Consider the following 57,310-nt stretch of genomic DNA (forward strand, 5'->3'; position numbering starts at 1 on the left):
CCTGTGACCCATGACGACCCAGGTCGTTGACGCGGCGGCCCCGGGCCCCGGCGCCCGCGGCCGCCGCCCCCGCGCCCGCGGCGGCACCCGGCACTGGTACGCGTGGGCCATGTGCGCGCCCGTCGTGATCGTCACGCTGGTGCTGGTCGGCTACCCCCTGGCGCGCGGCGTCTACCTGTCGCTCACCGACGCGACCGAGGCGAACATGGGCCGGACGATCGGGATGAACACCATCCCCTCGACCTACGAGTTCGTCGGCCTGTCCAACTACGCCGGCATCGTCACCTCCGCCGAGTTCCTGACCCGGCTCGGCTGGACGGTCACCTGGACGGTGGTGTGCGTCGCCCTGCACTACGGCCTCGGCCTGGGCCTGGCGATGCTGCTGAACCGGCCGCTGCGGCTGCGCTCGCTCTACCGGGTGCTGCTCGTGCTGCCGTGGGCCGTCCCGGCGTTCGTCTCGGCGTTCGTCTGGCGGTACCTGCTCAACGGCGAGTTCGGCGTCGTCAACGCGATGCTCCGCGCCGCCGGGCTCGGCGGTGTCGACTGGCTCGACGACCCGCTCTGGGCGAAGGTGTCGGTGATCGCGGTCAACGTGTGGCTCGGCGTGCCGTTCATGATGCTCGCCCTGCTGGGCGGCCTGCAGGCCATCCCGCGCGAGCTGTACGAGGCGGCCGAGGTCGACGGCGCGACCCCGTGGCGGCGCTTCCGGCACATCACCCTGCCGGGCCTGCGGCCGGTCGCCGGCACGGTCGTGCTGCTCGGCACGATCTGGACCTTCAACCAGTTCCCCGTCATCTACCTGGTCACCCGGGGCGGCCCCGGAGGCTCCAGCGAGATCCTGGTGACCTACGCCTACCGGCAGGCGTTCGAGGGCATCCGCAACTATTCGGGCTCGGCGGCGTGGGGCGTGCTGATCCTCGCGCTGCTCGTCGTCATGGCCGTCGTCTACCGGCGGGCCCTGCGCACGCGAGGGGAGGCGTGGTGACGGCAGGTCGCGGAGGTTCGCGCGGGGCCGGCGCGTCCCTGGCCCTGCACGCCACGCTGGTCGTGGCGAGCCTCGTGGCGGTCTTCCCCGTCGCGTGGCTCGTGCTGACCTCCATCAAGCCGCGCGACGCCTGGCAGTCCAGCCGGGTGGAAATGTTCCACGACCCCACCCTGGCCAACTACGCGCAGGTGCTCGGGGACACCGCCTTCCCGCGCTGGCTGGTCAACTCGCTGTTCGTCGCGGCGCTGACCACCGTGCTCGGCGTGCTGCTCGCGGCCACCACCGGGTACGCCGTCAGCCGCTTCCGCTTCCCCGGCTTCCGCTCGATCATGTGGATGCTGCTGGTCACGCAGATGTTCCCCGTGGCCACCCTGATCGTGCCGATCTACAACCTGCTGGCCGCGCTCGGGCTGGTCAACCAGTTCCCCGGGCTGGTCATCGCCTACCTCACCACCACCGTCCCCTTCTGCGCCTGGATGATGAAGGGCTACTTCGACACCGTCCCCGTCGAGATCGACGAGGCCGGGCGGGTGGACGGGCTCACGCCGTTCGGCACGTTCTGGCGGCTGATCCTGCCGCTGTCCAGGCCCGGCCTCGCCGTCGCCGCGTTCTACTCCTTCATCACCGCGTGGGCGGAGGTGGCGTACGCGACCGCGTTCATGACCGGCGACGACAAGTACACTCTCGCCGTCGGGCTCGGGCAGTTCGTCGGCCAGCACAAGGCGGAGTGGGGCCTGCTCACCGCGTCCTCGGTGCTGATCGCCGTGCCCGCCGCCGTGGTGTTCCTCCTCGTGCAGCGCCACCTCGTCACCGGCCTCACCGCCGGCGCCACCAAGGCGTGATACTCCGGTGGTGACCGTCCCAGCCCTTCCCGCCGATCGGGGGTTCCCATGACCGACGCCGTGACCCACGCCGAGACCGGTGAGGTCCGCGAGGCCACCCGCTGGTGGCGCGACGCGGTGATCTACCAGGTCTACGTCCGCAGCTTCGCCGACGGCAACGGCGACGGGATCGGCGACCTGCTCGGGGTGCGCGGCCGGCTCGCCTACCTGGCCGGGCTCGGCGTGGACGCCGTCTGGCTCACGCCGTTCTACACCTCGCCGATGGCCGACTTCGGGTACGACGTCGCCGACTACCGCGACGTCGACCCGGTCTTCGGCACGCTCGCCGACGCCCGCGCCCTCATCGAGGACGCCCACCGGCACGGCCTGCGCATCATCACCGACGTCGTGCCCAACCACACCTCCGACCGGCACGCCTGGTTCCAGGAGGCGCTGCGGGCCGGCCCCGGCGCCGCCGCGCGGGACCGGTACGTCTTCCGGCCGGGCCGCGGCCGGGACGGCGGGCTGCCGCCCAACGACTGGGAGTCGGTCTTCGGGGGACCCGCCTGGACGCGGCTGCCCGACGGCGAGTGGTACCTGCACCTGTTCGCCGCCGAGCAGCCCGACCTCAACTGGGACCACCCCGAGGTCCACGCCGAGTTCGAGGCGATCATGCGCTTCTGGCTCGACCTCGGCGTGGACGGCTTCCGCGTCGACGTGGCCCACGGCATGGTCAAGGCCCCCGGGCTGCCCGACATCGGGGTGAGCGGGCAGACCGAGATGCTCGGCACCGCCGTGCTGCCCTACTTCGACCAGGACGGCGTCCACGAGATCCACCGCCGCTGGCGCCGCCTCCTCGACTCCTACGACGGGGAGCGCATCGGCGTCGCCGAGGCGTGGGCGCCCACCCAGGAGCGCCTCGCCCTCTACGTCCGTCCGGACGAGCTGCACCAGGCGTTCAACTTCCACTTCCTGAAGACCCCCTGGGACGCGGTGGCGCTGCGCGCCGTCATCGACGAGTCCCTGGCCGGGGCCGCCCTCGTCGGCGCGCCGAGCACGTGGGTGCTGTCCAACCACGACGTCAAGCGGCACGTCACCCGCTACGGGGACGGCGACCTCGGCCTGCGCAGGGCCCGCGCGGCGGCGCTGCTGATGCTCGCCCTGCCCGGCTCCGCCTACGTCTACCAGGGCGAGGAGCTCGGCCTCCCGGAGGTGCTCGACCTGCCGGAGGAGGTCTGCCAGGACCCGCAGCGGCTGCGCGCCCCCGGCGACGGCCGCGACGGCTGCCGCGTGCCCATGCCCTGGGCCCACGCCGAGCCGCCGTTCGGGTTCAGCCCGCCCGGCATCGCCGACACCTGGCTCCCCGTCCCCGCCACCTGGGGCCCGCTCACCGTGGAATCCCAGCTCGCCGACCCCGGCTCCACCCTGGCGCTGTACCGGGCCGCGCTGCGGCTGCGGCGCGAACACCCCGGCCTCGGGGACGGCGGCCTCACCTGGCACGCCTCGCCTCCCGGCACCCTGGTCTTCTCCCGGGGCGACGGCTTCCTCTGCACGGTCAACACCGGCCCCGCCCCCGTCGCGCTGCCCCGCCCCGGCCGCCTCCTGCTCGGCAGCGCCCCCATGGAGGAGGGCGGCGTCGTCCGGCTCCCGTCCGACTCCTGCGCGTGGTGGGAGCCCGGTGATGCGTAAAGTAGCGCCATGAACGGTAATGCCCGGCTCGCCGACATCGCGGCCCAGGCGGGCGTCAGCGAGGCGACCGTCAGCCGGGTGCTGAACGGCAGGTCCGGGGTGTCGGCGAACACCCGCCGGCTCGTCCTCACCGCGCTGGACCTGATGGGCTACGAACGCCCCCAGCGCCTGCGCCAGCGCAGCAACGGCCTGATCGGCCTGGTCACCCCCGAGCTGGACAACCCCATCTTCCCCGCGTTCGCCCAGGCCGTCGAGCGGTCGCTCACCCAGCACGGCTACACCCCCGTGCTGTGCACCCAGAGCCCCGGCGGCGCCCCCGAGGACGAGTTCACCGAGCTGCTGCTCGAACGCGACGTCAGCGGCATCGTCTACGTCTCCGGCCTGCACGCCGACACCACCGCGCGTATGGACCGTTACACCCGGCTCGTCGACCGCGGGCTGCCGATCGTCCTCATCGACGGCTACAGCGAGCGCGTCGAGGCGCCGTTCATCTCGCCCGACGACCGGCTGGCGGCCCGCCTCGCCGTCCGCCACCTCGTCGACCTCGGCCACCGGCGCATCGGCCTCGCCGTGGGGCAGCGGCGCTTCGTGCCCGTCATCCGGAAGATCGAGGGCTTCGCCGCGGCCCTGGCCGACCTGCTCGGCGTCGCCGACTGCGAGCCGTTCGTCCGGCACTCCCTGTTCTCCGTCGAAGGCGGGCAGGCCGCCGCGTCCGCCCTGATCGAGGCCGGCTGCACCGCCATCGTCTGCGCCAGCGACCTCATGGCCCTCGGCGCGATCCGCGCGGCCCGCGACCGCGGCCTGTCCGTCCCCGGCGAGGTCTCGGTGGTCGGCTTCGACGACAGCCCCCTGATCCCCTTCACCGACCCACCCCTCACCACCATCCGCAAGCCCATCGGCCCCATGGCGGTCGCCGCCGTCCAAACCCTCCTGGAGGGCATCGCCGGCGCGCCGCCCAAGAACCTGGAACTCGTCTTCCAGCCCGAACTCATAGTCCGCCGCTCCACCGCCCCGGCCCCCCGCTAGCCGCTTGATGGTCAGAGCGCAGTCACGGGGGCTGGTCGCGGTGGTGTCGCATTCGATGTCGTAAGCGCCGTGGGAGTGGACCTGCCCGAGCTGGGCGGCCGCCTGTCCGGGCTGCCGGTCGCCGCGTGCCATTTCCCGGCGTGCCAATTCCTGTGGTGAGCAGTGGACGCCGATGAAGACGACGTCCAGGCCGCTGAGGACGGTGAGGCAGTCCAGCAGGCGCCACCGCTCGCTGAGGACGTGGTCGACGACGAGGTCGTTGCCGGCCTGGGCCATGCCCGCGACCGCGCGGTGGAAGCCGGCCCGGGTCCGGGCCAGGACGGCGTCCAGCTCGCCGGGATCCAGCTCCAGCGTGCGCCGGCGGGCGCGCATCGCGTTGATGGCATCGACGGACAGGTGGAAGAAGGGACGATCCAGGACGTGCAGGAGCTGGTCGGCGATGCTCGACTTGCCCGAGCTGGACGTCCCGTTGAGAAAGAGGACCTGCCCGGTCCGGGCTGCGGTGAAGCTCATGGGCTTCATTGTGGCCAGGGCCCGAAAAGGTGCTCACCGTGGCTGCCGCCGAGGAGAAAGGTGAAGCGGTCCAGGTCGGCAATGCGTGAGCTCGCCTACAGCTCGTCGAAGGCGGCGCTGAACATGATCGCGATCCGGTACGCCCAGGCGCTCCCGGAGATCACACTCAACCTGGTCACTCCCGGAGAAGCCGCCAGTTCGCCGCCACCGACATGAACCGTCACCCCGGCCGGCTGACGGTCACCGAAGGCACCGACCCGATCGTCGAGCTCGCGATGATCGACGCCGGCGGGCCGGCCGGGATCTTCCTCGATCGCCTCGGGCCCCTCGGCTGGTGATGTCACCTCACCTTTTCGGCGGCTGCGTTGTCGGACCAGTAGCACCGGGCGCAAGACCTGATGCGACGACCACCGTGGAGGACTCATGTTCGCCGCCTACGCGACGATCACCATCTTCGCCTCGCTGCTGTTCGGCAGCGCGGCGGTCATCTACCTGATCGGACACGAATTCCCGAAGGCCCAACTGGACATGAAGGGCCTGCCGCGCTCATGGGCACCCGTCCTGGGCGCGATGCTGGCGCTGGGCGCGTTGGGATTGCCGGGCGGATTCGCCATCCCCCTGCTGGGGACTCTGGCCGCCTACAGCCTCGTGCTGTACTTCACCGGCGCGCTCCTCGCGCACCTGCGAGTAGGGTCACGCAAGCTGGGAAACTGGGCCCTCTTCTTCGCCACCGCGGTGGCCGCACTGGGCGCGAGCCTGCTCTACCACTGGTCGTGATCCCTGGCGACAGGGAGTGAGAAGTCGCGGCCCAGGCCCATCACCGGCTTCGCGCCGTTCCCGCTTGAGGCGTTCGGTGGCCTGTGTCGCCCCGGTGGCCGGTACAGGCGGCCGGGGCGCCTCCGCCGAGATCACCGGCGGATGCCGCCGCCGGGGCCGGGCCGGCCGCCGAGGAGGGAGCAGGAGATGATCAGAAGTGGGTGTACGCCAGCTCGGTCACCGTGCAGTCGGCGTCGACCACCGGGATGACCCGCCACTTGTCGAAGGTCGTACACGGGTGGGAGATGCCGAACGCGACGACGTCGCCCACCGTGAGCGGCAGGTCCGCGGGCAGGGCGAGATACGCGTGCTGGTCGTTGACGGCGGTCACCCGTACCTCGCCGTCGAACGGGGTGATCCGGCCGGTGCGGTCGCGCACCATGCGGGGCACCGGCAGCCCGTCGTCGGCGGAGGCGTCCCGGCGGCCCAGCCCGGCCAGCGCCAGCGTCGGCTCGGGGCGGGACAGCACCGGCGCCCAGATCCGCAGCGCCTCGCGGAGCCGGTACGGGGCGCGTGGCCGGGCGCCGAAGGGGGAGAGCGCCTCATAGCCACCGGCGTCGTGGGTGACGTAGCACCCGCTGCGCAGGACGGTCCGGTACGGCGTGCCGGCCAGGGCCGGGGGCAGTCGCCGTGCCACCCGGTCGAAGTAGGCGCTGCCGCCCACCGTGACGATCGGCGCGGGCCCGGCGCCGATCAGCCCGTCCGCGTGCGCGGTGCGCGCCACGCCGGAGAGCCGGTCGAGGAGCCGGTCGACCAGCGTCAGGGTATCGGCGAGGTCGGCGCCGTGCAGGATGCCCTCGAAAGCGGAGAACCCGGCCAGCACCATCGGGCCGTCCGCGATCCTGGCCGCCAGGGCGAGCGCGTCGCGGTCGTCGCGCAGGCCGGTCCGTCCGCCGGTCACGCCGATCTCGACGAGAACCCGTGCCCGGCCGCGCAGGCCCGCGTCGATGCCGTTCTCCAGAGCGTGCAGCGCGGCCGGCGAATCGGTGTGGCAGTAGATTTCCAGGTCGTCGTAGGCCGCCAGCACGCCGTTGAGGAGCCGGAGCGAGCCGGGGTCGACGATGCAGTTGGCCAGCACCAGGCGGCGCACGCCCATGTCGGCCACCGTCCGGGCCTGCCACGCGGTCGCCACGCTGATCGCCCACGCCCCGGCCGCCAGCTGCCGTTCGATGATCTGCGGGCACATCGTCGTCTTGCCGTGCGGGGCCAGCAGCACGCCATGGGCCGCGCAGTACGCGGCCATCGTGGCGACGTTGTGCTCGAGTTCGTCCCGGAGCAGCACGGCGGTGGGCAGCGGGAACGTGCCGTCGAAGAGCTGTGCGCCGCGCGGGTCGGCGACGTCGGGCAACCCTTTCGCGAGTGTGACAGCGGGCTCAGCCCACATGGCGCAGCACCTTTCCCGGGCGGGCGGTGCCGAGCACGCCGTCCCGTACGACGATTCGACCGCCGACCACGGTCAGCGCGATCCCCACCGGCGCCTGCCGGGGCCGTTCGAAGGTGGCCCGGTCGGCGACCACGGAGCGGTCGAAGGCGACCAGGTCGGCGACGAATCCCGGACGGATCCGCCCGCGATCGCGCAGGCCGAGCCGGGCCGCCGGGGCGGCGGTCATCTTGTGCACCGCGTCGGGCCAGGTCAGGACGCCGAGTTCGCGCACGTAGCGCCCGAGGACCCGGGCGTTGGCGCCGTAGGCGCGTGGGTGCGGCTGGCCGGCGCCGGCGCGTAACGGCAGCGCGTTGCCGTCCGAGCCCACGATCGAAAGGCGATGGGCGAGGAACGCGGTCATGTCGGCCTCGGTGCGATAGTGCAGCACCACCTGGGCCGCGCTGCCCAGTTCGACGCACAGGTCGAGCAGGACCTCCTCGGGCGGCCGCCGCCGGAGCCGGGCCACCTCGGCGATGGAGCTGCCGGGCAGGTCCTCGTACGGCCCGGCGGCGGTGATCACGACCCGGTCCCAGTGCCAGGGAATGCCGCCGAAGAAGCCGGCGCGGATGTCGCCGAGCGCGCGCCGCCGCCATGCGGCGTCGCCGGAGTTCCGCCGCAGGCCGGCGCTGCCGTCCCGCTGCACCCACTCGGGGAGGTACTGCACCAGCGCCGAGGACGAGGCGTCGTAGGGGTAGACGTCGAAGGCCACGTCGAGGCCCCGCGCCTCGGCGGCGTCGAAGCGGGCGAGCGCGTCGGCGGCGCGGCCCCAGGAGGCGGGATCGTTCAGCGCGAGGTGGGAGAACTGCAGCCGCCCGCCGGTACGCCTGGCTGTGTCGACGGCTTCGTCGACGGCCGCGAGTTCCCGGCCGGCCGAGGCCCGGGCGTGGGTGGCGTAGACGGCGTCGTGCGCGGCGCAGATCTCGGCGAGCGCGGTCACCTCGCCGGGCCCGCCGAGTGAGGACGGCGTGTGGGTGAGCCCGGTGGACAGGCCGAACGCGCCGGCCGCGAGCGCGTCGTCGAGCAGGCGCCGCATGCGGGCGACGTCGTCGGCGGTGGCCGGGCCGTACGGGTCGTCCATCGCGGCGATCCGCAGCGCGCCGTGACCGGCGAGGGCGGCCACGTTGATGGCCGGTCGCGCGCCGGTCAGGGCCTCGGCGTACCCGTCGAAGCCGGTCCAGGTGACCGGGGCGGGGCCGTCGCCCAGGCGGGCGAGGTGGTCGGTCAGCAGGTGGTGGCGGGCCGGATGCACCGGGAACGCCGAGTACCCGCAGTTGCCGACCACCTCGGTGGTCACGCCCTGCAGGGCCTTGCTCTCGCCGCGCGGGTCGAGCAGCAGGCTGACGTCGGAATGGGTGTGGACGTCGATGAATCCGGGAGCGAGGGTGAGCCCGGTCAGGTCGACGGTCTCGGCCGCCGTCACGCCGTCGCCCGGGGAGGCCCCTGGCGCCGCCAGATGGGTGATCCGGTCCGAGGTCACCCCGATGTCGAGCCGGCGCTCCGGCGCACCGGTGCCGTCCAGCACGGTGGCCCCGTGCAGCCACAGGTCGTAGGCCATCGGGACTCCCTTCCAGGATCAGGTGAGTGCGTTGCCGAGCTCCGCGCACACCTCGGCCAGGCGCCGCCCGACCATGGCCATGGTCTCGTCGGGCATGCGCGAGGTGGGCGCGGCGACGCTGATCGCGGCCACCGGCCGGCCCTCGCCGTCCAGGATCGACGCGGCCACGCAGCGGGAGCCCACCTCGTTCTCCTCGTCGTCGATGGCGTAGCCGAGCCGGCGGAAGGTCCCGAGGGCCGCGAGCAGCTCGTCGACCGAGGCGACCGCGTTGGGGGTGTGCCGCGACCAGTCGGCCTGGGCGAGCTGCTCGCGGGCGTGCTCCTCGGGGAGCGCCGCGAGGACCGCCTTGCCCAGCGCCGTGGTGTGCACCGGGTCGCGCAGCGCGATCTGCACCGTCGTGCGCAGCCGCTGCGCGCTCTCCACCGCGTCGAGGTAGACGACCTGGCCGTGGCTGACCACTCCGAGGTTGACGGTCTCGCCGAACTCCTCGTTGAGCGACTGCATGGCCGGGCGGGTCAGCCGGACCAGGTCGGTGGAGTTCCGCGCCGCCCGGCTCAGGCCGTAGAGGGCGGGGCCGAGCGAGTACTCCTTGCGCGCCTCGTCGCGCACCACGTAGCCCCGCTGGTCGAGGGTCTTGAGTATCCGGTACGCCGCGGGCTTGGTGATCCCGGTGTGCTGGCAGAGCTGTGCCACGGTGCAGGGTGCGTCCGTCGCCATCCGGTCGAGGATGTCGAGTGCCTTGACGAGGACCCCGACCTCGTCGGACCGCCGTTCGCTGCTCACCGGTACCAATTGCTCCTTTCGGGTGGATACCCACTCATTGCGAAGTCCGATATGCGGAACTAGATTTCGCTTATCGTACAACGGCCGGATCGGAAGGGCAAAGCGATGACGGTGCGGATCGGGCTGGGGGGCATCTGGCAGGAGACGAACACCTTCGCGGTCGAACCCACCACACTGGCGGACTTCCGCCGGTACCAGTTCTTCGAGGGGCCGGAGCTCGTGGCCTCGCTGCGCGGGACGGGCACCGAGCTGGGCGGGGCCATCGACGCCGCCCGGCAGCGGTCGGCCTACCCGGTGGGGCTGTTCTTCGGCGCCGCGCTTCCCTCCGGCATGGTCCGGGCGCGGGCGTTCGAGTCGATGCTGCGCCGGCTGGCAGCCCTCACCCGGGCGCGGCTTCCCCTCGACGGGCTGGTGCTGTCGCTGCACGGCGCGATGGTGGTCGACGGTCATCCGGACCCCGAGGCGGAGATCGTCACGACCCTGCGTGCCGTCGTCGGCGACATCCCGATCGCCGCCACGCTGGACTACCACGCCAACGTCGGCGCGACCCTGCCCGAGGTCACCGACATCCTGGTCGGCTACCGCACCTATCCCCACGTCGACATGGCCGAACGCGGCGCGGAGGCGATGGAGGCGGTGCTGCGCCTGCTGCGCCCGCCGTGGCGGGGACGCCGCCCGGCCCGGCACCTGGAGAGGCTTCCGCTGCTCACCGTGCCCCCGGCCCAGGAGGACGTGGCCGAGCCGATGCGGTCCATCCTCGCCGCGGCCGAGCGGATACGCGCCGAGCCCGGCGTCTGGGCCGCCAGCGCGCTGCCCGGGTTCGCCTACGCCGAGAGCGGCAGGCTCGGGTTCGCGGTGTACCTGGCGGCGGAGACCCATGCGGTGGCGCGCGCCCGGGAACTGGCCGCCCACGTGTGGCGCGAGCGCGACGCGTTCTCCGCGCCGCTGGCCGGTCCCGCCGAGGCGGTGGCCGAGGTGGCCGGCGCCCGGGGGAGGAGGCCCACCGTGCTGGTCGACGTCGCGGACAACGTGGGCGGCGGCTCGCCGGGCGACGGTACGGCGCTGCTCCACGCGCTGGCCCAGGCCGGGGTGGCGGGCGCCATCGCGGTCATCTGGGATCCGGCCGCGGTGGCCGCCGCGCACGCGGGGTCCGCCGACCGGATCGACCTGTGGGTGGGCGGCCACAGCGACCCGGCGATGGGACCGCCGTTCCGCGCCTCAGGGCCGGTCCGCCGCTTCGACTCCGTGTCGTACCTGCGTACGGGCTCGTACATGCGCGGCCAGCGGGTGGAGATGGGCCGGGTGGCGGTGATCGAGACGCCGATCGGCGCGATCGTCCTGACCGAGAACCGGGTGGTCCCCTTCGATGACGATCATCTGCGCGCCGTGGGCCTGGAGCCGCGCGGCGCCCGCGTGATCGTCGCCAAGGGGGCCATCGCGTGGAAGGCCGCGTTCGCCGGCTACGCCGCGCGGACCCTCTACGTCCGCACTCCGGGGTACTGCCCGGCCGCGCTCGACCAGCTCGACTACCGGTCCCGCCCGGCGCCGCTCTACCCGCTGGAACGGGACCCCGCCTGGGAGTCCGCGGTGGCCGCCCGGCTGACCTCGGGGAACCGTCCGTAACGCGCCTGGTCACAACTCGGTACCAGTCAAAGATCGGACATGTCGGGTGATTGACACAGCGTTCCGGCATTTCTAGCTTAGTCCGCATAGCAGAAATGTAGTCCGCATAGCGGACTAACCCTAAGGGGTGGCAATGCCTGACTCGTCGAAGGGCCTGGGCGGATTCAACCGGCGCGATCTCCTGCGCCTCAGCGTCATCACCGGAGCCGGGCTCGCCGTCGGCGCCCCGCTGCTCAGCGCGTGTTCGGTCGACAGCGGGACGAGCGGCGGCGCGGAGCAGAGCTCCACGCCCGGCGCCACCCGGAAGGCGATCGGCAACGGCATCACCGAGAAGAAGGAACTGGCGCCCTTCCAGTTCGGCGGCCCGGCCGGCGAGAAGCCCGGCATCCCCAAGCGGATCGCCTGGGCCAACACCTCCGACGCCGAGTTCTTCCTGCAGATCACCCGATCCATCGAGCTGGCCGCCACCGCCCGCGGGCTGGAGTTCGTGACGGCGATCGCCAACGACGACTCGGCCAAGAACGTCGAGCAGATCGAGACCTTCCTGCAGCGCGGCATCGGCGCGCTGTGCATCCAGCCGCTGGACGCCAACGCCCAGGCTCCGCTGATGAAGCGCGCGATCGAGGCGGGCGCCGCCGTGATGTCGCTGGTGACCCCGCCGAGCACCTCACAGGCCGTCGCCGACCAGTACAAGGTCGGGAACACCCAGGGGCTGGCCGCCGCCAAGTACATCACCGAGAAACTGGGCGGCAAGGCCAAGGCCGTCTACTTCAACATCGACACCATCGAGGTGCTCAAGGCCCGGCACCAGGGCGTGCTGGACGGCCTGAAGTCCGCCGGATCGGGTGTGAAGATCGTCTCCGACGTGCAGCCGTCGGCCCTCACCCAGGACGGCGGCTTCAAGGCGATGAACACCATCCTGCAGGCCCACCCCGACGTCAACGTCGTCGTGGGCGGCGACACGCACTGCCTGGGCGCGCTGTCGGCACTGAAGGCCGCCGGCAAGGACCGGCCGGAGATGTACCTGTCCGGGATCGACGGTGACGAGCAGGCCCTGGCCGAGATCCGCAAGGGCGGGGCCTACAAGGCCAGCTTCGCCTTCGCCTACCCGCTGATGGGCTACGCCTGGGGACAGTTCGCGGCGGACTGGCTGGAGGGCAAGCCGATCCCCCAGGTCATGCAGTTCAACGCCGTCGAGCTCAACTCCGCCGAGATCATCGACAGGTACCAGGCCGACATGAAGGCGGTGGCCGAGACCTGGAAGAACGCCGCCACCTACTTCACCCTGCTGGGCTCCGTCCGCTACCAGGAACGAGACCAGTTCATCAACTACGCCGCCTGAACCGCCTCTTAGGGGTTGCTGTGCCGATCAGTTCCACGCCGGCGAACCGCCGCCACCTGGTTCCCGGCGAGCCCAGCCGGCGTACCGGGCTGGCCTTGCTCTGCGCCGTCCTGGTGGCCTACTTCGGGTTCGCCTACGACAACTTCTTCACCGTCTCCAACGGTCTGTCCATCCTGATGAACGTCTCGGCGATCGCGATCGCGGCGGTGGGCGCGATGTTCCTGGTCGTCTCCGGCAACGTGGACCTGTCGATCGGCGGCCAGTACGCGCTCATCTCGGTGATCGTCGCGAGCTTCGCCCGGGACCAGGGCGGCCTCGTGGTCGCGGTGCTCGCCGGGCTGGTCGCCGGGCTGGTCCTCGGCCTGACCAACGGGATCCTCGTGAAGTACATGAAGATCTCACCGCTCATCGTCACGTTGGGCACCATGGCCGTCTTCAAGGGACTGGCCTACCTGGTCAGTGAGGGCAAGTCGGTGTTCGGCTTCTCCGACGCGTTCATCTTCCTGGGCCGGGCCCGCGTCAACAACGTGCCGCTGCCGGTCATCATCGCCGCGGTCGTCTTCGTGGCCGGCGGCTTCTGGCTGCTGCGCACGTCCGCCGGCCTGCGGCTGTTCGCCATCGGCGGTAACCAGCAGGCGGCCAGGCTGACCGGGATCAACGTCGACCGGGTGGTCGTCCGGCTCTACGTGCTCAACGGCCTGCTGATGGGCGTGGTCGCGATCCTGACCACCGCCCGGCTGGGCAGCGGCACCCCGCAGATCGGCACCGCCTTCGAACTGGACGTGCTCACCGCCGTCATCCTCGGCGGCGTCGGGTTCGCCGGCGGCAGCGGGCACCCCGCCGGAGTCTTCGTCGGCGTCGCCACCATCGGCATCCTCGGCTCGGGCCTGATCTTCGCGGGGCTGGCGGACTGGTGGCAGCAGATCTTCAAGGGCCTGGTGCTGCTGCTGGCCCTCGGCGCCGACCAGATCGCCGAGCACCGGCGGGCCCGCTCGGCGCGCGACGACCCGCCCGCCGACCCGTCCACCGAGGCAGGTGAACCGGTGGCGGCGGGCGGGTCGCCGCCACCGGACGCCGACGACGAGTACGGCCTGGGCGTGCGGCGCGCCCGCGAGCCCGGCGAGGTGGTGCTCGCCGCGACCGGCCTGGCCCGACGGTTCGGAGCGGTCTTCGCCCTGCGCGACGGCACCTTCTCGGTACGCGCCGGCGAGGTCGTCTGCGTCGTCGGCGACAACGGCGCCGGCAAGTCGACGCTGATCAAACTGATCTCGGGGGTCTACAGGCCGGACGCCGGCCGCATCGAGCTGGACGGCCGGCCGGTCGAGTTCGGCGGCCCGATCGACGCCCGGCGGGCCGGCATCGAGACGGTCCACCAGGATCTGGCGGTCTGCCCGAACCTCGGGGTGGCCCACAACCTGATCCTGGGGGACGAACCGCGGCGCCGGATGTTCGGCCTGATCCCGGTACGGGATGACGCCGCCGCCGTCGCCCGCGCCAGGACGCGGCTGGCGTCGCTGGGCATCACGCTCACCGACCTGAACCGGTCGGTGGGGCGGCTGTCCGGCGGCCAGCGCCAGTCGGTCGCGATCGCCCGGGCCATGAAGGAAGACGTCAAGCTGGTCATCCTCGACGAGCCCACCGCGGCGCTGGGCGTCGCGCAGACCCGGAACGTGCTGCGCATCGCCCGGCAGGCCGCGGAGAACGGCGCCGGCGTGATCCTGATCAGCCACGACATCCGCACCGTCTTCGCCGTCGCGGACCGGGTCGTGGTCCTGCGGCTGGGCCGGGTCGTGTACGACGACTCCGTTCACCGCATCACCCACACCAGGCTGCTGCACCTGATGGCCGGCCTGGAAGCCCTCGACGACGCCACGACCGAAGACGACGCCACGACCAGGACGGGGCAGTGACATGGACGACTTCGACCTGACCGGCCGCCGGGTGCTGGTCACCGGCGGCGGGGACGGGCTCGGCCGCCAGATGACCGAGGCGTTCGTGGACGCCGGCGCGACCGTGGTCATCTGCGGGCGCCGCACGGAACCGCTGGAGAGGACCGCGGCCGAGCTGGCCGGGCGCGGCGACGTCCGGCCGGTCCGGGCCGACGTGACGGTCCCCGCCGAGGTGGACGCGCTGGTCGCCGCCGCCGGCGGGATCGACGTGCTGGTCAACAACGCCGGACTCGCCCACCGGACGCCCTGGCAGGAGGTCGAGTCCGCGGAGTGGCGGCGGATCATGACCCTCAACGTGGAGGCGCCGTTCTGGCTCTGCCAGCGTTTCGTGCCCGGCATGGTCGAGCGCGGCTGGGGCCGGGTGATCAACGTCTCCTCGGTGTACGGGCTGGTCGCCGGCGACGCCGGTCGCTATCCCGGCCTCGGCCTGGACATCGCCTCCTACTTCGCCAGCAAGCACGCCGTCATCGGGATGACCAGGTTCCTCGCCGCCCAGCTCGGGCCGACCGGGGTGACGGTCAACGCGCTCTGCCCCGGCATGTTCCCCAGCCCGGCCAACGACGACGCGCTACGGCCCGAGGTGATCGCGGCGCTCTCCGGCGGCACCCCGATGGGCCGGCTGGGCACCGACCGGGAACTCCGCTCGGCCGTGCTGTTCCTCGCGGCACCCTCCTCCTCCTTCGTCACCGGTCAGAGCCTGGTGGTCGACGGCGGATGGACGATCTGGTGAAGGAGACCTATCCGATGGAATTCGACGCGTCACGGGCACGGATCGACCATGCCGCCGCGGTGGTCGCGGGCGGGGTGAACAGCGCCTTCCGGCTCGGCATACGCCCCCATCCGCTGGTCTTCGCCTCGGCGGACGGCGCGATCCTCACCGATGTCGACGGCAACCGGTTGATCGACTACTTCCTCGGCATGGGGCCGATGCTGCTCGGCCACCGGCCACCGGCCGTCGTCGAGGCCGCGCGGGCGCAACTCGACCGCAGCATCCTCGTCGCCGGGCAGACCGAACTGGAGTACGCCGCCGCGCGGTTGCTGGTCGAACTGGTGCCCTCGGCGGAGCTGGTGCGCTTCTCCGTCTCCGGCAGCGAGGCGGTGCAGGCCGCGCTGCGGGTGGCTCGGGCGGCCACCGGCCGGTCGGCGGTGGTCAAGTTCGAGGGCCACTACCACGGGTGGTTCGACAACGTCCTGTGGAGCGTGGCACCCGACCTCGCCAAGGCCGGCCCGCGCGAGGCGCCGGTGCCGCTCCCCGGATCGGGGGGCCAGATGCCCGACCCGAACATCTCCGTCCTGCCCTGGAACGACGCCGGGGCCCTGCGCGAGCGGCTCGCCGCGGGTGACGTGGCCGCCGTCATCATGGAGCCGGTCATGTTCAACAGCGCCGGCATCCTTCCGGTACCGGGCTACCTCGAAGCGGTCCGCGAGGCCTGCGACGCCGCCGGGACCCTGCTCGTCTTCGACGAGGTGATCACCGGTTTCCGGGTGGCCCCGGGCGGCGCGCAGCAGCGGTTCGGCGTGGTGCCGGACCTGACCGTCCTCGGCAAGGCGCTGGCCAACGGATTCCCGGTGGCCGCGGTGGTGGGCCTGCGGCGGTACATGGATCTGATCGCCGACCGGCAGGTGTTGCACGGCGGCACCTACAACACCCAGTCCGTCGCGATGGCCGCCACGCTCGCCACCCTGACCGAGATCCGGGACGGCGCCCCCTACCGGCGGATCGACAAGGTCGGCGCCCGGCTGATGGAAGGCCTGCTGGAGGAGTTCGCGGCGGCGGGCGTCGAGGCCCGGATCGTCGGCTATCCGGCCGTGTTCCAGGTGCGGTTCGGCGCCGTGCGCCCGAGCGACTTCCGCGAGGCGCAGCGGGCGGACAACGCGCGGTACGCCGACTTCGCGGCGGCGCTGCTGCGCCACGGGGTGCGGGTGCTGCCCCGAGGCACCTGGTTCGTGTCCGCCGCGCACGAGGACGGCCACGTCGACGCCACCCTCGCCGCGGTGCGCGCGGTACTCGCCGAGACCCGGTCGTAAGGGAGCGTCTCTTGAAGATCATCGACATTCGCGCCACCCCCGTGACGGTGCCGCTCCGCCGCCCGCTGCGCTGGTCCTTCGGCGTCGAGGTGTCCACCACCCGCACCATCGTCGAACTGATCACCGACGAGGGACTCGTCGGCGTCGGCGAGACCCGGGGCGGCGACGAGGTCGTGCGCGCCCTCATGCTCCACCGCGACCTCTACATCGGCGTCGACCCGATGGAGGTGTGGCGGATCACCCGCCGCTTCAGCGTGTTCCGGATGACCAGCGAGCAACTGGCACTGGTCGGCGCCGCGAAGCTGGCCGGCGCCGCCGTGGAGATGGCCTGCTGGGACCTGGCCGGCAAGGCGCTCGGCAAACGCTGCGGGGACCTGTGGGGCGGCATCGAGACCGAACAGGTGGAGTTCGCCGCCTACGTCTTCTACCGCTACGCCTCCGCCGGCGACATCGGCAACGGCGACCGTCCCGAGGACGCCGCCGACCACGCCGAAGAGCTGTTCGACACCTACGGGTTCACCGACATCAAGTTCAAGAACGGGGTCCTGCCGCCGGAGCGGGAGATCGCCTCGGTCCGCATGATGCGGGAGCGGCTCGGCTCGCGGCTGCGGTACCTGCGGATCGACCCCAACGCGGTCTGGTCGGTGGAGACCGGTATCCGGGTGCTCAACGAACTGGCCGACTACGGCCTGGAGTTCTGCGAGGACCCGACCTGGGGGATCGAGGGAATGTCCCTGGTCAGGGAACGCACCCCGGTCCCGCTCGCCACCAACATGTGCTGCGTCACCTTCGAGCAGATCCCCCTTTCGGTACGGCTGCGCGCGGTCGACGTGATCCTCGGCGACGTGCACTTCTGGGGCGGCCCCAGCTCGGTGCTGCAACTGGCGAAGGTGTGCGAGACCTTCAACCTCGGGCTGAGCATGCACAGCGACCGTGAACTGGGCATCTCCACCGCGGCGGTGCTGCACGTGGCCGCCGCCGAGACGATGGTCAGCCACGCCGTCGACTCCCACCTGCCCGAACAGGCCGACGACATCATCACCGAGCCGTTCACCTTCGAGAACGGGCGGCTCCAGGTGCCCACCGGCCCCGGGCTCGGCGTCGAGATCGACCAGGACAAGCTGCGCTTCTACGCCGACCACCACCGCAGGAACGGTGAGGGCAGCGAGTTCGCCGACGCCGCGCGACCCGGGTTCCGCGCGAAGTTCCCGAGGTTCTGATGACGAGGTCAGCGGGGCCGTTGGCCGGCCGGGTCGCCGTGGTGACCGGGGCGGCGGGCGGCATCGGCCGGCGCATCGCGCGGCGACTGGCCGCCGACGGCGCGGCGGTCGCGGTCAACTACCACCCGGCGACGGGCGAGCAGGCCACCGCCGAGGAGCTGGTCCGCCGGATCGGCGCCGGCCGGGCCACCGCGATCCCCGCCGACGTGTCCGACCCGGACCAGGTCGCGGAACTGATGAGCACGGCACGCGACCGGCTGGGACCGGTCTCGGCGCTGGTGTGCAACGCGGCGACGTCGGTGGCCGCGCAGGGCGACTGGCGGCGGCTCACCGCCGAGGACTGGTCGAAGGTGCTCGCGGTCAACGTCACCGGCGCCTTCCTCTGCGTCCAGGCGGCCTATCCCGACCTGGCGGCCGGCGGCCATGGCGCGGTGGTGGTGATGTCGTCGGTCACGCCGCTGCTCGGCCGGACCGGGAACCTGCACTACGTGACCTCCAAGGCCGCGCTGATCGGGCTGACCCGGGCGCTGGCCCGGGAGTCCGGACCGGACGGCGTACGCGTCAACGCCATCGCTCCCGGCGCGATCCGCACCCCGGCCGAGTCGGCGTACGGCGGCGAGGCCGAGCTCGCCGCGGCCATGGCGGCGGTGCAGTCGCTGCGCCGGCGCGGAGAACCGGAGGACGTGGCGGCGGCGGCGAGCTTCCTGCTGAGCGAGGACGCCTCGTTCGTGACCGGGCAACTGCTGGTCGTCGACGGTGGATGGGTGATGCACTGATGACGGTCAAAATCGCCGTCGCGAGTCTCGTCCAGGAGACCAACACCTTCTCCCCGCGACCGTCCACCCTGGACGACTTCCGGGCGCAGGGGTTGTGGACCGGCGCCGAGGCCATGGCCAGGTCCGCCGGCACCAACACCGAGTTCGCCGGCGCGGTCGAGCGGATCGAGGAGGCCGGGGCCCGGCCGGTGCCGATCATGCGCGCCTGGGCGATGTCCGGCGGTGTCCTCGACCGGCACGGCTTCACCACCCTGCGAAGCCTGCTGGCCGACGGCCTGGCCGCCGCGGGCCCCGTCGACGCGCTGGTGCTCTGCCTGCACGGCGCGCTGGTCGCGGACGGCGCGGCCGACGCCGACGCCGTGCTCGTCGAAGCCGCCCGCGCGGTGCTCGCCCCCGGCGTGCCGGTGATCGTGACCCACGACCTGCACGCCAACGTGACGCGGCGGATCGTGCGCGCCGCCGACGCGCTGATCGGCTTCCACACCTACCCGCACGTGGACCAGGGCGACACCGGGCGCCGCGGCGCCGGCCTCGCGCTGCGCGCGGCGGACGGCGGGCCGCCGCCGGGCACGGCGCTGGCCAAGCGGCCCATGCTGGTACCGGCCGAGGCGCAGGCCCTGGCCGACCCGCCGATGGCGCGGCTGCGCGCGCTCGCCGACGCGGCGACCGGCGGGCCGATCCTCGACGTGTCGCTGTTCCCGGTGCAGCCCTGGCTGGACGTGCCGGAGCTGGGGTTCGGCGTGACGGTCACCCACACCGGAGCGCCGGGCGCGCAGGCGGCGGCGGAAGCGGTCGCCGAGCGGATCGCCGGCGAGGCATGGGCCGGCAGGGCCGGGTTCTCCGTCGACCCGGTGCCGGTCGCCGAGGCCGTCCGCCGGATCCACCCGGGTACCGGGCTCGGGCCGGTGCTGCTGGTCCAGTCCGCCGACTCGCCCACGGCGGGGGCCACCGCCGACAGCGCCGCCGTGATCGCCGCACTGCGGGAGCACGGCCGGGGCCTGCGGGCGTACGCGACGGTGGTGGACGCCCCGGCGGTCGCCGCGTGCTTCGCCGCGGGACCAGGGGCCACGGTCGACACCATGGTCGGCGCGACCCTGGATCCGCGGTGGTCGGGACCGGTGCCGCTTTCCGGGGCCGTACGGCGGACAGGCGCGTCGCCGGTCATCCTGACCGGCGACGCGATGACCGGCCAGCCCATCTCCATGGGCCGCTGGGCGACCGTGGACACCGGCGAGGGCCTGGTGGTCCTGGTGACCGAGCGCCCGGCGCCGACCTTCGATCCCGCCGGGTACCGGCATGCCGGGCTCGAACCCGCCGACGCGGACACCGTCGTGGTCCGCTCGGCCACCATGTACCGGGCCGGGTTCCGCGGCGTCCACGCCGGCGCGATCCTGCTCGACCTGCCCGGCGCCAGCACCCCCCGGCTCGACTACCTCGAGTTCCGGCACGCCCCCCGACCGCTTCATCCCCTCGATCTGGTGGGAGGCAGCCGATGAGCTCCACCCCGGCTCCGCTGTTCCTGGCGGACAACCGGATACCGGTCTACTACTCGGGCGGCGAGCGGATCAGCGAGTTCCGGGGCGGCGGCGACGGCCCGACCGGCCCGGAGGACTGGGTCGGCTCGCTCACCGCCCTGCCCGCCGCCATCCTGCCCCCCGGGTACCCCCCGGACACGGGCGTCTCGCGCACCGGCCGCGGCTCGCTGCGCGACCTGGTGGAAGCCGACCCACAGGCCTGGCTGGGGGAGGAGCTCGCCGCCGCCCACGGCACGGAAAGCGGGCTGCTGGTCAAGCTGCTCGACGCGGGCGAACGGCTGCCGGTGCACTGCCACCCGACCCGCGACTTCGCCCGCGCCCACCTGGGCAGCCGGTTCGGCAAGACCGAGGGCTGGATCGTGCTGGCCGCCGCGCCCGGGGCCCAGGTCTGGCTCGGCATGCGCGACCGGATCACCGCCGGGGAACTGCGGAGCTGGATCACCGCCCAGGACGGCGCCGCCATGCTCGCCGCGATGAACCGGATCCCGGTCACCGGCGGCCAGGTGTTCTACGTCCCCGCCGGGCTGCCGCACGCCATCGGCGCCGGCGTGATGGTGACCGAGCTGCAGGAGCCGACCTCGTTCTCGGTGCTCGCCGAGCACGACGCGTTCGGGCTGGGCCCGGAGGCGGCGACGCTCGGACTGGGCTGGGATCTCGCGCTGACCTGCTTCGACCTGAACGGCTACGCCGACCGGCTGGGCGAGCTGATGCCCGCGCCCCGTGACCTGCGGTCGTCCTCCGGCGGCCGGCTGCGCAGCCTCTTCCCCGCCGGCGCGGACGCCTACTTCCGTGCCTGGCAGGCGGAGTGCACCGAGGAGCTGGCCCTGCCGGCCGGTTTCGCCGTCCTCGTCGTCACCGGCGGCGCGGGCACCCTGGTCTGGAACGGCGGAGAAACCCCCATCGCGCGCGGCCAGACGCTGGTGGTGCCCGCCGCGGCCGGACCGCCGCGCCTGAGGGGCACGGTCCGGGTGATCGCCTGCCTGCCCCCGGAGTGCTGATGGACCTCGGCCGCCTGCCCCGCCTCCCCGCGCGTACCGTCCAGGTCGTCGACAGCCGGTGCGCGCTGGGGGAGAGCCCGCTGTGGCTGCCCGCCGCCGCGGAACTGCGCTGGGTCGACGCGGTACGCGGCGAGCTGCACGCGCTGGGCCCGGGCGGGCACGAACGGCGGCCCGTCGTGACCGGGGTGCTCAGCGCGGTCGCCGCCGACACGGGCGGCGGCCTGGTGCTCACCGCCGACCGGCGGGTCCTTCGCACGGCCGGGCCGGACGGACCGGCGACCGTGCTCGCGCGGATCCCCGACCAGCCCCCCGGGATACGGTTCAACGACGCGAAGGCGGGCCCGGACGGCAGGCTCTGGGCGGGCACGGTCCACCCGGGACGGCCGGGCGCCGCCGCCCTGTGGTCGATCGGCCCCACCGGCGAGACCGTCCGGCACTGGTCCGGGATCGGCCACGGCAACGGCATCGCCTGGAGCCCGTCCGGCGACACGATGTTCTTCGTCGACAGCGGCGAACGCACCGTGTCCCGCGCCGCGTTCTCCCCGGCGCTCGGGGCACGCGAGGTCATCGCCCGGATCCCCGGCGGCATCCCCGACGGCCTGACCGTGGACGCCCAGGCCGACCTGTGGCTCGCCGTCTGGGGCGGCGGATGTCTGGTACGGCTGCGCGCCGACGGCACGCCGGTCGGACGGGTCGACCTGCCCGACCGGAACGTCACCTCGTGCGCCTTCGCCGGCCGCGACCTCGGCCTGCTCGCGGTGACCACCGCCGAGGACGACGCCGGCCCGGCCGGCGGCGGGGGATCGGTCTACCTGCTCGACGTCGGCCGGCGCGGCGTCCCCGGATATCTGTTCGGCGCGACCGCGGAAAGGAGCGGTGGCCAATGAGCATGCGACAGGTATGGATCAACGGGCCCGAGCGGGTCGAGGTGCGCGACGTGCCGATCCCCCGGCCGGGGGAGGGCGAGGTCCTGGTACGCATGGCCTACGCCGGCATCTGCGGCTCGGACCTGCACACCCTGCGGCGCGGGCACCCGTGGCTGCCCTATCCGATCGCGCCGGGCCACGAGGCGTCCGGCGTGGTGGCCGAGATCGGTCCCGGCACGTCCGGGTTCGCGGTGGGCGACGCCGTCTACCTGCGCCCGGCCCTGCACTGCGGACGGTGCTTCTACTGCCGGCGCGGCCGGGAGAACCTGTGCGCCGACCTGGTCGGGATCGGCTCGCACCGGCCCGGCGCGTTCGCGGACCACTTCGCGGTGCCGTACGCCGCGCTCGCCCCGGTCCCCGCCGGTGTCGGTCTGGGGGCGGCGGCGATGACCGAGCCGCTGGCCACCGCGGTGCACGCGGTCGCCCTGGCGGCCGGGCGCGGCGGGCGGCTCGACGGGTGCACGGCCGCCGTGCTCGGCGGCGGCACGATCGGGCAGTGCGTGCTGCTCGCGGCGCTCGACGCGGGCGCCGGCGCGGTGGCGGTCACCGACCCCGTCGCGGCCAAGCGGGAGCTGGCCACCCGGCTGGGCGCGGTGGCGGCCCTGGACGCGGCCGGCCCGGCGCTAGAAGCCGGCATCGCCGATGCCCTCGGCGGCCGTCCGGACGTGGTCTTCGACTGCGTGGCGACCGCCGGCTCGCTGGGTGTCGCGATCTCGCTGTCGATCCGCGGCGGCAGCGTGATCGTCGTCGGCGTCGGCCACGGCCCGCTGGAGGTCGCCATCGAGGCCGTTCAGGACCAGGAGATCCGCATCGCCGGCTCGGCCATGTACGTGCCCGGCGACTTCACCGCGGCGGAGCGGCTCATCGCCGCGGGGGCGCCGGTCGACCGGCTCGTCACCTCGGTACGTCCGGTCGGCGACGCGCCGGACGCGCTGCGCACGGCCGCCACCGGCGCCGAAGTCAAGATCCACCTGTCCGGCCCGGCCGCGGGCCGATCGCAGGCATCGTAGGAGGAGGAACCCGATGCGCGTAGCCACGCCGGTGCTGTTCCGGGCGGGCGCTCCGCACCGCGTCGTCGAACTCGACGTCGACGAACCCCGCGCGGGTGAGGTGCGGGTACGGATGGCGGCCTCCGGGGTCTGCCATAGCTGCCTGTACGCGATGAACGGCCGGCACGCGGGGATCCCGATGCCGATCGTGCTGGGCGACGAGGGGGCCGGGGTGGTCGAGTCGGTCGGCCCCGGCGTCACGTCGGTCACCGAAGGCGACCACGTCATCGTCTCCTGGGCGCCCGGCTGCGGCCGGTGCCGCACCTGCCTGCGGGGAGCCCCCGCCCTGTGCGCCGCCCAGCCGCCCCTCGGCCGGATGGCCGACCACACCACCCGGTTCCACCTCGACGGCGCGCGGGTCTTCCACTACGGCCCGGCCACCAACGCGCCGCTCACCGTGCTGAACGAACGCGCCGTGGTCCCCGTCGACCCGCGGATCCCGCTGGACCTGGCCGCGCTGATCGGCTGCGCCGCCGCGACCGGGGTGGGCGCGGTGCGCAACACCGCGCGGGTGCGGACCGGCGAGAGCATGGTCGTGGTCGGCTGCGGCGGGGTCGGCGTCAGCGCCCTGCACGCGGGCGCGCTGGCCGGCGCGTACCCGATCGTGGCCGTCGACGTGGTGCCGGAGAAGTTCCCCGCGCTCACGGCACTCGGCGCCACGCACTGTGTGGACGCGAGAGCCGGCGACGCCGCCGCGCGCGTCCTCGAGATCACCCGCGGTGGCGCCGACCACGCGTTCGTCACCAGCAGCGCGCCGTCCGCGTTCCCGCTCGCGATCCGCGTGCTGGCCGCCCAGGGCACCTGTGTGCTGATCGCCGGCTACCCGGACGGCGCGACGCTCTCCTTCGACCCGGGACATCTGCTCAACGGGGAACGCCGGATCATCGCCTCCAAGTACGGATCGTCGAACCCGCCGGTCGACTTTCCCGATCTGGCGGGCCTCTATCTCGCCGGACGGCTGCGCCTGGACGAACTGGTCTCAGGAAGATGGCGGATCGATCAGGTGGACGAGGCCTACGAGGCCCTCGCCTCCGGCACGCAGACCCGCGGCCTGATCGTCTTCGAGTGACCCGGACGAGGAGGAACCCATGCACGCGGTGGTGGTAGAGGCGCCGGACCGGCTCGCCGTGACCCAGGTGCCCGATCCGGCGCCGGCGTCCGGCGGCGTGGTGATCGCCGTCCGTGCGTGCGGCATCTGCGGCACCGACCTGCACCTGGTCGCCGGCGACCTGGGGGCGGACCGGCTGCCGCTGATCCCCGGGCACGAGCCGTACGGCGAGGTGGTCGCGGTCGGCGCCGAGGTCGGCGGGTACGCGGTGGGCGACCTCGTCGCCGTCGACCCGTCGCTGCACTGCGGCCGGTGCGTCCCGTGCCGGCGCGGTCAGGGCAACATGTGCCTGCGGTGGGGCGCGATCGGCGCCACCAGGCCCGGGGCGTGGGCGCAGTTCACCGCCGTGCCCGAGGCCAACCTGTACCGGCTGCCGGAGTCGTTCCCCCTGGAGGCGGCCCCACTGGCCGAGCCGGTGGCCTGCGCGGTCCGCGGCCTGCACCGGCTGAACCCCCGGCCCGACGAGCCCGCGATCGTCTTCGGGGCCGGCACGATGGGGCTCATCCTGGCGATCATGCTGGACCTGCGGGGCGTCGGGCCGGTGACCGTGGTCGACGTCAATCCGGCCAGGCGGGAACTCGCCGAACGGCTCACCGGGGCACGCGCCTGCGACCCCGAGGAAGCCGCTCACCTCCGGGCGCCGTGGGTGATCGAGGCCACCGGCAGCCCGCGGGCGTTCGCCCAGGCCCTCGACAGCGTGGCGCGCGCCGGGCACCTGCTGGTCTTCGGCGTCGCCTCGCCCCAGGCCACGGCCACCGTGTCGCCGTACCGGATCTACGCCGACGAGCTGACCATCGTGGGGTCGATGGCCATCCTGAACAGCTTCCCCCCGGCCATCGACGTCATCCGCCGCCACGCGGCCCGGCTGGCGCCGCTGATCACCGACGGCTTCGGCCTGGACAGGATCGAGGACGCGCTGGCCCTGGTACGGTCCGGGCGGACCGTCAAGACCGTGCTCACCCCGGAGGCGGGGCGGTGACCGGGCGGACGATCCTGATCACCGGAGCCCGCCGGGGCATCGGAGCGGCACTCGCCGAGGGCCTGGCGGAGCCGGGCACCACACTGGTACTCCACCACCTGGCCGCCGAGCAGGAGACCGCCGAGGTCGCGCGGCGCTGCGCGGAGGCGGGCGCGACGGTGCGGATCGCCGAGGCCGACCTGGCCGACCCGGCCGCGACGTCGGCGCTGGCGGACCGGGCCGGAGCGGTCGACATCCTGGTCAACAACGCGGCCAGGGCCTCGAACGTGGCGATCGGCGAACTGTCGCCCGCCGAGTGGCAGGCGACCTTCGCGGTGAACGTGACCGCCCCGATGCTGCTGGCGCAGGCGCTGGCCGGCGGGATGCGGGCGCGGGGCTGGGGGCGAGTGATCAACATCACCTCGGCCACGGTACGGCTGGCGGGCCCCTCCGGACCGGCCTACGTCGCCAGCAAGGCGGCGCTGGTCGGGCTCACCCGGTCGCTGGCGCGGGCGTGGGGCCCGGACGGCGTCACGGTCAACGCGATCTCGCCCGGCGCTATCAGGACGGAGAGCGAGGTCGAACTCGCCGGCGGCCGTGACCAGGCCGACCTGGACGACGACGTGATCGCCCGGCAGGCGATGCGCCGCCGGCTGGTGCCGGAGGACCTGGTCGCGGCGGCGCGTTTCCTGGCCGGTGACGGCGCCGCCGGAGTCACCGGCCAGGTGATCGAGGTCGGCGCCGGTCTCGTCTACCGCTGAGCCCGCAGGTGAGCCGGAGGACCGAAGCGGCGAAGTCGGCGGTCCCGAGGCGGACCCCGGCACGTTCGTCGTATCGCGTGACCACCGCCCGGAAGTTCCCCGGCCGGTCGGCCGCCACTGGAGTCCCTTCTGATCAGGAGAAGTCTTGTACCTCATGCGCATCGGCGAACCCGGCGCCGAGAAGCCCGTCGTCCGCGTCGGCGAGTCCCACTACATCGACGTCTCGGACGTCACCCCCGATTTCGACGAGCGATTCTTCGCCGCGGGTGGCACCGCGCTGCTGGACGAGCGGGTCACCCGGGGCGACGTGCGGGCGTTCGCCGGTGAGCGGGTCGGCGCGCCGATCGCCCGGCCGCACCAGATCCTGTGCATCGGCCTGAACTACAGTGACCACGCCGCCGAGACCGGCCAGGCCGTCCCGGCCGAGCCGATCCTTTTCACCAAGTCGCCCAACACCCTGGTCGGCCCGTACGACGACGTGCGCATCCCGCGCGGCGCGTCCAAGACCGACTGGGAGGTGGAGCTGGGCATCGTCATCGGCCGCCGCGCCTCCTACCTGGACTCGCCGGAGGAGGCCGCCGATGTGATCGCCGGGTACTGCGTGGTCAACGACGTCAGCGAGCGCGCCTTCCAGATGGAGCGCGGCGGCCAGTGGAGCAAAGGCAAGTCGGCCGAGACGTTCAACCCGGCCGGGCCGTGGCTGGTCACCCCGGACGAGATTCCCGATGTCGGGAACCTCGGCATGTGGCTGGAGGTCAACGGGGTGCGCCGCCAGACCGGCACCACCGCGACCATGGTCTTCGACCCGTACGTGATCGTGCACCACCTGAGCCGGTTCATGGTGCTGGAGCCCGGCGACCTCGTCAACACCGGCACCCCGCCCGGCGTCGGCATGGGCCACAACCCGCCCATCTGGCTCCAGCCCGGCGACGTCATGGAACTCGGCATCGACGGCCTCGGCACCCAGCGCCAGCGGGTCGTAGCACCGCGGTAGCGCACATCGGCCCTGACCGGCCTCTTGACCAAGCGGTATTGGGGCTGCCGGCCCCCTCCACCCCCAATGAGGGCCGCCCGTCGATCGGGGGGTGCGGCGGCCGTGCCGTCAGAACCGGTGTTTTCGACGGTCGTGGACGACAAGGCCGGGAGAAGACGTGAAGCCAGGGGAAATCCTGCCGTGTTTCTCCCGCCTCGGCGGAACTGGGAACCGTCCGTTGCGATGACGGCGAATGCGTCACCCCTGCTCGTACGGTTCTCCGAGGTGGCGGCCATTCGCCGGTGGGCGGCGCGCCGCGTGACCCGGGCAGTCATCGCGAAATTCTGCATACAACTCATAAGGGGCGAATTCGCTTCCGGTGCCGGTTCCGTGTGCGAATCATGCCAAGTGCGGGCGGCGGGGATGGTGGGGCCGGCCGGGCCGCGGGTGAACGGGGCCTGTTTCGGCGCCGGTCAAGTCCTCGGCCCGAATTGACGGCTTTCCCGGCCGGCCGGTGGGTGCCCGAGCCGCCGCTCGATCGGCGGCGCCGCGGCCGTTCATGGTCACCCACCGTGTCCGCGCACTGACGAGAAGTGCTGGACGGGTCGATATCGGTTGACCCTTGACAGCGGGCAGGGTCGATCACATGATGCGTGTTACAGAAATATGAAAAACACATCAAGCATCTGAAAAACGTCGACCGCTGCACGCCGCTCGATCTCGGCGGTACGCCCGTCGACTCGACTTCCACCGCTCCCGTCCGGACACAACATGCGCCGGGACCCCCACATGGAGTAACGATGGCTCACAGGTATGCGCGCCGGTCGCGCTGGCTACAGGCCGGGGTGGCCCTGATCACTGCGGGTGCCCTCGCGGCGTGCTCGCCCGCGGCGGCGCCCTCGGAAACGAAGGCGTCGCGGGTCGACAACACCAAGAACTACAAGAACGGCCTCGTCGGGGTGACGGACGGAGGCTCTCCGGTCAAGGGCGGCACGCTGACGTTCGCGGCCACGGCCGAGACCCCCGTGCTGGACCCGGCCAAGAACATCTACTCCGCGACGACCGGCGCCATCGAGATGAGCGCGGTCTTCGACGTGCTGATGCGCTGGGACAGCGAGTCCGGCGAGATCGTCCCCCAGCTCGCGAAGGAGCTGAAGGCGTCCGGCGACTACAAGACCTGGACCCTCACGCTGCGCGACGGCGTGAAGTTCAGCGACGGCACGCCGCTGGACGCCGGCGCGGTGGTGTGGAGCATCGACCGCTACCTGGACAGGAAGGGCACCGAGTCGGCCCTGTGGAACCTGAACGTCACCTCGACGGAGGCGTCCGGCGACTCGACCGTCGTGTTCAAGCTGAAGAAGAGGTGGCCCGGGTTCGACAACCTGCTCACCAGCGGTCCCGGGCTGATCGTCGCCAAGGCGTCCGACAAGGGGACGTTCACGCCGATCGGGGCCGGGCCGTTCGTCTTCGAGCGCTACGCGCCGCAGGAGGAGCTGGTCCTCAAGGCCAACGAGGCCTACTGGGACGGCCGGCCCAACCTCGACCGCGTGCGGATGGTCTTCCTCAACGACGCGCAGGCGTCCCGGGAGTCCCTCGACGCGGGCAGCGTCGACATGACGATCCTGCGCCAGCCCGACCACGTCGACGCGGCGCTCGCCGACGGCCTGCCCGGATACATGAACCTGCTCACCCTCACCAGCCTGCCGATCATCAACGCGGCGGAGGGACGGCCGGGGCACGACGCGCGGGTACACCAGGCCATGCAGCTCGCGATCGACCCCAAGCTGATCTACCAGCGGGTCTACAAGGGAGCGGGCACGCCGACCGCCGAGATCTTCTCGACCTACTCGCGCTGGCACACCGACGCGAAACCCCTCGGCTACGACCCCGCGAAGGCCAAGCGACTCGTCCAGGAGGCCAAGGCCGCCGGCTTCGACGGGAAGATCAAGTACCTGCACGGCCAGGACCCCACCTCGCGCGCCATGGGCCTGACCCTCAAGGCGGCGCTCGACGCCGTGGGCTTCACCGTCGAACTGGTGGGCGCCCGCACCGTCCAGGACATCATCGGCAAGGTCGCGGTCGAGCGGGACTACGACGTCGCCACGTGGGGGATCACGCTGCGCGAGTCCGACCCCTACAGCCGGATGTACGCGGCGCTGCACAGCAAGGGCACGCTCACCCACGGCGTGCACACCGGCCCCGAGATGGACGCGATCATCGAGGACCTCCAGGGCGCGGAGACCAAGGAGGAGCAGCTCAAGGTCATGGCCCGCTTCCAGGAGCAGTGGAACAAGGACGTGCCCGCCCTCTGCTTCGGGCCGATCCCCGAGTACGTGACCTGGGCCAAGCGGGTCCACGGGGTCGTCGACACCGCCACCAGCGTGGTCCTGCTCGGCAAGGCGTGGGTCGCGTGAGCGCGGCCCCGGCGGGTCACGGCGCGATCGGGAACGCGGAGTCGCCGTGACGCGCACGATACTCAAGAAGGCCGCCGAACTGCTGGCCGTCCTGCTGGTCGTCAGCATGGGCACCTTCAGCCTGATGTCGCTGATGCCGGGCGACCCGGCGATCGCCATCCTCGGCGAGGGCCGCACCCCGGCCGAGTACGCCGCCGTACGGCAGGACCTCGGGCTCGACGACCCGTTCCTGAGCCGCTACTGGCACTGGCTGTCGTCGGCGGTCACCGGCGACCTCGGCCAGTCGGTGGTCCCGCCCCACACCGAGGTGACCGCGAGGATCGCCGCGGCGCTGCCGGTCAGCGTCGAGCTGGCGCTGCTCGGCGTCGTCCTGGCCCTGATCCTGGCCGTGCCGCTGGCGATGTGGTCGGCCACCCACGAGGGCAAGCGGGTGGACCGGTTCATCAGCGCCGGCACGTTCGCCGTCCTGTCGGTGCCGAGCTTCCTGGCCGGCCTGCTCATCATCATGGTCATGGTCAACCAGCTCGGCTGGTTCCCCCGCAACGAGTGGGTGCGGCTGAGCGACGGTCTCGGCGCGAACCTGTACCACGCCCTGCTGCCGGCCCTCGTGATCGCGCTCACCGAGACCGCGATGTTCACCCGGATCCTGCGCGGCGACCTGATCACCACGCTGCGGGAGGACTTCATCCTGGCGGCCAAGGCCAGGGGCATGTCCACCCTGCACGTCCTGGTCAGCGACGCCCTCAGGCCCTCCTCCTTCTCGATGATCACCGTGCTCGGCATCAGCCTGGGGCGGCTCATCGGCAGCACGGTGATCGTGGAGTACCTCTTCGCCCTCCCCGGAATGGGGTCGCTGGTCGTCGGCGCCGCCTCCAACGGCGACTTCACGATGGTCCAGGGGGCCGTGATGGTCATCGCGCTGATCTACGTGGCCGCGAACGCCCTGATCGACGCCTCCTACGGCTACCTCGACCCCCGCATCAGGAGGGCGCATGTCTGAGCTCAAAGCCGTCCTGCCGCGGCCCCGGCCCATCGGATCGGGTCCGCTGCTCGCCGCCGTGCTGAGCGCGGCGGGCCTGGCCGCGGTGCTGCTCTCCCTCAGCGTGCTCCAGGGATCGCCCGCGCAACTGCCGGCCCTCGCCGTCTCCTGCGCCGGGGCGTATCTCGCCCTCGCCCGGCTGGGCCGGGCGCTCCGCGGGGCGCGGTTCGACCTGGCGGCCGTGCTGTGCACCGTGTGGGTGGTGCTGATCGTCGCGGCGGCGCTGCTCGCGCCCCTGCTTCCGCTCGGTGAGCACGAGGACATCGCCAAGACGATCGAGGAACCGGCCATGGCGACGCCGAACGTCTTCTCGGACCATCCGCTCGGCACCAACAACTTCGGTCTGGACATCCTCGCCCGCATCGTCTACGGCGCCCGCGCCTCCCTCGTGGTCTCCCTGGCGGCCGTCGCCATCGGCATGGTCATCGGCGGCGGGATCGGCATCCTCGCCGGATTCTTCCGCAGGACCGCCGACACCGTGGTGGGCGTCCTCACCAACTCCCTGCTGTCGATGCCGCCGCTCATCCTGCTGATCGCGCTGGCGACCGTCCTGGAGCCGAGCCTGCGGAACATCACGATAGGACTCTCCCTGCTGGCGCTGCCCAGCATGATCCGGATGGCCAGGGCGAGCACCCTCGCCTTCGCCCAGCGTGACTTCGTCCTGGCGGCCAAGACGATGGGCGCGAGCCGGATCCGCGTCATGGCCAAGGAACTGCTGCCGAACGTGTTCCTGCCGCTGGCCTCCTACGGGATGGTCATCGTGTCGGTCCTGATCGTGGCGGAGGCGTCCCTGAGCTTCCTCGGGCTCGGCATCAGGCCGCCGGCGCCCTCCTGGGGCAACCTCATCGCCGAGGGAGAGGGCGGCGTGTTCGCCGAGCACCCGCACGTGGTGCTGATGCCCGGCCTCACCCTCTTCCTCACCGTCTTCTCCCTGAACCTGCTCGGCGAGAAGGCCAGGAAACGGTGGGACTCCCGGAACGCGAAGGTCTAGGAGATGGCGACCATGAACACAACCTCTCTGACGGCGGCCCCCCGGGCGGGTTCGGCCAACGACCGGCCCCTGCTCGTCGTGGACGACCTGCGCACGGTGATCCACACCCCTCGCGGGGCCATGAACGCCGTCGACGGCGTGTCCCTCACGCTGCGGGGCGGCGAGACGCTCGGCATCGTGGGGGAGTCGGGGTCGGGGAAATCGGTGCTGGGCCGTACCATCATGGGCCTGTACCGCACCGGGCCCGAGATGACGGTCTCCGGCCGGGTCGGGTTCGGCGACCACGACGTCCACGCGCTGGCGCCGCAGGCGCTGCGCGGCCTGTGGGGCGCGGACATCGCCATGGTCTTCCAGGACCCGATGACCGCGCTCAACCCGGTCAGGAAGATCGCGTCGCACCTGGTCGAGAGCCTGCGCAAGCACCGCGGGCTGTCCCGCGCCGACGCCATGGCGCGGGCGGCCGAACTGCTGAACCTCGTCGGCATCCCCGAGCCGAAGCGCCGCCTCGGCCAGTATCCGCACGAGCTCTCCGGCGGCATGCGCCAGCGCGTGGTCATCGCGATGGCGCTGGCCAACGACCCCAAGCTGCTCATCGCCGACGAGCCGACGACGGCGCTGGACGTGACCGTGCAGAAGCAGATCCTCGACCTGCTCGACCGGCTCCAGTCCGAGATGGGGATGGCGATCATCCTGATCAGCCACAACCTGGGCGTCGTGGCGGGACGCGCCGACCGGGTCGCCGTCATGTACGCCGGCCGGCTGGTCGAGACCGGCTCCTCCGGTGAGCTGTTCGGCCGGCCGCGTCACCCCTACACCGAGGCGCTGCTGTCGTCCATCCCGAGGCTGGAGGACCTGCCGCACATGCGCCTGCGCGCCATCGCCGGCTCGCCGCCGGACATGACCGCGCCGCCGCCCGGATGCAGGTTCGCGCCCCGGTGCCGGTACGCCGCGCAGGACTGCCGGGAAGAGGCGCCCCCGATGACGCCGGACGGCGGCGCCGGGACGCCGCACGCGTTCGCCTGCCACCACCCCGTCAGCACAGGAGGAAAGTGATGGCCGGCACCGGCACCGTGCACATGCGCCCGGACGGCGACCGCGTCCTGGTCGTGGAGGACCTCGTCGTCGAGTTCCCCGTCGGAGGGGGCGGCAAGGTCCACGCCGTCTCCGGCGTCAGCTTCGACCTGCTGAACGGCGAGACCCTGGGCATCCTGGGGGAGTCCGGCTGCGGCAAGTCCAGCGCGGGCCGCGCGATCATGCAGCTGCCCCCGCCCACGTCGGGGACCGTCCGGATGGGCGGCAACGAGCTCACCGGGGTGTCGCAGCGGGACATGCGCCGGCACCGCAGGCACCTGCAGATGATCCTCCAGGACCCGGTGTCGGCGCTCAACCCGCGGCGCAAGGTCAAGGACCTGGTGGCGGAAGGGCTGGAGATCTGGGGCGCCAAGCCCGCGCGCGACGACATCGCGGCGATCCTGACGGCCGTGGGCCTGCCGCCCGACGTCGTCTGGGACCGCCGCCCGCACGAACTGTCCGGCGGGCAGTGCCAGCGGGTGTGCATCGCCAGGGCGCTGATGCTCAGCCCGGAGGTGCTCATCTGCGACGAGCCGGTGTCCAGCCTCGACGTCTCCGTGCAGGCGCAGATCCTCAACCTCCTCGAGGAGAGCAAGAAGCGCTTCCAGCTCAGCATGATCTTCATCGCGCACGACCTCGCGGTGGTCAAGAACATCAGCGACCGCATCCTGATCATGTATCTCGGCAAGGTGTGCGAGGTGATCCGCTCCGCGGACCTCGCCGGCGCGGCGCTGCACCCCTACACGCGGCTGCTGCTGGCCTCGGTGCCCGAGGCCGCGCTCGACGCCGCCCTGAAGGGCGCCTCGCCCGCCGTCCGGGACAGGGGCACGGCGTCGGAGACCGCCGAGCTGCCCTCCCCGCTGAACCCTCCGTCGGGCTGCCGGTTCCGCACCCGCTGCCCGATGGCCACCGAACGGTGCGCCACCGACGAACCGCGGCTGAGGGAGGTGGCGCCGGGCCAGTACATCGCATGCCACAACGTCACCGCGTGACGGTCCACCCCCTATCCGCCGGCGCGTCCGCCGACGTCAACGCAGGCCGTCCCCTCGGGCGGCGCATCTCCTCAGCGAAGGGTAGTTATCCATGTCATTCCTGTTCGGCAGTGGTTTCCGGGTGCGGTCGTTCTTCCACGCGACCAGCGTCGTCCGCGACATGCGCCCGATCGCCGAGTTCCACCGGCGCGTGTTCGGCGTTGAGACGACGACCATCCCCTACGCGATGAACCGGTACGCCCACTTCGCCTTCATCGGAGACGTCCCGATCGAGGCGACCAGCCCCAACCTCGCCTTCGCCACCGCCAAGCGGACGTTCCTCCAGCTCGCAGGCAACCACTGGAGCCCCGCCGTCTTCTGGACCGACGACCTCCAGGACGGCCTGCACGGCTTCGACGTACGGCACGGCTACCGCTTCACCCACCTGTTCGACGGCCGGCCGGTGGAGGGCGTGCCGGACAACCGGCCCGAGCACGCCATCCAGGTCTACTCCAACCCCTTCCAGACGGGCGTCGACTGGGGCCTGTACGAGATGGACCCGGAGAAGGCCGACACCCAGCGGACCTACCAGAACGTCGACCCGTTCGAGCTCGTGGGCTCCTACACGCCCGCCGCGCCGCGCGACGACGTCGTCAGCGTCGAACGGCACGCCCAGCACGCGGTGGTGACCGACGACCCCGCCAAGACCCTGCGGTTCCTGGTGGACGGGCTCGGCGCGACGGTGTTCTCCGAGTCGGAGAACAAGGAGCTCGGCACGCGGAGCACCTTCCTCACCCTCGGCGTCCGGCCGTTCACCGTCGAGGTGGCCGAGCCGATCGGGCCGGGAGGCGCGGCGCGGGACCTGGAGCGCAACGGCAGCATCTACCACCGTCTCGACTTCAAGGTCCACGACCTGGACGCCGCGGTGCGCCACCTCGAACGGGAGAACATCGGCCTGGAGGCCCGCGGCGACGGCTTCGTCGTCCTCGACCCGAAGGACACCAACGGCCTGCGCTACGGGCTCTTCGCCGAACTGGAGAGCGGAGACCCGCGGCTGTCCTGAGCCGCCCCGCGAGACGACCCGCCCGGGGGCCGCGCCCCCGGGCGGGCCCCCGCCGTACGACCTGAACGGAGTCCACGTGCGCCAGAAGGAGAGATCGTGGTGAGAGACAGGCTGCTCGTCGCCTGCCTCTGCTCAGCCGGTATGGTCGTCGCCCTTCAGCAGACGCTCGTCATCCCCCTGCTGCCCGACTTCCCCCGCCTGCTGGACACCAGCGTCCAGGGCGCCTCCTGGCTGGTCACCGCGACGCTCCTGACCGGGGCGGTGTGCACGCCGGTGCTCACCCGCCTGGCCGACATGGTGGGCAAGAGGCGCGTCGTCCTGGTCTGCCTCGCCGCGGTGGCCGCCGGCGGCGTGCTCGGCGCCGTCGCCTCCTCCTTACCCGGGGCCATCGTCGCCCGCGCCGTCGCGGGCGCCGGGGTCCCGCTCATCCCGATCAGCGTCGCGATCCTCCAGGAGGAGCTGCCGGACGGCAGGCTGCCGGCCAGGGTCGCCCTGCTCAGCTCCACGCTCGCCGTGGGCACCGCCGTGGGCATGCCCCTGGCCGGCGTCATGGCCGAGGCGCTGAGCTGGCGCGCGGTCTTCTGGTTCTCCGGGCTCGCGGGCCTGGCGATGATCGCCGCGGTGGTCCGGCTCGTTCCCGCGTCGAAAGGGCGGGCCCCCGGCCGGTTCGACGTCCCCGGCGCCGTGGTGCTCGCCGCGGCGGTGGCGGCCCTGCTCCTGGTGATCACCCAGGCGGGCGCCTGGGGCTGGACCAGCGGGGCCGTGATCGCGCTCGCCGCCGGATCGGCGCTGGCGACCGCGGTGTGGATCACGCTGGAGTTGAGGGTGCGGCACCCTCTCGTCGATGTCCGGGTCTCGGTCCGGCCGGTGGTGCTGCTGGCCAACGCCGGATCGCTGCTCATCGGGTTCGTCATGTTCATGAACCTGCTGGTGACCTCGCAGCTCCTCCAGCTCCCCGCCTCCACCGACGCCGGACTCGGGATGGACTCCATGCGGGCCGGGCTCTGGATGACGCCGATAGCGCTGTCGTTCGGCCTGTTCGCGTCGGCCTCCTCGCCCGTCACCCGCCGCTTCGGAGCACAGGCGACCCTGGTCGCCGGCGCCCTGCTCCTGTCCGTCGCGTACGTCGGAAGGATCTTCCTCAGCGACGGCCTCTGGCAGATCATCGTGGCCTCCATCGCCGTGTCGGCGGGCTCGGCGTTCGCCTACGCGGCCCTCCCCGTCGTCATCATGCGGGCGGTGCCGCCGTGGCAGATCTCCTCGGCCAACGGGTTCAACAACCTGCTCCGGTCGATCGGGACGTCCATGTCGAGCGCGGTGCTGGCGGCGGTGCTCGCCGCGGCGACGGCACGGACCGCCGGGGAGGCCGTGCACCACTATCGGCAGGCGTTCGAGCACATGTTCCTGATCGGGGCGCTCGTCGCCTTCGCCGCGTTCCTCGTGACCTTGCCGCTCATCCGGCTCGCTGACCGGCCGGCCGCGTCCTCAGTTTCATGAAAAGAGAGTAGGAGACCCTTATGACCGATCCGCGGATCGACATCGTTGAGCACGTCGTCGCCGGCGATCCCATGACCGGTGTGGGGGAGCGGCTGGGACCCGTCTACGATCCCGCCCTGGGGGTCGAGACGAAGAAGGTCCGCCTGGCCGCGCCCGCCGACGTGGACGCCGCGGTCGGCGCCGCCGCCGCCGCGTTCCCCCGGTGGCGCGACATGTCCTGGGCGCGCAGGCAGACGATCCTGTTCAACTTCCGCGAGTCGCTCAACAGGCGCAAGAACGAGCTCGCGGAGATCATCACGTCCGAGCACGGGAAGGTGCTCTCGGACGCGCTCGCCGAGATCTCCCGCGGCCAGGAGGTGCTGGAGTTCGCGCTGGCGATGCCCCAGCTCGCCAAGGGCGGTTACTCGGAGAACGTCAGCACCGGAGTGGACGCCTACTCCCTGCTCCAGCCCCTCGGCGTGGTCGGGATCGTCAGCCCGTTCAACTTCCCGGTCATGGTGCCCATGTGGTTCCTGCCGATCGCCCTCGCCACCGGGAACACGGTCGTGCTGAAGCCCAGCGAGAAGGATCCCTCGGCGGCGAACTGGATCGCGGATCTCCTGAAGGAGGCCGGCCTGCCGGACGGGGTCTTCAACGTGCTGCACGGGGACAAGGTCGCCGTCGACGGACTGCTCGACCACGAGGAGGTCCGGGCGATCTCGTTCGTCGGCTCGACGCCCATCGCCCGGTACGTGTACGAGCGGGCGACACGGGCCGGGAAGCGGGTGCAGGCCCTCGGCGGCGCGAAGAACCACATGCTCGTCCTGGCCGACGCGGACCTGAACCTGGCCGCCGACGCCGCGATCAACGCCGCCTTCGGCTCGGCGGGCGAGCGCTGCATGGCGATCAGCGTGCTGGCCGTCGCCGACTCCGTCGCCGACGATCTGATCGGGAGGATCGCGGCCCGGATGGACGGCATCACGGTCGGCGACGGGCGCCGCGGCTGTGACATGGGGCCGCTGGTGACCCGGGAACACCGCGACAAGGTGACCTCCTACATCGAGGACGCCGAGCGCGACGGTTCGCGGCTGGTGGTCGACGGGCGCGGCGTCAAGGCCGACGGCGACGAGGCAGGCTTCTGGCTCGGGCCCACGCTGGTCGACCGGGTCGAGGCCGGCTCCCGGCTCTACACCGACGAGATCTTCGGGCCGGTGCTGTCGGTGGTGCGCGTCCGCGACCTGGAGGAGGGCATCGGCCTCATCAACGGCAACGCGTACGGCAACGGCACGGCGATCTTCACCACGAACGGCGGGGCCGCACGCCGGTTCCAGCGCGAGGTCCAGGTCGGCATGATCGGCATCAACATTCCCATCCCCGTGCCCGTCTCGTACTATTCCTTCGGCGGCTGGAAGCAGTCGTTCTTCGGTGACACGAAGGCGTACGGCGCCCAGGGCGTGCACTTCTTCACCCAGGAGAAGGCGGTGACCTCTCGCTGGCCCGATCCCGTTCCCGACGGCGACGAGCTGAACCTGGGCTTCCCGCAGAACTCCTAGGGCTTCGGCGGTGGATTCTCCGCCGGTTACGTAAGTGACGGAGCCGGCCTCCGGCCACGTGGCCGGAGGCCGGCGCCATGCTCACGCGTCGGCCGAGCACGTCTTGGTGAACGCTATCGTTAGACGTCCCGCGCGAGCAGAGCGTCATGCCATGAAAGGTGCGAAAGATGGCCGTTCCCCGAGAGAGCAGCGCCATCGTCCCTTCCGTGGCCCGCGCGGTGCGTGTCCTGGAGTTACTGGGCTCCGCGCCGGACGGACTGAGCCTGACAGAGGTGGCGCGCGCGCTGGAGATGCCGCCGAGCAGTGCCCTGGCCATTTGCACGACGCTACGGCAGGAAAGGCTCGTCACCAGGACCAGGGAACGGCGCTACACGCTCGGTCCCGGCATCCTCGGGCTGGCCGACAAATATATGCGCGGCGGCCTTCCCTCGTTCTTCATGCGGGTCTGCCGGGACGTTTTGCCCGACAACCGGGAAACCGTCGTCCTCGCCGTACGCGAGTGGCATGAAGTCGTCTATGTTGCGCAACGTCCTGGAAATCGGCCATTGGCCGTTAATTACCACCTCGGGATGCGATTGCCCGCGCACACCACCGCGAGCGGGAAAGCCTCCCTGAGCACCGTGCCGGACGGCGAAGTGCGGAAGATCTACACGGTCGCCTCCTCGGCGACCGCGCGGGACGGCGTTCAGTGGCCCGACGTCGACGCGCTGATCGAAGACCTCCACGAGACCAGGCGGCGCGGCTACGCCATCGACGACGAGCAGACCGCCCCGGGCATGGTGTGCCTGGGCGTCCCCATCTCCATGACGGACTCCGGAGCGACCACGGCGGCCGTCGCGGTGAGCCTGGTCAAGTCCACCGTCACCGACCAGGTCCTCGCCGAATACCTCACCCTCATAAGAACCCTGGCCGACGCCCTCTCGTCCATTGAGCCCGCCACCGACTGACCCCGCGGCCCCGCCGAGATCCGAGGCGACGGGCGGGCGGTCATGCGGCATGCTCGGCGCACAGGCAGTGAATGCTCGGCGTGATCCACTCCTGGCCGGTCCAGTCGGGGTGTCGTTCGAGGAGGAGGGCGTGGACCTCGGCGGCGATCTCGGTGACGGCCATCGCGGAGTCGCGGCGGAGCCAGGTCTCGTCGCGGAGTTCGCGGAGGTAGTCGCGGACGGTTGTGAGGATCTCCGGGCCGCCGACATCGCCGTGGCCGGGGACGACCACCCGGGGGGCGGAGGCGGCCAGCCGGTCCATCACCGACAGCCAGCGCACGCCGGAGACGTCCGTGTCGTGCGGGGGGAACCACGGGAAGATGGCGAACCGGCCCGTCTCGGCGAGGTCCCCGGTGAACAGCACGCCGGCGTCCGGCACCTCGATCACCTGGTCGCCCTTCGTGTGGCCCCGGCCGGTGGGCCGCAGCCGCACGGTCCGGCCGCCGAGGTCCAGGTCGTACCCGTCGTCGTAGACCACGTCGGGGGTGGGCACGTGGACGCCGTCGAGGCGGCGGGCGATCGGCCCGCCGAAACCCCGGAACATTTCCAGGTAGCCCGGCCCTTTCGTCCGCAGGTCGTCCGCCTGCGCGCGATTGACCAGGTACGTGGCCTCGCCGGCGAAGACCTGGGCGCCGCCGGCGTGTTCGGGGTGGAAGTGCGTCGTGGTCAGGTACAGGCGGCGGCCCTTGGCGACCTCGGCCGCGAAGGCGAGGACCTGTTCGGCGTTGGCGACGCCGATGCCCGTCTCGACGACCAGGACGGCCTCCGCGCCGCCGATGACGCCGATGTTGGGCACCAGCCCGGCCCGATGGTCCGGGATCACCAGCAGGCCGGGGGCGATCTCCCGCGCGCCGGCGACCCGCACGGCGGGGTCGGGTATCGGTGAACCGGCGATCTCCGCGCCAGGATCGGGCACCGCTTCGCCGGTCGCCGGCACGTTGGTCATGGGGTCGTGGGTCATGCTCCGATTCGACCGCCGGCCCGGCCCGGTCGTCCAAGTCCCGTTAGGTGGCGGCGATACCGTACGGGTATCGTCGCCGGTCATGGAGCTACGCACGCTGCGCTATTTCGTGGCCGTCGCAGAGGAACTCCACTTCGGCCGGGCCGCCGCCCGGCTGTACATGAGCCAGCCGCCGCTGAGCCGGGCGATCAGGCGGCTGGAGGCCGACGTCGGCGCCGTCCTGCTGCACCGCTCCGCCGCCGGCGTCACGCTCACCCCCGCCGGGACGGTGCTGCTGGACGAGGCCCGCACCCTGCTCGACCAGGCCGATCGGATACGCGTGCGAGTGGCGGTGGCGGCCGGGGCCGCGACCATCACCGTCGGCATCCTGGGCGACGGCTCCGACCCGGGCGCGGCACGGCTGGCCGCCGCGTACCGCCGGCGGCATCCGGGCGTCGAGGTCCGCGTCCGCGAGACCGACCTGACCGACCCGACGTGCGGGCTGCGCGCCGGGCTCGTCGACGTCGCCCTGACCCGCGGGCCGTTCGAGGAGACCGGCCTGACGGTGCGCGAGCTGCGCGCCGACCCGGTGGGCGCGGTGCTGCGCGCCGACGACCCGCTGGCCCGCCGCGACCGCCTGAGGGTGGCCGACCTGGCCGGCCGGCGCTGGTTCCAGTTCCCGGACGGCACCGACCCGCTCTGGCGGTCGTACTGGAACGGCGGCGAGCCTCGCGAGGGCCCGGTGGTGCGCGCCGTCCAGGAGTGCCTGCAGGCGGTGCTCTGGAACGGCACGGTCGGCATGAGCCCGCTCGGCCACGAACCCCCCGACCTGCTGACCGTGGTGCCGCTGGCCGACATGGCGCCGAGCCGCGTGGTGGTGGCGTGGAAGGCGGGCGACGCCAACCCCCTGATCCGCTCGTTCGTCCAGATCGCGACGGCCGCCTACCGCGACTGAGCGCCCTGCCGGCGGGCGCACCACGCGCCCTGAACGCCGCCACAGGGCCCGGCGCGGTGGTGGTGCCGGCTGTACCGGCCGGCTCCAGCGTGCGGGATCGATCACGAACCGCTCCCCGGCGACATGCTGGACGGCGTCGCGAACGCACGCCGAGCAGGGAGATCCCCGATGGGCGGCGTCGACCCCGTCCACTCGCGGCGCGGCGCCCGAGCCGGCCGGATGCCGTCGCGGCTGGTCCGGTAGAACTTGCGGGGCCGCGACTCGGTGGTGTCCCACTCGCTGGTGAGCAGACCCTGGCTCTCCAGTCGGCGCAGCAGCGGGTAGAGGGTGTTGGCCGCGACCGGCAGCGTGGTCAGCCCGGCACATTTCATGACCCATACCCCGAGCGCGGTCCGCGTACGCCGTCGGCCCCGGCCCCATGGCCTGCCCGTCTAGGGTGGGCGCATGGCCGAACGGCGTCCCTTGATCGCGCGCAGGCTGCGACCGGGACACTGGGTCGCCGTCGACGCGTTCGCGGCGGTTGTCCTGGCCGCCGGGTTCTCGGTGTCGGCGGTGCTGGTGCCGGAGTCCGCCCGGGTGCCGCCGTATCCGGCCGTGCCGGTGATCGCGCTGGCCTGCCTGCCCCTGGCAGGGCGGCGCCGGTGGCCGGTGCCGGTCTGCGCGCTGGTCCTGGGGGCGGCGATGTTCGCGCCGTTCGCCGGGTGGGAGGAGGCGTTCGTGCCCTTGGCGGTCGCGCTGCACGCGGTGGCGCTGCTGGAGGCACGCCGGACGGCGGTGGCGGCGCTGGTGGCCGCGCTGGCGGTGACCGCCGCCGGCGCCGCGATCGGCTCGCCCTCGTGGACGGAGGCGGTGCCGGGGTGCGGATTCGCCTGGCTGGCGCTCGGTCTGGCGTGGACCGTCGGGCTTGCCGTACGGGAGCAGCGCGCGTACGCCGCGCAGGCCGTCGCACGGTCGGCGCAGGCCGCGGTTACGGCGGAACGGCTGCGCATGGCTCGTGACGTGCACGACGTCGTCGCCCACAGCATGGGCCTGATCTCCATGCGGGCCGGCATCGCCAACCACGTCGCCGCCACGCATCCCGAGGAGGCGGGTGAGGCCCTGGCGATCATCGAGGAGACCAGCAGGAAGGCGCTGGCGGACCTGCGCAGCCTCCTCGGTCTGCTCCGGGACGCCTCAGGGGACCGTGACGGTCCGCCGTACACGCCGGACTCGCTGCGCGAGCTGGTCGCGGCGATTCCGGCCGGCGACGTACGGGTGGAGCTCGACATCGAGCCCGGTCTCACGCTCGGCGACGAGGCGGCCCTCGTCGTCTATCGCCTCGTGCAGGAGTCGCTGACCAACGTGCTCAGACACGCCGGCCCGGCCCGATGCCGGGTGGCCGTCGGCATCCGGGCGGAGCGTGAGCTGGTGGTCGAGGTCGTCGACGACGGTCGCGGGGGTGCGCCGCGTGCGGGGGGTCACGGGCTGGCCGGGCTGGAGGAGCGGGTGATCCTTTACGGGGGAACGTTCTCGGCGGGACCGGAGCCCGGAGGTGGCTTCGGCGTTCGCGCGAGGCTGCCGTTGCCAGGCGGTTCCGGGGAGGCCGAGAGGTGAGCACGTTCACGGTGCTGGTCGCCGAGGACCAGGCGTTGCTGCGCGCGGGGCTGCGCAGGCTGATCGACACCGCCCCCGACCTGGAGACCGTCGGCGAGGCCGGGACGGGGGAGCAGGCTGTGGAGGCGGCCCTGCGCCTCCGGCCCGACCTGGTGCTCATGGACGTCCGCATGCCCGGCCTCGACGGGATCAAGGCCACCGAGCTGATCCGGGCCGACCCGGTGACCGCCGGGACGCGGGTGGTGATGCTGACCACGTTCGATCTCGACGAGTACGTCTATGGGGCGTTGCGGGCCGGAGCCAGCGGATTCCTGCTGAAGGACACCCGGCCGGGCGACCTGCTGGAGGCGCTGCGCATCGTGGCGGAAGGACAGGCGCTGCTGGCCCCGTCGGTCACCACGCGACTGATCGGCGAGTTCGCCCGGCGCGAGCCCACCGGAATCCCGGCCCGGCTGGCGGCGAGGCTGACCCGGCTGTCCGGCCGGGAGCGGGAGGTGCTCTCGCTGGTGGCTCGAGGGCTGACCAACCCGCAGATCGCCGAGCGACTCGGCATCGGGCAGGCGACGGTCAAGACCCATGTCCGCAGCCTCCTGGCCAAGCTCGCCGCGCACGACCGGGCGCAACTCGTCATCGCCGCCTACGAGGGCGGCGTGGTCACGGCCGACAGGCAGGTGCCGTCAGCGGCGGTAAGAGACCTCGGGGAAGGCGGCTGACGGGCCCCGCAGCAACGCCTGCGGACGGCCGCGCAGGTTCTGCTCGAAGAAGGCCGGCGGGTAGGCGCGCTGGAAGGCCAGCGCCCGCTCGGCCGGGATCGTGCCGACGACCTCCTTGAGCTGCTCCTTTCCCAGCCCCAGCGGCTCGGCCGCCATGGGGATGAGCAGGGCGTCGTCGCCGAAGGAGTTGTGCGCCGCCCCCTTGAGCGTCACGTTGAGCCGCCAGCCCCGCAATCCATCCCAGAAGGTGCGCAGCGTCGGATTGGTCGCCATGCCGCCTTTCCCGTCGGTGTCGACCACCATGTACGGCCGGTCGAGACCGGACTGCGCGACCTTGCCGAAGACGGCGCCGTCCAGGCCGAGCCCGGCCTTGATCCGAGGGTCGGCGTACATGGCGGAGGAGGTGGCCGCGCCGCCGAGCGAATGCCCGAACATTCCGATCCGCGCCAGGTCGAAGAGCGGCTTCCCGTCACGGCCGGGCAGCTTCTCCTCCAGGGAGGGCAGGCTGTCCAGGACGAAACGCACGTCGGCCACCCGGACGTCGACCGCCTTGGCGAAGTCGGTCAGCTCGACGCCCGCCTCCACCCGGCCGCCGGGGAACTCCACCACCGCCGCGTCATAGGGGTGATCGACGGTGACCACCGCGTATCCCCGGCTGGCCAGCTCCTCGACGACGCCGGTCCCGTACGCGCGCGAGGCGTTGGCGCCCGGCGAGTACAGGACGACCGGCAGTCTGCCCAGGCTCGTGTCGGCGGGCGCGCCTTCGTGGCCGTCGGTCCTGTCCAGTAACACCGAGCCCGGCTCCAGGTCGTTCATCTCCAGGTACCGCTCCGCCGCCGCCTTCGGCATCCAGGGGGCGACCGGGTGGGCCTGCACGTCCCGGGCCGGGTACCACAGGCTGACCATCAGCTCCCGCTTCCTGCCGGAGCCGTTCCAGGGATCCGGGCGGGACTGATCGACCAGGTGGACCGAGACGGTCCCCACCGGATGCGGTCCCGTCGGCTTTGGCACCGTCAGGCGCTGCGGCGGGATGGAGCCGCATCCGGCCAGAGCGAGGACCAGGGCGGTGATGATGAGTGCGCGTTTCACCTCATTCACGGTGCCAGCCGGGTACCGCCGCCGCCTCTGGCGTGAGGAGGACCTCCCGCTCAACCCAGGAAGGTAGAGCCGGATGAGGATCGTTGTCAGGGATGGTGCTCACGAACGAACCGCGCCCGAGCCCAGGACCTGCCGGCGACCTGATCCATCACCATGGTGCTGACTGCTTTGGCCCTCGCCTGCGAACACGTGCCACGAAGGCACCCGCACGGCGGAGGTAGAAGATCACCCGTTGGTCCATGTCGGCTCCGTGATCACGGACTTCCAGCGTCGGCGCCATGTCTCCGCGCCGGTGACACCGAGCCGGCCTCGGTGTCACCGGCGCGGTCGTCTCGCTCTCTACGCCGCCGGCTCGTCGATTCCGGCCTTTCATCCGCCTCGGGCCAGGCCGTCGGCTCCTGCTCCGGAAGCGGCCAGAAGTACGATCTCGCCCGCCGTGAACCCTGCTTCCGGCCGGTGCCGCCGCCGTTCCCGGCCCGCACCATGGATGCCCATGTCCCGTGAAGAACTCCCTCCGGACCACCGGCTCCGGCGACGCCCCGATGGGCCCCGGCCCGACGACCCCGCCACTCCCGTGCCGGATCCGCCCACGTCCGCCGGTCCCGTGCCGGGGTCGCCCGGTGCCGCTGCTCCTGTGTCAGGGGCGTCCGGTTCTGCCGCTCCCAGGGCGGGAGCGTTCGGTGTCGTCCCCGACGCGGAACGACCGGCCGCCGTCGCGGGAGAGCCGCGTCCGGGTGGGCGTGCCCGGATCGTGGCGCTGGACGTCGTCCGAGGGGTCGCGCTGTGCGGGATTCTCGTGGCCAACGTGAAGCCGATCGCGCACATGGTCCACGTCGGGTCGGCCGCCGAGCCGGTGGTGGCGGCGCGCGCGGACGACGGGTGGCTCGGGCTGGGGCTGTTCGTCGACCAGCGCTTCTTTCCGATCTTCTCGTTGCTGTTCGGCGTCGGGTTCTCGCTGCTGCTGGAGTCCGCGCGGGATCGTGCCGCGCGGCCGCGGCTCATCCTGGTGCGCCGGCTGCTGGCGCTGCTCGCCGTCGGTCTGGCGCACATGTTCCTGCTGTGGCGGGGCGACATCCTGACGATCTACGCCGTCGCCGGCCTGCTGGTGCTGCTGCCCTCGACGTGGCTGCCGCGCCGGGCCGTCGCGGTGCTGGCCGTGGTGCTCATCGCGGCGCCGCCGATCCTCGGCGCCAACGGCATCCCGCTGGTGCCGGGCCTGTTCCTGCTGGGCTCGGCGCTGACCAGGTACGGCGTGGTCGACCGGATCGAGCGCTCCACCCGCGTCCCGGCCGCGCTGGGCCTGCTCCTCGTGGCGGGCGCGGTGCCCGTCACGTGGCTGCAGATCCGGTCCGGGGCCTCGGGGGCGGACGGTTTCAGCTCCTGGTTCGGCCTCGCCGGGCTGCTGACGGCCGGCGTCTACGTGTGCGCGCTGCTGCTCCTGCTGCGGACGCCGCTCCGGCCGGCGCTCGTGGGCGTCTTCGCGCCGCTCGGCCGGATGGCGCTCACCAACTACCTGTCCGCCACGGTCCTGGTCCTGCTGGCCGCCCGCCTCGCCGGCGGCGACCCGGACGGCTGGTCCACGGCGACGGTGCTCCTGCTCGCCGCGGCGATCCTCCTCGCCCAGTGGGCGGCGTCCACGCGGTGGCTGCGCCGCCACCGCCAAGGCCCCCTGGAGTGGCTCTGGCGCTGGGCCACCTGGGCCCGCCGCCCGCCGCTGCGGCGGGGAACCGCTGGTTAGGGCGGGGATCGGACGGGCAGTGGGTTCGCCATCATCGCTGCCGGGGCGGGCCTGTCGGGGGTCTGTTCCGGCATGCCTGGACGTGAGGCGGGTCGCCATGGATAGTGTGCGCACGCTGGTGCCGGCGCGGCTGGATCGGTTGCCGTGGTCGGGGTTCCATACCCGGCTGGTGCTGGCGCTCGGGGTCGCGTGGGTGCTGGACGGCATGGAGATCACGATCGCCAGCGCGATCGGGTCGGTGCTGCAGGAGCGGCAGACGCTGGGGCTGACGGCCGTGGAGGTGGGCTTCACGGCGACCGTCTACCTGATCGGCCAGGTGGCCGGCGCCCTGGTGTTCGGGCGGCTGTCGGACCGTTTCGGCAGGCGGAAGCTGTTCATCATCACCCTGGCCCTCTACCTGGCGGCCAACGGCATCACGGCGTTCTCCCCGAACCTGGCGTTCCTGCTGTTCTTCCGGTTCTTCGCCGGAGCCGGCATCGGCGGCGAGTACGCGGCCATCCACTCGGCGATCGACGAGCTGATCCCGTCCCGCTACCGGGGCCGGGTGGACCTGGCCGTGAGCGGCACGTACTGGCTCGGCGCGATCATCGGCACGGCGAGCACCTACATCCTGCTGAACCCCGACCTCCTGCCCATCGACCTCGGCTGGCGCCTGGGCCTGCTGATCGGCCCGGTGCTGGGCGCGATGATCTGGGTGCTGCGCCGCCACCTGCCCGAGAGCCCGCGCTGGCTGCTCATGCACGGCAGGCACGAGGAGGCCGAGCAGGCGGCCGAGATGGTCGAGCGCGCGGTGGCCGAGAGCGGCAGGCCGCTCCCGCCGGTGGACGAGAGCAAGGCGATGGAACTGCGCCCGCACGGCTCGCCGACGTACCGGGAGATCCTCAAGGTCGTCTTCCGCGAGTACCCGACCCGTACGATCCTCGGCCTGACCATGATGATCAGCCAGTCGTTCCTCTACAACGCCATCTTCTTCACCTACGTCATCGTGCTCGGCGCCTTCTACGGCGTCTCGGCGAGCGACGCCTCCAAGTTCATGCTGGCCTTCGCCGTCGGCAACCTGGCGGGCCCGTTCGTGCTCGGCCACCTGTTCGACACGGTGGGACGCCGGGTGATGATCACCAGTACCTATGTCACGTCGGGGGTGCTGCTGGCGATCACGGGCTGGATGTTCAAGGAGGGCATGCTCACCGCGACCACCCAGACGATCCTGTGGTCGGTGATCTTCTTCATCGCCTCGGCGGCGGCCAGTTCGGGCTATCTGACCGTCAGCGAGCTGTTCCCGCTGGAGATCAGGGCGCTGGCGATCGCGCTGTTCTTCTCGGTGGCGCAGGGGTTCGGCGCGCTCGGCCCGACGATCTTCGGCGCGCTGATCGGCGACCAGGACCACCCCGACCCCACCCGCCTGTTCTACGGCTACCTGTTCGCCTCGGCGCTGATGGTGGCGGGCGGCGTGGTGGCGTGGTTCTTCGCGGTGAACGCCGAACGCCGCTCCCTGGAGGACCTGGCGCCGTCGCTGTCCATGCGCGACGCCCGGCACGCCACCACCTGAGGACAGGCCACGGCTCCGGCGCCGCGCGCGCCGGAGCCGTCCCGCACCGGTGCGGGACCGGGCGTCCAGGGTGATCGGCCGATACGCTGGGTGATCATGGGGGAGGTCGTCCGGAGTCTGGTGCCCGCCCGGCTGGACCGTCTGCCGTGGTCGGGGTTCCACACCCGGCTGGTGCTGGCGCTCGGGGTCGCGTGGGTGCTGGACGGCATGGAGATCACGATCGCGGGGGCGATCGGCTCGGTGCTGGAGGACCGGCGCACGCTGGGCCTTTCGGCGTTCCAGGTCGGGCTGACCGCGACGGTGTACCTGGCGGGCCAGGTCGCGGGGGCGCTGTTCTTCGGGCGGATGTCGGACCGGTTCGGCCGGCGCAAGCTGTTCGTGCTGACCCTCGGGCTGTACCTGGCGGCCAACGGCGTCACGGCGTTCTCCCCGAACCTGGCGTTCCTGCTGTTCTTCCGGTTCTTCGCCGGGACCGGCATCGGCGGCGAGTACGCGGCCATCCACTCGGCGATCGACGAGCTGATCCCCGCCCGGTACCGGGGTCGGGTGGACCTGGCGGTGAGCGGGACGTACTGGCTCGGCGCGATGATCGGCACGGCGAGCACCTATGTCCTGCTGAATCCGGACATCCTGCCGATCAACGTGGGGTGGCGCGTCGGCCTGCTGATCGGCCCCGCGCTCGGCGCCGCCATCTGGACGCTGCGCCGCCACCTGCCCGAGAGCCCGCGCTGGCTGCTCATGCACGGCCACCCCGAGGAGGCCGAGCGGGCCGCGGCGTCGGTGGAGCGCGCGGTGGCCGCGAGCGGGCGCCCGCTGCCGCCGGTGGACGCGAGCAAGACCCTGGAGATCCGCCCGCGCGGCGCGCCCTCCTACGCCGAGATCGCCCGGGTGCTGGTCCGCGAGCACCCCCGGCGCACGGTGCTCGGCGCCACCCTGATGATCAGCCAGTCGTTCCTCTACAACGCGATCTTCTTCACCTACGTGCTCGTGCTCGGCACCTACTACGGCGTCACCCCGCACGACGCCTCCAAGTACCTGTTCGCGTTCGCGCTCGGCAACCTCGCCGGGCCGCTCGTGCTCGGCCACCTGTTCGACACGCTGGGCCGCCGGGCGATGATCTCCGGCACCTACCTGCTGTCGGGGGCGCTGCTGGCGGGGACGGGGTGGCTGTTCAAGCAGGGCGCGCTCACCGCCACCACGCAGACCCTGCTGTGGTCGGTGATCTTCTTCTTCGCCTCCGCGGCGGCCAGCTCGGGTTACCTGACCGTCAGCGAGCTGTTCCCGCTGGAGATCAGGGCGCTGGTCATCGCGATGTTCTTCTCGATCGCCCAAGGGTTCGGCGCGCTCGGCCCGGCGATCTTCGGCGCGCTGATCGGCGAGCCCGGGCACGCCGACCCCGACCGGCTCTTCTACGGGTACGCGTTCGCCGCCGCCATGATGATCGCCGCGGGGCTGGTGGCGCTGGCGCTCGCCGTGAACGCCGAGGGCCGGTCGCTGGAGGACCTGACCCCGCCCCTGGCGGCCCGCGGCTGAGCGCGGGCCCGCGGGCGCCGGGTGAGGCGCACGCGGGCCCGTGATCCATGAACGTCGCATCGGGTCACGGCGACCTCCATGGTCGTTCGCCCGGCGCCCGAGGGAGGAGGGGCGCGGACGAGGTCATGGCCGGCGTGACGGGGCGAAGCGGGAACATTCCGGCCACCGGGCGGTCACCCCGCCCGGACGCCGGCCGCTTCGCCGATCACGCGGCGCCTAACCGTACCCTGGCGCGGACCCGGCCCGCGCACCAGGTCAGGCGCGCAGCGCGGCGGCCTCCGCGGCGAGCTTCTCGACGCGGGTGTAGTCCCCGGCGGCGAGCGCGTCGGCGGGGGTCAGCCAGGTGCCGCCGACGCAGCCGACGTTGGGCAGCGCCAGGTACTCGGGGGCCGTCTCCGGGCGGATGCCGCCGGTCGGGCAGAACCGCACGCCGGGGATCGGCCCGGCCAGGGCCTTGAGGTAGGCGACGCCGCCCGCGGGGCCCGCGGGGAAGAACTTCAGCTCGGTCAGCCCGCGCTCGGCCAGCGCCAGCACCTCCGAGGCGGTCGCCGCGCCCGGCAGGAACGGCAGGCCGCTGCCGTCCATGGCGTCGAGCAGGGCGGGCGTCGCGCCGGGGCTGACCAGGAACCGCGCGCCCACGCCCGCGGCGGCGGTCACGTCGGCCGGCGTGCGCACCGTGCCCGCGCCGACCACGGCGTCCGGCACCTCGGCGGCGATGGCGGCGATGGCCGCCAGGGCCGCGGGCGTGCGCAGCGTCACCTCGATGGCCGGCAGCCCGCCCGCCACCAGGGCGCGGGCGAGGGGGACGGCCGCCCGCGCGTCGTCGACGACCACGACGGGGATGACGGGGGCGAGGTCGAGGATGCTCACGGGGTGGTGCTCCTTGCGGTGAGGGCGGTCCGGCCCGGCGCGGTGGCGGCCGGGCCGGAGGCGGTGGGAGAGGGGAGGGCCGCCCGCTGGGCGAGCCAGGCCGCCGCGCCGGTCAGCGCGGGCTGTTCGGCGACGATCGCGGTGGTGGCGATGCCGGTCAGGTAGCCGGACAGGACGAGGTTGGCCTCGAACCGGCGCCGGAAGTCGCTCGCGCGGATCCGTTCGACGATCCTCGGCACGATGCCCCCTCCGAGATAGACGCCGCCCCTGGCCCCCAAGGTGAGCGCGACGTTGGCCGCGAAGCTCCCCAGCAGCCCGCAGAACACCTCCACCGTACGCGCGCACAGCGAGTCGTCGAGGCGCGCCACGACCTCCGAGGCGGGCAGCGGGGCGGCGCGGACGCCCTCCACCAGCGCGAGCCCGTGCCGCAGCCGGGTCAGGCCCGGCCCGGACAGCAGGTGCTCGGCGTCCACGAACGGCATCCCGTCGGCACGCAGCGCGCGCACGACCTCGTACTCCAGCTCGGTGACGGCGGGCGCGGAGACGTGGCCGCCCTCGCCGGGCACCGGCACCCAGCCGCCGCGCGCGGGCACCAGCCCGGCCACGCCGAGGCCCGTGCCCGGGCCCAGCACGGCCTTCACCATGCCGGGCGCCGGGTCGGGCCCGCCGAGGGCGGCGAGGTCGGCGCCGTCCAGGCGGGGCAGGGCCAGGGCGAGCGCCTCGAAGTCGTTGAGCAGCTCGACGTGCGGGATGCCGAGGTCGTTGACCGAGCCCGACCAGCCCGCGTTGGTGCACCGGTAGCGGTCGGCGTTGACCGGGCCCGCGACGGCCAGGCACGCCGCCGCGGCGCGCACGCCCACGTGGCCGGCGAGGTAGGCGTGGACGGCGCCGGGCAGGCCGTCGTGCTCGGCCCCCGGGAGCACGACGACCCGCTCCGGACGTCCACCCGGCCGGGTCACCAGCCCGAAGCGGGCGTTGGTGCCGCCGACGTCGGCGACCAGCCAGGGAGCCTCCGGCGTGGGAGGCGGCGGCGGGCTCACGCGCCGCTCGCCGCGAACGCCGCGGCCTCGCCGGCACCGAGGGCCGTGGACGCCGCCGCGCCGCCGGTCTCGCCGGCCGTGGGCGTCGCCCGGCCCTCCGCGCCGCTCGGCGCGAAGATGCCGCCGCCGCGCTCGGCCGGTCCCGCGGCGTGGCGGAAGACGGCGAACAGCTCGCGTCCGGTGCCCACCCACTCCTCGTCCGTCAGGGGCCGGCCCGCGGGCGTGCGGGCGGCCAGCTCGGCGGCCGGGACGAGCAGGTCCAGCGTGCCGGCCGCCGCGTCCAGCCGCAGGAGGTCGCCGTCGCGCACCAGCGCGATCGGCCCGCCGTCGGCGGCCTCGGGCGACAGGTGGATCGCGGCGGGCACCTTGCCCGACGCCCCCGACATGCGGCCGTCGGTGACCAGCGCCACCCGCTGTCCCCGGTCCAGCAGGACGGCCAGCGGCGGGGTGAGCTTGTGCAGCTCGGGCATGCCGTTGGCGCGCGGCCCCTGGTAGCGGATGACCGCGACGAAGTCCTCGCCGTCCAGCTCCCCGGCCTCGAACGCGGCCAGCAGCTCGGACTGGTCGTCGAAGACCCGGGCGGGCGCCTCGACGACCAGGTGCTCGGGCCGGACGGCCGACACCTTGCTCACCGCGCGGCCCAGGTTGCCGCTGACCATGTGGATGCCGCCGTCGGCGGAGAACGGCTCGGACACCGGGCGCAGCACGTCGAGGTCGCCGCTGCCGGTGGTCCGTTCCTCCCAGACCAGCGCCCCCTCCTTGAGGGCGGGCGCGCCGCGGTAGTGGCCGAGGCCGCGCCCGGCGACGGTCAGCACGTCCTCGTGCAGCAGCCCGGCGTCGAGCAGGTCGCCGATCAGCGCCTGCATGCCGCCCGCCGCCTGGAAGTGGTTCACGTCGGCCTGCCCGTTGGGGTACATCCGGGTCAGCAGGGGGACGACGCCGGACAGCGCCGCCAGGTCGTCCCACAGCAGCTCGACGCCCGCGGCGGCGGCGATCGCGACCAGGTGCAGGGTGTGGTTGGTGGACCCGCCGGTGGCCAGCAGCGCCACGGCCGCGTTGACCAGCGCCTTCTCGTCCACCACCTCGGCGACCGGCGTGTAGGCGGCGCCGTGCGCGGTGATCTGCACGACCCGCTCGGCCGCGGCCGCGGTCAGCGCGTCGCGCAGCCCGGTGCCGGGGTTGACGAACGTGGCGCCCGGCAGGTGCAGGCCCATGACCTCCATGAGCACCTGGTTGGAGTTGGCGGTGCCGTAGAAGGTGCAGGTGCCGGGGGAGTGGTAGGAGCGCGCCTCGGCGTCCAGCATCTCCTCGCGCCCCACCTTGCCCTCGGCGAACAGCTGGCGCGTGCGCGCCTTGACCTTGTTGGGCAGCCCGGACGGCATGGGACCCGCGGGGACGAAGACGGCGGGCAGGTGCCCGAAGTGCAGCGCCCCGATGAGCAGGCCCGGCACGATCTTGTCGCAGACGCCCAGCAGCAGCGCCCCGTCGAACATGTCGTGCGCCAGCGCGACCGCGGTGGCCATCGCGATCACCTCGCGGCTGTAGAGGGACAGCTCCATGCCCGCGCGGCCCTGGGTGACGCCGTCGCACATCGCCGGCACCCCTCCGGCGAACTGCGCGACGCCGCCCGCCTCCCGCACGGCCCGCTTGAGGATCGCCGGGTAGGTCTCGAACGGCTGGTGCGCCGACAGCATGTCGTTGTACGCCGACACGATCGCCACGCCGGGACGCTCGGCGCCGCGCAGCGCGAGCTTGTCGGCGGGGGAGCAGGCGGCGAAGCCGTGGGCGAGGTTGGCGCAGCCGAGCGCCGTGCGCGCCGGGCCGCGCCGCCGGGCCTCGGCCGCCGCGGCGCCGACGCGGGCCAGATAGGCGCCGCGGGTGGCCGCGCTGCGTTCGGCGAGGCGCTCGGTGACCTCCTGGACGGTGCGGTTCACGGCAGGTCCTCCTCGTGCCAGGCGCGGCCGCTGCGGCCGAGCAGTTCGTGGGCGGCCACCGGGCCGCCGGTCCCGGCGGCGTACGGCTCGGGGAGGTCGCCGGCGGACTCCCAGGTGGCGACGATCGGGTCGATCCAGCCCCAGGCCGCCTCGACCTCGTCGCGCCGCATGAACAGGGTCGGGTCGCCGGCCAGCACGTCGGCCAGCAGCCGCTCGTAGGCGTCGGGGACGCGGGCGTGGAAGGTGTCGGCGAAGCTCAGGCTGAGCGGCACCGGCCGCGGGACCACCTCGCCGGCGCCCGGCTCCTTGGCCATGATCAGCAGGTGGATGCCCTCGCCGGGCTGCAGGCGCAGCACCAGCCGGTTGGGGACGCCCCCGGAGAAGATGGAGTGCGGCACGTCCTTGAACTGGACGACGATCTCCGAGCGGCGGTCGGGCATGCGCTTGCCCGTGCGCAGGTAGAACGGCACCCCGGCCCACCGCCAGTTCTTCACCTCGGCGCGGATCGCGGCGAAGGTCTCCACGTGCCGCGAGGCGTCCGTCGGGGGCGTGTCGTCCGGCTCGTCCAGGTATCCGGGGACGGCACGGCCGTCCACCCGCCCGGCTATGTACTGGCCGCGCACGGTGAACCGCGCCGCCTCGGTGCCGCTGATCGGCCGCAGCGACTGCAGCACCTTGAGCTTCTCGTCCCGGATCGCCTCGCGGTCGTTGCGCGACGGCGGTTCCATCGCGACCAGGCACAGGAGCTGCAACAGGTGGTTCTGCACCATGTCGCGCAGCGCGCCCGCGTGGTCGTAGTAGCCGCGCCGCCCGGGCGTGCCGACCGACTCGGCGGCGGTGATCTGCACGTGGTCGATCCACAGGGAGTTCCAGATCGGCTCGAGGAAGGCGTTGGCGAACCGCAGCACGAGCAGGTTCTGGACGGTCTCCTTGCCGAGGTAGTGGTCGATGCGGAAGATCTGGTGCTCGCCGAAGATGGCGCCGACCTCGTCGTTGATGTGGCGGGCGCCCGCGAGGTCGCGGCCGAGGGGCTTCTCGAGCACCACGCGCGAGCGCGGGGTGACAAGGCCCGCCCGGTCGGCGGCCCGGCAGAACGGGCCGAACGTCATCGGCGGGCTGGCGAGGTAGAAGACCCTGCCGGTGTCCTCGCGCCCGGCGAGCATGCGGGTGAGCCGCCCCCACCCGGGGTGGGCGGGGGCGTCCCGCCCGGCCGGGACGTCCGCGCACACGTGGTGCAGGCGGCGCAGGAAGCGGTCCCAGCCGGCGGCGTCGCCGGCGTGCAGGCCCGGCCGCACCTCGGCGTCGACCTTGCCGCGGAAGTCGGCGTCGTCCAGCCCGCCGCGGGAGACGGCGATGATCCGGGCGTCCGGCGCGAGCCGTCCGTCCCGGTCGCAGTGGTAGAGGGCCGGGAGCAGCTTGCGCATGGAGAGGTCGCCGGTGCCGCCGAAGACGACGAGGTCGGCCGCGTGCGCGACGGGGCGCTCGCGGCCGTCGGGTGGTGCGGCGGGCGGCGCGCTCGAGGGCTGAGGCACGGGAGGGGCTCCGAAGATCTGCCAAGTCTTTGCCAACCAGGACAGATCGGACAGTAGCCCGAACCTTTGGTCGCGCACAACCGCAGTTTTGACATTTAGGATGTGGAACTTAGGAACTTCTCATTACAAAAGTGTGTGGTTACACTTGGCCGATGGCTCGACGATCAGGCCCCGCGCTCGCCACCACCGGCGAAGTGCTCCGCCTCATCCGCGACGGCGAGGCCGTCACGCGGGCGGACATCGGCAGGGTGACCGGCCTCTCGCGTCCCGCCGTGGCGCTGCGCGTGGCCGAGCTGCTCGACCACGGCCTGGTCGTGGAGGACACCGAGGGCCCCTCCACCGGCGGGCGCCCGCCCGCGCGCCTGGCGTTCGACGCCTCCGGCGGCGTCGTCCTGGTCGCCTCGCTCGGCGCGAGCCGCACCCAGGTCGCGCTGTGCGACCTCGCCGGCGCCGAGCTGGCCCGCACGGACCTGGAGATCGACGTCGAGCGCGGCCCCGGCGTGGTGCTGCCCCTGGTCATGGACATTTGGGCGGACCTGCTCGACGGCAGGCCCGGCTCGGCGGTGCGCGGCGCCGGGCTCGGCGTGCCCGCCACCGTCGAGTTCGCCGCCGGTCGCACCGAGAGCGCCCGCGTCATGGCGAGCTGGACCGGCGTCGCGATCCCGCCGCTGATCGCCGCCCGCTACCCCGTGCCGGTCTTCGTGGACAACGACGTCAACGTCGTCGCGATGGGCGAGTACCGCGCCGCCTACGCCCGCGAGGTCTCCGACCTGCTGTTCGTGAAGGTGTCCACCCGCATCGGCGCCGGGGTGATCGCCGGGGGCGAGATCCTGCGCGGCGCGCTCGGCGCGGCGGGCGAGATCGGGCACATCCCCGTCACCGACGGGGGAGGGGTGCTGTGCCGGTGCGGCAACATCGACTGCGTCGACTCGGTGGCGAGCGGCACCGCCATCCTGCGCGACCTGCGGGCCCGCGGGCGCGAGGTCTCCTCGCTCGCCGACGTCGTCACCCTCGTGCGCGCGGGCGACGCCGAGACCATGACGGTCGTGCGCCGGGCGGGCCGCATGCTCGGCGAGGTGGTGGCGAGCGCCGTCAACATCCTCAACCCGGCCGTGGTGGTGCTCGGCGGCGACGTCGCCGAGAAGTTCCAGCCGCTGGTCTCCGGGGTGCGCGAGGCGGTGCACCGGCGCTCGACGGCCCTGTCCACCCGCAGCCTGCGCATCGAGCGCAGCCGTCTCGGGCCCGGCGCGGGCATCACCGGCTGCGCTCTCATGGTCATCGACCACATCCTGGCGCCCGAGGCGGTCGACGCCTCCCTCGGCGCCTCCCCGGACGTCAGCGCGACGAGTCCATCAGGTGGACCAGCGCGCGCTCCAGGTCACGCGGCCCGGCGGCCGGTCGCGGCCAGGGGATCCTGATCAGTGCGGGGGACTCGGCCCCGGTCCGCACGGTCGCGCCGTAGCGGTCCAGCTCCCACAGCCACGCCTCGGGCGCCGGCGCGCCGGTGAGCGCCTCGACGGCCCGGCGCAGCCCGTCCCGGTGGGCGGCGTTCACGTGGTCCAGCATGCTCTCGGCGGCGTCGAGGAACGGGTCGGGCCCGGTGCCCAGGTAGTCCTCGGCGTCCAGCATGCCCGACTCCTGGCCGGTCAGGTAGATCACGTACCCGACGTCCACACGGAACAGCCCCGGAGCGCGCGGACCGCCCTCCACCGCCGCGAACAGCGCCTCGTCCGGGCACCGCGCGGCCACCGCGACGGCCGCGTCCCTGGCCTCGGCGGCCGGCACCCGGCGGGCCCAGCCCTGCATCTTGAGCAGGCCGCGCGGGTGGTCCACGCCGCCGAGCGTGCGGGTGGCGGCCAGGTCCACGGTGACCACGACGTCCTCGGCGGCCGGGACCAGGTGCAACGGCTCGCCCGGCTTGACCAGCAGCAACGGCCGTCCGTCGCCGTCCACCCCGCCGCGCGTCGCGTGGGCCGAGCCGTCGAGCGAGACGTGGGTCGGCGCGGCGGACGTGGCGAGGCTCCGGATACGTTCGGAAATGGGAGGGACCGTCACGGGCATGGCGTGGCTCCTGGGGTCTTTCGCGTTCGTGGCGAGCCTCCCGCTAAGGTTAGGCTCACCTTAGTAAGGCTTACCTAATCACAGCGAGGTCATCGTGCGCTACACAGGACCCAAGGTGCGGCTTTCCCGCAGGGCGGGGATGCCGCTCACCCGCAAGGCGGTCCGCTACTTCGAACGGCGGCCCTACCCGCCGGGACAGCACGGCCGCACCACCAGCCGCCGCACCGCCGGCGACTACAGCCTCCGGCGGCTGGAGAAGCAGAAGCTCCGCTGGTACTACGACGTCTCGGAGAAGCAGATGCGCCGGTACTGGGACCTGGCCCTGCGCCGGCCCGGCCGCTCCGGCGCCGAGCTCGTCGCCATCCTGGAGAGCCGCCTGGCGTCCCTGGTGCTCCGCGCCGGCCTGGCGCCGTCCATCTACGCGGCCCGCCAGTACGTCACCCACGGCCACATCACCGTCGACGGCCGCAAGGTCGACATCCCCAGCTACCTGGTCAAGCCCGGCCAGACCATCGCCGTACGCCAGAAGTCCCGCGCGATGCAGCCCTTCGTCGCCGCCGCCGAGGGCCTCTACGCCGACGAGGTCACCGCCCCGTACCTGAACGTGGACCTCAAGGACCTGACGTTCACGTTGCTCACCAGACCGGAACGCCAGCAGATCCCGCTCCTGGTCGACGAACAACTCGTCGTCGAGCACTACTCCCGCTGAGCGCCCAGAGCGCCACCATGCGCGTGATCCTCGGGCTGGACGCGCCCACCGCCGGTGTCGTGGACCCGGGCGCCTTGAGATCGCCGGGCCACATGACACTGGCGTGAGCGATGTGTGTCCCGGCCGGCGAGTGAGATGCAAAGATTGGTGCGACCTGGGGGGGTTGCCGCGCTGGGGCGCGAGGGTGCCTGACGGGTGGGGGAAAAGATGCCGGAACTGGCCGCGCTCTTGCACGCGCTGAAGGAGCGCAGCGGTCGCAGCTACGCGGAACTCGCCGGCCGTTGTGGCGCGAGCGCTTCCACATTGCACCGGTACTGCCGGGGGCAGATCCTGCCGGACAGCTACGGGATGGTGGAGCGGATAGCGCTGGCCTGCGGGGCGAGCAAGGCGGAGTTGGCGGAGTTGTACCGGTTGTGGGCCCAGGCCGACGCCGCCCGCCTCGACGCCGGCCGCAAGCCCATCGCCGGCGATCCCTTGACCCCGGTGCCGGATCCGCCGCCGGTTCCTCCATCGGCCGCGGATCCGGCGGCGGGTCTCGCGGGCGCGGTGCCCCGCCCGCAGGACCCGGCGTCGACATCCGCCGTGCACGGCCGGCGCCCCGCCCTCGGCGGCCGCAGGCCGATG

Annotated in this window: 51 protein-coding genes and 1 pseudogene (2 of these 52 cut by a window edge); 40 read left to right on the forward strand and 12 right to left on the reverse strand. The window is 72.8% G+C overall.

Annotation, left to right across the window (positions count from 1 at the left end; all coding sequences use genetic code 11):
* The 5 genes in view from BJ981_RS27205 to BJ981_RS27225 are tightly spaced (at most 48 nt apart) and all read left to right on the forward strand, a layout consistent with a single transcriptional unit that may run on beyond the window.
* A protein-coding gene (locus tag BJ981_RS27205) for an extracellular solute-binding protein (RefSeq protein WP_184615057.1) crosses the window boundary here: on the forward strand, positions 1-7 show its 3' end. 1,283 nt of this gene lie to the left of the window's left edge; 7 of the gene's 1,290 nt are visible here — the last part of the coding sequence; the start codon falls outside the window, past its left edge; its stop codon occupies positions 5-7.
* A gap of 3 nt (positions 8-10) precedes the next feature.
* On the forward strand, positions 11-985 hold the full coding sequence (locus BJ981_RS27210) for a carbohydrate ABC transporter permease (RefSeq protein WP_184615059.1): 975 nt from the start codon (positions 11-13) through the stop codon (positions 983-985).
* Entirely contained in the window at positions 982-1,827 is an 846-nt protein-coding gene (locus tag BJ981_RS27215) for a sugar ABC transporter permease (protein WP_239139407.1), read from the forward strand. The genes BJ981_RS27210 and BJ981_RS27215 overlap by 4 nt, the downstream gene beginning before the upstream one ends.
* Before the next feature lie 48 nt (positions 1,828-1,875).
* Complete coding sequence (locus BJ981_RS27220) at positions 1,876-3,495, forward strand: glycoside hydrolase family 13 protein (RefSeq protein WP_184615062.1); 1,620 nt, start codon at positions 1,876-1,878, stop codon at positions 3,493-3,495.
* A gap of 9 nt (positions 3,496-3,504) precedes the next feature.
* On the forward strand, positions 3,505-4,521 hold the full coding sequence (locus BJ981_RS27225; RefSeq protein ID WP_184615063.1) for a LacI family DNA-binding transcriptional regulator: 1,017 nt from the start codon (positions 3,505-3,507) through the stop codon (positions 4,519-4,521).
* A gap of 63 nt (positions 4,522-4,584) precedes the next feature.
* On the opposite strand, the pseudogene BJ981_RS39710 reads toward BJ981_RS27225, so the two are convergent.
* A pseudogene (locus BJ981_RS39710) lies at positions 4,585-5,043 on the reverse strand (chloramphenicol phosphotransferase CPT family protein); the annotation flags it as partial.
* Positions 5,044-5,246: 203 nt separating this feature from the next.
* On the opposite strand from BJ981_RS39710, the gene BJ981_RS38585 reads away from it, so the two are divergent.
* Positions 5,247-5,372, forward strand: a complete 126-nt coding sequence (locus BJ981_RS38585) for a hypothetical protein (protein ID WP_260324682.1) — start codon at positions 5,247-5,249, stop codon at positions 5,370-5,372.
* A gap of 85 nt (positions 5,373-5,457) precedes the next feature.
* Positions 5,458-5,811, forward strand: coding sequence for a DoxX family protein (locus BJ981_RS27240; protein ID WP_184615064.1), 354 nt, complete (start codon positions 5,458-5,460; stop codon positions 5,809-5,811).
* A 190-nt stretch (positions 5,812-6,001) separates the two neighbouring features.
* On the opposite strand, the gene BJ981_RS27245 is transcribed toward BJ981_RS27240, so the two are convergent.
* From BJ981_RS27245 to BJ981_RS27255, 3 genes are read right to left on the reverse strand one after another with little or no spacing between them, the layout of a single operon-like run.
* A complete protein-coding gene (locus BJ981_RS27245) occupies positions 6,002-7,198 on the reverse strand; it encodes a type III PLP-dependent enzyme domain-containing protein (RefSeq protein WP_184615066.1) in 1,197 nt (398 codons plus the stop codon).
* Between the two features lie 25 nt (positions 7,199-7,223).
* On the reverse strand, positions 7,224-8,828 hold the full coding sequence (locus BJ981_RS27250; protein ID WP_184615068.1) for an N-acyl-D-amino-acid deacylase family protein: 1,605 nt from the start codon (positions 8,826-8,828) through the stop codon (positions 7,224-7,226).
* Positions 8,829-8,846: 18 nt separating this feature from the next.
* On the reverse strand, positions 8,847-9,611 hold the full coding sequence (locus BJ981_RS27255; RefSeq protein WP_184615069.1) for an IclR family transcriptional regulator: 765 nt from the start codon (positions 9,609-9,611) through the stop codon (positions 8,847-8,849).
* A 105-nt stretch (positions 9,612-9,716) separates the two neighbouring features.
* Between BJ981_RS27255 and BJ981_RS27260 the strand changes: the two genes are divergently transcribed.
* From BJ981_RS27260 to BJ981_RS27375, 24 genes are all read left to right on the forward strand, one after another.
* Positions 9,717-11,234, forward strand: coding sequence for a M81 family metallopeptidase (locus tag BJ981_RS27260; protein WP_184615071.1), 1,518 nt, complete (start codon positions 9,717-9,719; stop codon positions 11,232-11,234).
* A 133-nt stretch (positions 11,235-11,367) separates the two neighbouring features.
* Positions 11,368-12,576: a sugar ABC transporter substrate-binding protein gene (locus BJ981_RS27265; RefSeq protein ID WP_184615073.1), complete on the forward strand. Its 1,209-nt coding sequence runs from the start codon at positions 11,368-11,370 to the stop codon at positions 12,574-12,576.
* 20 nt (positions 12,577-12,596) lie between these two features.
* Positions 12,597-14,486 carry an ABC transporter permease subunit gene (locus tag BJ981_RS27270; RefSeq protein WP_184615075.1) on the forward strand — a complete coding sequence of 630 codons (1,890 nt, stop codon included), beginning with the start codon at positions 12,597-12,599 and terminating at the stop codon, positions 14,484-14,486.
* Position 14,487: 1 nt separating this feature from the next.
* The gene (locus BJ981_RS27275) at positions 14,488-15,255 is read left to right on the forward strand and encodes an SDR family NAD(P)-dependent oxidoreductase (protein WP_184615077.1); all 768 of its coding nucleotides are present in this window, start codon (positions 14,488-14,490) and stop codon (positions 15,253-15,255) included.
* Between the two features lie 14 nt (positions 15,256-15,269).
* A complete protein-coding gene (locus tag BJ981_RS27280) occupies positions 15,270-16,553 on the forward strand; it encodes an aspartate aminotransferase family protein (protein WP_184615079.1) in 1,284 nt (427 codons plus the stop codon).
* Between the two features lie 11 nt (positions 16,554-16,564).
* Entirely contained in the window at positions 16,565-17,773 is a 1,209-nt protein-coding gene (locus BJ981_RS27285; protein ID WP_184615081.1) for an enolase C-terminal domain-like protein, read from the forward strand.
* A complete protein-coding gene (locus tag BJ981_RS27290; protein ID WP_184615082.1) occupies positions 17,773-18,549 on the forward strand; it encodes an SDR family NAD(P)-dependent oxidoreductase in 777 nt (258 codons plus the stop codon). The genes BJ981_RS27285 and BJ981_RS27290 overlap by 1 nt, the downstream gene beginning before the upstream one ends.
* Positions 18,549-20,045, forward strand: a complete 1,497-nt coding sequence (locus BJ981_RS27295; protein ID WP_184615084.1) for a M81 family metallopeptidase — start codon at positions 18,549-18,551, stop codon at positions 20,043-20,045. The genes BJ981_RS27290 and BJ981_RS27295 overlap by 1 nt, the downstream gene beginning before the upstream one ends.
* Positions 20,042-21,082 (forward strand): class I mannose-6-phosphate isomerase, encoded by a 1,041-nt coding sequence (locus BJ981_RS27300; RefSeq protein ID WP_184615086.1) that lies wholly within the window; start codon positions 20,042-20,044, stop codon positions 21,080-21,082. Before BJ981_RS27295 ends, BJ981_RS27300 begins: the two co-directional genes overlap by 4 nt.
* Positions 21,082-21,969, forward strand: a complete 888-nt coding sequence (locus tag BJ981_RS27305) for an SMP-30/gluconolactonase/LRE family protein (RefSeq protein ID WP_184615088.1) — start codon at positions 21,082-21,084, stop codon at positions 21,967-21,969. The genes BJ981_RS27300 and BJ981_RS27305 overlap by 1 nt, the downstream gene beginning before the upstream one ends.
* A complete protein-coding gene (locus BJ981_RS27310) occupies positions 21,966-23,018 on the forward strand; it encodes a zinc-dependent alcohol dehydrogenase (RefSeq protein WP_184615089.1) in 1,053 nt (350 codons plus the stop codon). Before BJ981_RS27305 ends, BJ981_RS27310 begins: the two co-directional genes overlap by 4 nt.
* 13 nt (positions 23,019-23,031) lie before the next feature.
* Positions 23,032-24,126 carry an alcohol dehydrogenase catalytic domain-containing protein gene (locus tag BJ981_RS27315; protein ID WP_184615091.1) on the forward strand — a complete coding sequence of 365 codons (1,095 nt, stop codon included), beginning with the start codon at positions 23,032-23,034 and terminating at the stop codon, positions 24,124-24,126.
* Between the two features lie 19 nt (positions 24,127-24,145).
* Positions 24,146-25,144 (forward strand): alcohol dehydrogenase catalytic domain-containing protein, encoded by a 999-nt coding sequence (locus tag BJ981_RS27320; protein WP_184615093.1) that lies wholly within the window; start codon positions 24,146-24,148, stop codon positions 25,142-25,144.
* Entirely contained in the window at positions 25,141-25,884 is a 744-nt protein-coding gene (locus BJ981_RS27325; RefSeq protein WP_184615095.1) for an SDR family NAD(P)-dependent oxidoreductase, read from the forward strand. Before BJ981_RS27320 ends, BJ981_RS27325 begins: the two co-directional genes overlap by 4 nt.
* Before the next feature lie 145 nt (positions 25,885-26,029).
* Positions 26,030-26,878, forward strand: a complete 849-nt coding sequence (locus BJ981_RS27330) for a fumarylacetoacetate hydrolase family protein (protein WP_184615097.1) — start codon at positions 26,030-26,032, stop codon at positions 26,876-26,878.
* 779 nt (positions 26,879-27,657) lie between these two features.
* On the forward strand, positions 27,658-29,271 hold the full coding sequence (locus BJ981_RS27335; protein WP_184615099.1) for an ABC transporter substrate-binding protein: 1,614 nt from the start codon (positions 27,658-27,660) through the stop codon (positions 29,269-29,271).
* Between the two features lie 46 nt (positions 29,272-29,317).
* Positions 29,318-30,271, forward strand: coding sequence for an ABC transporter permease (locus tag BJ981_RS39420; RefSeq protein ID WP_204070409.1), 954 nt, complete (start codon positions 29,318-29,320; stop codon positions 30,269-30,271).
* A complete protein-coding gene (locus BJ981_RS27345; RefSeq protein ID WP_184615101.1) occupies positions 30,264-31,301 on the forward strand; it encodes an ABC transporter permease in 1,038 nt (345 codons plus the stop codon). The genes BJ981_RS39420 and BJ981_RS27345 overlap by 8 nt, the downstream gene beginning before the upstream one ends.
* Before the next feature lie 12 nt (positions 31,302-31,313).
* Entirely contained in the window at positions 31,314-32,354 is a 1,041-nt protein-coding gene (locus BJ981_RS27350; protein ID WP_184615103.1) for an ABC transporter ATP-binding protein, read from the forward strand.
* On the forward strand, positions 32,354-33,364 hold the full coding sequence (locus BJ981_RS27355) for an ABC transporter ATP-binding protein (protein WP_184615105.1): 1,011 nt from the start codon (positions 32,354-32,356) through the stop codon (positions 33,362-33,364). The genes BJ981_RS27350 and BJ981_RS27355 overlap by 1 nt, the downstream gene beginning before the upstream one ends.
* A gap of 91 nt (positions 33,365-33,455) precedes the next feature.
* A complete protein-coding gene (locus BJ981_RS27360) occupies positions 33,456-34,406 on the forward strand; it encodes a VOC family protein (protein WP_184615107.1) in 951 nt (316 codons plus the stop codon).
* A 96-nt stretch (positions 34,407-34,502) separates the two neighbouring features.
* The gene (locus tag BJ981_RS27365; RefSeq protein ID WP_184615109.1) at positions 34,503-35,903 is read left to right on the forward strand and encodes an MFS transporter; all 1,401 of its coding nucleotides are present in this window, start codon (positions 34,503-34,505) and stop codon (positions 35,901-35,903) included.
* A 20-nt stretch (positions 35,904-35,923) separates the two neighbouring features.
* On the forward strand, positions 35,924-37,435 hold the full coding sequence (locus BJ981_RS27370) for a CoA-acylating methylmalonate-semialdehyde dehydrogenase (protein WP_184615111.1): 1,512 nt from the start codon (positions 35,924-35,926) through the stop codon (positions 37,433-37,435).
* A gap of 167 nt (positions 37,436-37,602) precedes the next feature.
* A complete protein-coding gene (locus BJ981_RS27375; protein ID WP_184615113.1) occupies positions 37,603-38,382 on the forward strand; it encodes an IclR family transcriptional regulator in 780 nt (259 codons plus the stop codon).
* A gap of 40 nt (positions 38,383-38,422) precedes the next feature.
* Here BJ981_RS27375 and BJ981_RS27380 read toward each other — a convergent pair whose 3' ends face one another.
* A complete protein-coding gene (locus BJ981_RS27380) occupies positions 38,423-39,382 on the reverse strand; it encodes an MBL fold metallo-hydrolase (protein WP_184615115.1) in 960 nt (319 codons plus the stop codon).
* An 82-nt stretch (positions 39,383-39,464) separates the two neighbouring features.
* Between BJ981_RS27380 and BJ981_RS27385 the strand changes: the two genes are divergently transcribed.
* Complete coding sequence (locus BJ981_RS27385; RefSeq protein ID WP_184615117.1) at positions 39,465-40,316, forward strand: LysR family transcriptional regulator; 852 nt, start codon at positions 39,465-39,467, stop codon at positions 40,314-40,316.
* Between the two features lie 101 nt (positions 40,317-40,417).
* Here the strand turns inward: BJ981_RS27385 and BJ981_RS27390 are convergent, their stop codons facing one another.
* Positions 40,418-40,687 (reverse strand): PadR family transcriptional regulator, encoded by a 270-nt coding sequence (locus BJ981_RS27390; protein WP_184615119.1) that lies wholly within the window; start codon positions 40,685-40,687, stop codon positions 40,418-40,420.
* Positions 40,688-40,760: 73 nt separating this feature from the next.
* Here BJ981_RS27390 and BJ981_RS27395 point away from each other — a divergent pair, with 73 nt between their 5' ends.
* Together BJ981_RS27395 and BJ981_RS27400 are read left to right on the forward strand one after the other, a co-directional pair.
* On the forward strand, positions 40,761-41,909 hold the full coding sequence (locus BJ981_RS27395) for a sensor histidine kinase (protein ID WP_184615121.1): 1,149 nt from the start codon (positions 40,761-40,763) through the stop codon (positions 41,907-41,909).
* Positions 41,906-42,622 carry a response regulator gene (locus BJ981_RS27400; RefSeq protein WP_184615123.1) on the forward strand — a complete coding sequence of 239 codons (717 nt, stop codon included), beginning with the start codon at positions 41,906-41,908 and terminating at the stop codon, positions 42,620-42,622. The genes BJ981_RS27395 and BJ981_RS27400 overlap by 4 nt, the downstream gene beginning before the upstream one ends.
* Here BJ981_RS27400 and BJ981_RS27405 read toward each other — a convergent pair.
* The gene (locus BJ981_RS27405; protein ID WP_204070410.1) at positions 42,587-43,711 is read right to left on the reverse strand and encodes an alpha/beta hydrolase family protein; all 1,125 of its coding nucleotides are present in this window, start codon (positions 43,709-43,711) and stop codon (positions 42,587-42,589) included. The two genes, BJ981_RS27400 and BJ981_RS27405, sit on opposite strands and share 36 nt — an antisense overlap.
* 760 nt (positions 43,712-44,471) lie before the next feature.
* Here BJ981_RS27405 and BJ981_RS27410 point away from each other — a divergent pair.
* From BJ981_RS27410 to BJ981_RS27420, 3 genes are all read left to right on the forward strand, one after another.
* A complete protein-coding gene (locus BJ981_RS27410) occupies positions 44,472-45,458 on the forward strand; it encodes a DUF418 domain-containing protein (protein ID WP_239139409.1) in 987 nt (328 codons plus the stop codon).
* A gap of 97 nt (positions 45,459-45,555) precedes the next feature.
* Positions 45,556-47,007, forward strand: coding sequence for an MFS transporter (locus BJ981_RS27415; RefSeq protein ID WP_184615127.1), 1,452 nt, complete (start codon positions 45,556-45,558; stop codon positions 47,005-47,007).
* 96 nt (positions 47,008-47,103) lie between these two features.
* Positions 47,104-48,540 (forward strand): MFS transporter, encoded by a 1,437-nt coding sequence (locus tag BJ981_RS27420; RefSeq protein ID WP_184615129.1) that lies wholly within the window; start codon positions 47,104-47,106, stop codon positions 48,538-48,540.
* Positions 48,541-48,795: 255 nt separating this feature from the next.
* Here the strand turns inward: BJ981_RS27420 and eda are convergent, their stop codons facing one another.
* Genes eda through zwf form a run of 4 tightly spaced genes read right to left on the reverse strand, consistent with a single transcriptional unit; the run spans position 48,796 to position 53,916 of the window.
* Positions 48,796-49,410, reverse strand: a complete 615-nt coding sequence (gene eda, locus BJ981_RS27425) for a bifunctional 4-hydroxy-2-oxoglutarate aldolase/2-dehydro-3-deoxy-phosphogluconate aldolase (RefSeq protein WP_184615130.1) — start codon at positions 49,408-49,410, stop codon at positions 48,796-48,798.
* Positions 49,407-50,450: a glucokinase gene (locus BJ981_RS27430; protein ID WP_184615132.1), complete on the reverse strand. Its 1,044-nt coding sequence runs from the start codon at positions 50,448-50,450 to the stop codon at positions 49,407-49,409. Before BJ981_RS27430 ends, eda begins: the two co-directional genes overlap by 4 nt.
* Positions 50,447-52,384 carry a phosphogluconate dehydratase gene (gene edd / locus BJ981_RS27435; protein ID WP_184615134.1) on the reverse strand — a complete coding sequence of 646 codons (1,938 nt, stop codon included), beginning with the start codon at positions 52,382-52,384 and terminating at the stop codon, positions 50,447-50,449. The genes BJ981_RS27430 and edd overlap by 4 nt, the downstream gene beginning before the upstream one ends.
* Positions 52,381-53,916: a glucose-6-phosphate dehydrogenase gene (gene zwf, locus BJ981_RS27440; RefSeq protein WP_184615136.1), complete on the reverse strand. Its 1,536-nt coding sequence runs from the start codon at positions 53,914-53,916 to the stop codon at positions 52,381-52,383. The genes edd and zwf overlap by 4 nt, the downstream gene beginning before the upstream one ends.
* Positions 53,917-54,068: 152 nt before the next feature.
* Here zwf and BJ981_RS27445 point away from each other — a divergent pair, with 152 nt between their 5' ends.
* On the forward strand, positions 54,069-55,334 hold the full coding sequence (locus BJ981_RS27445; protein WP_184615138.1) for an ROK family transcriptional regulator: 1,266 nt from the start codon (positions 54,069-54,071) through the stop codon (positions 55,332-55,334).
* On the opposite strand, the gene BJ981_RS27450 is transcribed toward BJ981_RS27445, so the two are convergent.
* Entirely contained in the window at positions 55,252-55,977 is a 726-nt protein-coding gene (locus BJ981_RS27450; RefSeq protein WP_184615140.1) for a DUF2470 domain-containing protein, read from the reverse strand. The genes BJ981_RS27445 and BJ981_RS27450 overlap by 83 nt on opposite strands.
* A 94-nt stretch (positions 55,978-56,071) precedes the next feature.
* Here BJ981_RS27450 and rpsD point away from each other — a divergent pair, with 94 nt between their 5' ends.
* Both rpsD and BJ981_RS27460 read left to right on the forward strand, forming a co-directional pair.
* Entirely contained in the window at positions 56,072-56,686 is a 615-nt protein-coding gene (gene rpsD / locus BJ981_RS27455; RefSeq protein ID WP_184615148.1) for a 30S ribosomal protein S4, read from the forward strand.
* Positions 56,687-56,881: 195 nt separating this feature from the next.
* Positions 56,882-57,310 carry the start of a helix-turn-helix domain-containing protein gene (locus BJ981_RS27460; protein ID WP_204070411.1) on the forward strand. The gene runs 1,296 nt beyond the window's last position, so 429 of the gene's 1,725 nt are visible here — the first part of the coding sequence; it begins with the start codon at positions 56,882-56,884; the stop codon falls past the right edge of the window.

The sequence above is a fragment of the Sphaerisporangium krabiense genome (assembly GCF_014200435.1).
In the GTDB taxonomy this organism is placed as follows: Bacteria; Actinomycetota; Actinomycetes; order Streptosporangiales; family Streptosporangiaceae; genus Sphaerisporangium; species Sphaerisporangium krabiense.

Excerpts from the sequence above, each read along its gene's own strand:
- BJ981_RS27280 (WP_184615079.1), top strand. The coding sequence starts at position 15,270 with ATGGAATTCGACGCGTCACGGGCACGGATCGACCATGCCGCCGCGGTG.
- BJ981_RS27300 (WP_184615086.1), top strand. The coding sequence starts at position 20,042 with ATGAGCTCCACCCCGGCTCCGCTGTTCCTGGCGGACAACCGGATACCG.
- BJ981_RS27335 (WP_184615099.1), top strand. The coding sequence starts at position 27,658 with ATGGCTCACAGGTATGCGCGCCGGTCGCGCTGGCTACAGGCCGGGGTG.
- BJ981_RS27420 (WP_184615129.1), top strand. The coding sequence starts at position 47,104 with ATGGGGGAGGTCGTCCGGAGTCTGGTGCCCGCCCGGCTGGACCGTCTG.
- BJ981_RS27260 (WP_184615071.1), top strand. The coding sequence starts at position 9,717 with ATGACGGTGCGGATCGGGCTGGGGGGCATCTGGCAGGAGACGAACACC.
- BJ981_RS27380 (WP_184615115.1), bottom strand. The coding sequence starts at position 39,382 with ATGACCCACGACCCCATGACCAACGTGCCGGCGACCGGCGAAGCGGTG.
- BJ981_RS27395 (WP_184615121.1), top strand. The coding sequence starts at position 40,761 with ATGGCCGAACGGCGTCCCTTGATCGCGCGCAGGCTGCGACCGGGACAC.
- BJ981_RS27445 (WP_184615138.1), top strand. The coding sequence starts at position 54,069 with ATGGCTCGACGATCAGGCCCCGCGCTCGCCACCACCGGCGAAGTGCTC.
- BJ981_RS27390 (WP_184615119.1), bottom strand. The coding sequence starts at position 40,687 with ATGAAATGTGCCGGGCTGACCACGCTGCCGGTCGCGGCCAACACCCTC.
- BJ981_RS27220 (WP_184615062.1), top strand. The coding sequence starts at position 1,876 with ATGACCGACGCCGTGACCCACGCCGAGACCGGTGAGGTCCGCGAGGCC.
- BJ981_RS27320 (WP_184615093.1), top strand. The coding sequence starts at position 24,146 with ATGCACGCGGTGGTGGTAGAGGCGCCGGACCGGCTCGCCGTGACCCAG.
- BJ981_RS27350 (WP_184615103.1), top strand. The coding sequence starts at position 31,314 with ATGAACACAACCTCTCTGACGGCGGCCCCCCGGGCGGGTTCGGCCAAC.
- BJ981_RS27315 (WP_184615091.1), top strand. The coding sequence starts at position 23,032 with ATGCGCGTAGCCACGCCGGTGCTGTTCCGGGCGGGCGCTCCGCACCGC.
- BJ981_RS27240 (WP_184615064.1), top strand. The coding sequence starts at position 5,458 with ATGTTCGCCGCCTACGCGACGATCACCATCTTCGCCTCGCTGCTGTTC.
- BJ981_RS27415 (WP_184615127.1), top strand. The coding sequence starts at position 45,556 with ATGGATAGTGTGCGCACGCTGGTGCCGGCGCGGCTGGATCGGTTGCCG.
- BJ981_RS27265 (WP_184615073.1), top strand. The coding sequence starts at position 11,368 with ATGCCTGACTCGTCGAAGGGCCTGGGCGGATTCAACCGGCGCGATCTC.
- BJ981_RS27450 (WP_184615140.1), bottom strand. The coding sequence starts at position 55,977 with ATGCCCGTGACGGTCCCTCCCATTTCCGAACGTATCCGGAGCCTCGCC.
- BJ981_RS27345 (WP_184615101.1), top strand. The coding sequence starts at position 30,264 with ATGTCTGAGCTCAAAGCCGTCCTGCCGCGGCCCCGGCCCATCGGATCG.
- BJ981_RS27360 (WP_184615107.1), top strand. The coding sequence starts at position 33,456 with ATGTCATTCCTGTTCGGCAGTGGTTTCCGGGTGCGGTCGTTCTTCCAC.
- BJ981_RS38585 (WP_260324682.1), top strand. The coding sequence starts at position 5,247 with ATGAACCGTCACCCCGGCCGGCTGACGGTCACCGAAGGCACCGACCCG.
- BJ981_RS27295 (WP_184615084.1), top strand. The coding sequence starts at position 18,549 with ATGACGGTCAAAATCGCCGTCGCGAGTCTCGTCCAGGAGACCAACACC.
- BJ981_RS27310 (WP_184615089.1), top strand. The coding sequence starts at position 21,966 with ATGAGCATGCGACAGGTATGGATCAACGGGCCCGAGCGGGTCGAGGTG.
- BJ981_RS27385 (WP_184615117.1), top strand. The coding sequence starts at position 39,465 with ATGGAGCTACGCACGCTGCGCTATTTCGTGGCCGTCGCAGAGGAACTC.
- BJ981_RS27375 (WP_184615113.1), top strand. The coding sequence starts at position 37,603 with ATGGCCGTTCCCCGAGAGAGCAGCGCCATCGTCCCTTCCGTGGCCCGC.
- BJ981_RS27290 (WP_184615082.1), top strand. The coding sequence starts at position 17,773 with ATGACGAGGTCAGCGGGGCCGTTGGCCGGCCGGGTCGCCGTGGTGACC.
- BJ981_RS27275 (WP_184615077.1), top strand. The coding sequence starts at position 14,488 with ATGGACGACTTCGACCTGACCGGCCGCCGGGTGCTGGTCACCGGCGGC.
- BJ981_RS27305 (WP_184615088.1), top strand. The coding sequence starts at position 21,082 with ATGGACCTCGGCCGCCTGCCCCGCCTCCCCGCGCGTACCGTCCAGGTC.
- BJ981_RS27250 (WP_184615068.1), bottom strand. The coding sequence starts at position 8,828 with ATGGCCTACGACCTGTGGCTGCACGGGGCCACCGTGCTGGACGGCACC.
- BJ981_RS27225 (WP_184615063.1), top strand. The coding sequence starts at position 3,505 with ATGAACGGTAATGCCCGGCTCGCCGACATCGCGGCCCAGGCGGGCGTC.
- BJ981_RS27370 (WP_184615111.1), top strand. The coding sequence starts at position 35,924 with ATGACCGATCCGCGGATCGACATCGTTGAGCACGTCGTCGCCGGCGAT.
- BJ981_RS27355 (WP_184615105.1), top strand. The coding sequence starts at position 32,354 with ATGGCCGGCACCGGCACCGTGCACATGCGCCCGGACGGCGACCGCGTC.
- BJ981_RS27210 (WP_184615059.1), top strand. The coding sequence starts at position 11 with ATGACGACCCAGGTCGTTGACGCGGCGGCCCCGGGCCCCGGCGCCCGC.